Below are 57,671 nucleotides of genomic sequence, written 5' to 3' on the forward strand. Positions count from 1 at the left end.
CTGAGCAAACTTTCTCCCGTTCAGTATCTGAAATACCAAACTAAGAATGAAAACTACCAGAATGAATTTTGTAAATATTTAGAGAATTAGTCTATTTGATCCCAGTCCTAATAATGGGGAGGTTACAGATCTACGCGACCCGATCTGCGCGACCCGATCAAAGAGATCTTTCGCTGTGCTCCAGGATGACGCCTATTGTTATTCGGGAATGACGCCATTTGTGAGTCGGGATGACGTTCTAGGATTGATTCAGGAGTCGTCAAACCTTCTCCCTCAATCCCATAATGAACGCCGCGATCTGCTGATCAGTGGCGAAGAGCACGCCTCCATGGTTCATGAAGGTGGTTTCAGGATTGTTGAGGTGTAGCCTGTTTCCATTTGAATCAGTTACATGCAGTCCCAGTTCTTCAAAGAACAACCCGGTAGCAGCGTAGTCCCAAATACTGCCACAGCCTTTGCGTGGCTTTGGAAACTTGAAATAGCACCCACTACCGGACGACATCACGCTAATGGCATTTCGAACGCCTCCCAAACTGGAATGATACTCAACTGCTCTGTCTAACTGATCAAAGTGTGCCTTCACCTTGTCATAGTAAGGCTCAGATAAAAAGCTACTATCCATGTAGAAATGAAGCGTTTCACCAGGTGAAGATTCACGGATGAAAGGGTCGTCATTCACCATGACTCCCCCTCCTTTTATGGCTGTATAGCACCTCTCCAGGTCGGGAATATAGACTACTCCAATGACGGGATCTCCTGCCCGGGAAATCAAAGCGATGGACACGGCATAACCGGTTCGGTGTTCGGTAAATGGCAGTGTGCCATCCATGGGATCGATGCACCAGAAATGACTCTTTTCTAGCCTTGATCCATCATCCACCAACTCTTCTGTGAGTAATCCCAGATCATAGGTTTGCATGGAATTTTGCAGCCCATCGAGAATGATTTCCTGGGCCTTGAGATCTACCTCTGTGACCACCTGAGAAGCCAGTGAGTCGCCACCTACTTTGCTTTGCTTGATGTATTGTTCGTCAAATTGGGATTGGATGTATTGGCCTGCGGTAATGGCTGCGTGTTTTGCTTCTTGCTTTAGTTTATGTAGGGTGTCGTTATTGAGTTTTGTCATTAGGAATGATTTATATCCTCAAGCCGGGTGGGCTCATACTTTCTGCCTTGATGCAGAAAGTATGCAAAGAAATCAAGACTGGAATGCTTTTGCTGAATTTTCCTGGTGTTTCTTCAATGGCCATCAACTCGCTTCGCTCAGACAGTATGGCCAATCTGAATGATTCAAGCCATGAAAATTCTTAACGCAAAAGCCTTCAGGTCAACATAGTAGCTCGCACATCGGATTCAATATTAAGTTTCAAAACCAGAATTTCTTGTCCAAATCCATCCATGGCCACTTTGCAAATCACAAAGCCCTTAGATTTACTCAGTCTTTCATTTGTTTAGTATAAATCCTCAAGCCGGGTGGGCTCATACTTTCTGCCTTGATGCAGAAAGTATGCAAAGAAATCAAGACTGGAATGCTTTTGCTGAATTTTCCTGGTGTTTCTTCAATGGCCATCAACTCGCTTCGCTCAGACAGTATGGCCAATCTGAATGATTCAAGCCATGAAAATTCTTAACGCAAAAGCCTTCAGGCCACTAATAAAATAAATTTCTTACAATGATTTTAACTGCCTATTCAATCTCAAAACTACATTCAAATGGTAGTGCGGGGGGCATTCAAGGCCGATCGAAAACCGATACATTTTCTCATTTTTTACGTTCTTTCAATTCATCAAGGACCCGCTGGGTGAGTTGTTCACTATACCCATGCATCTTCCAGTGTCCAGGGCCCCAACCATCCAGAAACCGATAAAAATCTGCCCAGGCATAGGCATAAAGCTCAGCCCATTCTTTCTTAACTTCCTGAAAGACAGCATCATTATTTAAGGCTTGTTGAAGTGTCTTAAAGTAATGCTTTAATAGCTCTTCTTCATGCTTTCCACACTCCTCATCGTCCAAGCAGCTACTGATAAAATAGGCCACATCCTTTATTCCACAACCCCTACCGACGTATTGAAAATCCACCGCTGCGACTTCACCTGATGACTTAAAACAGAAGTTGGCGAGCTTGGCATCTCCATGAACCAGAGTCTGAAACCGGGCACTATTGAGTTGGCCATCAATGGCCTTAGCTGCCTTTTTTAACTTATTATTTGTCATACGATTCCATTCATCCGGACGGGTATCCAGGTGCCAATAGGTTCCGATGGGCCATAACCCTTCACCCTCTGTCTGCATAAATTGGGCATGAAATTGAGCCAGCCAGCTCAGGCAGGCCTTCACCTGATTGAGGGAAACACCCCCATGCTGTAGCCTGATCCGATATCCACTGGCATCCAGGTCTTCCATGATCAGCAGGATTTCGGAATCCAGTTCTACCGATTTCAGGATATTGGGCACCCGACAATGCTTATTGGTTTGTTTCGCGAGCGTTTCGTACCAATGCTGTTCCACCTGGTATGACTTGCGTTTTCGTTCGTCTGAAATAGTCGTATTCCAGCCTCGTGGGTGATGGCTTTTGTTCGGCCCTTGAATATGCTTGACAATCACACTGGGGTACTTCCCACCTTTCAGGTGACACCTTTTGATTTGGCCATAGCCACTCCACAACGACTGAACGACCTCTGTAGCCGTGATGGCAGAAGCCTGAGTTATGGCGAGTACCTGTTCTGTCAAATTGATCATGAGGGGCCAAAAGTATAGGATTATGGTGCAATTATGTACGAGAGCCCGATAATCAAAAAAATCCCCAGAAACCTGGGGATTTTGCCATGATAGTTTAATGGTTAGTCATCAAACGAAGGCGGCCAGGGCCTCTCCCGCTTCTACAATTTCTGTCATAAGCTCAACACCCTCTGTTGCCTCATAAACCAATGAACCCTCGAAGTATAATTCGGTGGTCGTACCAAATAGTTGCTCGGCAACCGCAGCTTCTTCACCTTCCGGAACGGACTCCTCGGCGAAGACATTTCTCATTTCGCCAATTACCTGCTCACTTCCCTCGGTCATGGCGTTTTGTAGTTGACGAACTCGTACAATCTGGGCTTCGGCATTCGCTCCAGCAAATCTGTATGTTTTTGTGCTGTTAGAAAGGAATGCATACCAATTTCCGTAGCTGTATTTAATAAGTAGATTAGGCATTTTTTAAGTCGTCAATTTGAACTTGAATTTGTAGCGTCATGTGGGTGGATGTTGGCGTTGCAACAACCTTGATTGAAATCCCACTCCAGTTATATGGCGATGCCGGGTCACTGCCTGACTCCTTCCATGATGGAGCAGTACCAGGTGCCTTATTGTCGCTCATCACATACCATTCAGGTCTTGGCCCAATGCCAAACATTTGAAAGTTAGCATGAACCTTGACACCGAACCTTTGTCCTGAGGGTGTCCGCCAGCAACAAGACAATTCTAAAGGTCCCTGATCCAATTCTGATAAGATTTGATCTGTTGAAATGCTCGTTTGACCACTCATTGCGTTGAGTGTAGTAGATGGCGACGTTGTGAGACCAGAGAAACCGGTTTCCATTACATAGCTCCAGTAGTCTCGATACAACTCGATTCCGGAGTAGTTAGTGAATGTGATAGAAAGTGTTGACATGATATGTTTTTTGATTTCATGGAATTTCCACATATAACGGAGGAGAAACAATACCCACTTTGCGGTATTTTACGAACAACTGAAGGATAATTGCAAGAGAAAATAGCACCTTATTGAGATTGGGGTTGGTCTAATGCGATTGATCCGTTATGTTATGTAGCAGATTCCCGGTCAAGCCGGGAATGACGTTGGGGAGGGTTGATTGGGGATTGGCGTAGGGGGATTTGGGCAAGGCGTCTACGTGACCCGGTCTACGCGACCCGATCTACGCGACCCGGTCTACGCGACCCGGTCTACGCGACCCGATCAAAGAGATCCTTGGCTGTGCTCCAGGATGACGCCTGCTGTGATCAGGTCTGGAATGCCGTACTGAGATGGTTTGGTCCCCAATCCGATATTCCAGTATTTCGTCCTAAAGCGCAGAGAGCTTCAGGATGTCAGCACGTCTCATAAACACGGTATACCTACCTGCCAGGATCAAAATGGATCGTTCCTTCGTGGAAGGGATCTCTACATTGGTATCCACTTGTGAAGCCAGCTCGTACAACAGCAGCAACAGGGCCTTGTCGTTTGTTTCAGAAAACCGTGAAAAATCAGAGGTTTTCAACAGGTCCATTTGATGATGACTTCCCGGATAGCTGTCAAGCACGAGGTTGTAATCTTTGATCCGCTGCATCAGCATCAGCTCAAACTTGTCGAAGAATTTATCCCACCGCTTTTTCTTTTGCTTTTTAGTCATTCTGATCCCTGCATCTTCTCGTAGAGAATCAAGAATTTGAAAGGATTTCAGAGTGGCATCGCTATACACGCCCTGGGTCTTCAACGAATCCATGCTTTTGTTTAAGCGTTCCAGTTCATCTTCATAGCGACCTTTCAACCACTTGTTGTTGATCGTTTTTATCTGGGTGGTGATGGCTTTTACTTCATCCGCTAATGAATCAGCCGAATCCTTTGTACGTTGCGCTACTTCCCGCAAATCTGTAATTCCAATTTTTAGGTAGTTCTTTTTCTCAGGCGTGTTAGGGATATTGGCCGCCTGCATTTCATTTTCGATATCTGTTTCAAACGTAGCGTACTTGGATTGCAAGGTGAACATCAATGAATGCTTTAACAGGTCAACCTGACTCAGTTTGTTAGGAGCGAAACGTTCCACCAACCCCTCTCCCGAGCAGTCTATGATCAAGGCTCGCTTGTTTTCATTTTGTACTGTCTGATCGTTCTTAAGCAACTCGATTAACGTGGTGAAACCGAGGTTATCGACGACACCTCCATCAATAATCCGGATGTAATAATCACTATCATCCCCTGGGTAGTGCTCATGGTTCACCTTTAGTTTTACCTGTGGTACCAGCCCCGGGAAACCCGAACTCGCAGCAATGGCATACTTTAGGGGCAGCGAGTACCCGTCGTTGAATGGGTCGCCACTTAGGTTTTGCCTGGGCATTTCGGAAGACTCGACATTAAGCCCGCTGATGATATGCGGCATGAAAGGAATCCGTTCGGAATTATTGTAGATGGTACCATTAGCCACAAACATGGGCATGGTGGCCTCCTTCCCTTCCTGAGCAAAGAAATCATTCAGATGTAATGAACCAATGGTGTTGTTGTTTAAATCCTTGTTGCCCTTTTGCAATATTTGTCGGTCAACCATGTCGGGGAAGCTCGGACGTTTCTTGTCTTTTTCATAGCGCTTGTATTTAAACAGCAGGTTCCCAACCTTGGCATTATAAGGAATATTTGATTTGTATACTGTGTTTTGCGAGAGCCAGAAATCACGCAAGCTCTGACCAGGCACAATCAAGCCGTTTTTTCGTGCTCCCAGGTAATATCCCGCTGCAAACCCGCCCCCGGAAACGGTAGAAAAGTAATCGACATCATTCAGGAAATTTCTTCGGGTGGCCGAATTGCGGGCCTTCACTATTGGACCCTGTTCCAGGGCAAGGTCATTGAGGCCCATGAGCACTCCCAGTCCATAATATTCTGCCCGTGAACCACCACCGGAGATGGTCAGGCCAAGGGCCAGGCTGGAGTCCTGGTATACCGCGCTCTGTCTTTTTTGAACATCGGCATACTTATCCAGAGATACCGATGGTATGGGACTATCCTTGATCTCTGCATTGACCACAATGGCGGTTTTACAACTCATTGCGACAAGGATCGTCATTGAGATCCATAGTAGGTAAACGGTATAGTTTATACTATTTTTCATTTAAGGTGATTGACTTCGTAAAATCTGCGTCGAAAGTAAGTGATTTTTTCTGTTGATGTCTTAACCCGTTACAAATAATTTTCAGATGACGACATCAGTTAAGAGGAAATCAATTATAGGTCCGACAAGGTTGATTCGTTAGGGAATGACATTTAGGGAGTAATAAAGGGAACGCGTGCTGTTGGTGATCTATCTCCTAAACTCTAGGCGTTGTTTGTCTCTTGCAAACGCCTTTCAATAAAATAAAAGGCATGGACACTTGAACTACCATAGCCTCCCAATACCAGGAAGTTCGGCTTTCAGATCAAATAGGTCCAATTCTGTATTGAGACCAAGGATATTGATTTCTATCCCTTCTTCATATGCCGCGGTAAGCCCCAATAGGCCATAAAGAGAAAATTGGATACCCGTTCCGCTTGCAGCCGGACCAAAACTATCAGCAATTGGGCGCCAGTCCTTCCCGATTGCCGTTGCCGGTAAATCCAGTCTGAGTTCCGGAACCTGCAGGCCTAGCCATGCTATGAATGTATTACTATTAGGGCCGGGCCAAACCGTATAGACATCCTTCCACGGATAATTTTCAATAGCGTCTTCTACTTTTTGAATCACAATGCCGGCGTCATCTCCCCTCAAATCAATAATCAGTTGCGGAGGATTCCCTGCCCATGCTCTGTCCGGTACACGAGGCTCATAAATCAATGCCGTACCTCTTCGCTCCAACCTCCACCCAAATATTTGGGCCACCATGTACTGGCTCGCCCCCTTCTTCTTAAAAGCAATCCATGTATGAACGGCTACGGCTTTTTTGATACCCCTGGTTCGAGCACTATATACCTGCACCACCGCATCATGATAATCGGCAGGGTGAGGCGCATACCCATAGCTATCTTCAACCCACTGAGGATCTGACTGGTTTATGGGACCCGGAACTTCTTGGTCTTGAATGGCACGAAGAGCAGAACCTGATATTGTACATAAGAGAACAAAACAAAAAAAATAGAGAATGGCGCGAAGCATATTTCTTAATTGTTTTGCCGCAAGAAAACCTGATGATCTCAATACCTCAACACCCAGATGCCTTCACCATAGGAACTAAATGTGCTCGAAGCGTTTTCTGCGTCTTCATTGGTTTCATAATCTGCTACTGCTACCCGGAAATAGGTGAGCTTATCGGTATTGTGCTCAATGATTTTTACATAGTTACCCTCCTGAGCCAGTTTCTTGGCGTAATCCATCGCCAGGTCATCATCGATACTGCTGGAAACAATCACGTAGTACCGCCCTGTACGGGAAGAGATGGTTTCAACTATGCCTGCTGCTCGCTTTTCTTCGAGGGCGGTCTTTTCACTCAGCTTGTCATTGACCAGTGCTAATTGATCCTGTGCATATTTTTTATCCGGCAATATCGCCGACGCCTCGCTGTAAAGAGACTGTGCTGTTTCCCAATCCTCCTGCTCAAATGCTGCATCGGCATCTGCTATAAGTTCTTCGTATTTTGCATTATTCTGTTCGGCCAGCTCCTTGGCTTTTTTCTCTTCCTCTTCCTTGGCGATTTGCTGGTAGCGTGCTATTTCTTTTGCTTCCTGCGCTGGCTTGTATACAAACCAATAATACCCGCCGGCTCCCCCGCCCAGTACCAATACCACGATAAGAATGATGCCTATTATTTTGCCTACGTTGATAGAATCTTCGCTCATTGGATTAGTTCGTTTTTAGTTTTATTAAAAAGAAAAGAGTCTTTCAACATCATAAAGATGTACTCCTAAATCCACTAACCGTAATATAGTAGTTTCCGTACAAACTTGGCCCTTCAGCGCTTATTGATCAGCTTTCGGGTATTGTGTATTCGGGATTACGCTGCTGTAGATTGATCAGGCAGAGAGAACTTAAATGTAGTTCCGATACCTTCTTCACTTTCGGCCCAGATTTTACCATTGTGTTTTTGGATGAATTCCTTGCATATCATAAACCCAAATCCTGTTCCCATTTCATCATTGGTTCCGGGTGTACTCACGGTTTTTTCGTCATTGAAAAGCTCATCTAAAGATTTTTTACTCATACCTATTCCGGTGTCCCGCACAGAAATAACGGTCGATTTATTTTCGCTTTTGGCAGTTATCGCAACTGAGCCACCTTTATTTGTAAATTTTATACCATTAGATACCAGATTTCTTATCACAGACCTAATCATATTCTTGTCCCCATAGATGGTGGTGCTATTCGGGTCTTCAGTCGTAAGGTTTATTTGCTTGTTAGTAGCGGAACTTTCCAAATCTGATAAAACATCCCTGAATAAATTCTTTACTTCCAGGTTTTCCGGATAAAAAGGAGTGCTTTCGGATTGTGCCCAGGCCCATTCAAGTAGGTTATCTACTAATTTTAGTACTCCATTGGCGTTCTTTTCAATTAACACAATCAGATCATCCATATCCTCATTTTCAAGATGGCTCTGTTTCAACAGGTGAACAAGCCCTACCCAACTCGTGATTGGACTCCTTAGATCATGAGAAATAATTTTTAAGAACTTTACTTTTGTTTCATTTGCTTTTGTCAGACTAGCATTGATTTTTTCAATTTCCTCTTTTTGTAATCTCACTTCACGAAATGCTATTTCCAGTTCATCATTTTTATTTTCCAACTCAACATTGGACTGCTCAATGATTTGGTTCTTTTCAGCGAGTAACTTTAGAGCCTTACGCTTCTCATAGAAACTTTTGATTACCACAGTAAGTGCAACCACTGCGAGCATAAATCCTACCACAAACAAATTGCGAATGGTTTTTTGATTAGCTACTTCAGCGGTTTGTATTTCGCTCTGTTTCTTTTGTTCATACACGATCTGTTGCCTTTCTTTTTCAAATTGAAATTGGGCCTCCAGATTGGTGATTTTTTTGATATTCTCCTTATTCAGTAGTTGGTCACTTCTATTCTTAAATTCCACCTGATAGCTATATGCTTTTTTGTATTGGCCTGTACTAAAATATACATTGGACAATACCTCAGCTCCATCCTTCAAATATTCCATTTTTCCTAATTCTGATGCCAGGGAATATCCCCTTTCACCAAAAGCGGTAGCCATTTCGTATTGTCCCAATTGATAGTGGGTTTTTGCGAGGCCAATGTAACTTCCAACTATATTGCTTTGAAATTCAATGCTTTCTGACAGCTCCAATGATTTTTGGAAGTATTCCAGGGCCTCTGAAAAGCTTCCCTGAGAATAGTAATTATCTGCAATATTCATATAAGAATGTGCCATTCCCATTTTATCATCCAACTCCTTTTTAATATTCAGAGACTTCTGATAATATGACAGTGCTTCGTCGAATTTCCCCTGTTTGTTTAATATAATGGCGATATTATTGTAGCATTTCGAAACCCCGGATTGATCATCGCGTTCTATGTCTAGATTGAGAGATTTTTGATAGTACTCCAGGGCATTTGGATAATCCTCCATGTAGTAATAAATGATACCAATATTATTGTAGGACACCGAAATGCCTTCCTGGTCCTCTATCTGCATGGCTATCTCTAAAGACTTCTGATAATACTCTAACGCTCCCGGATTGTTTCCTTGAAATCTGCTGATGATTCCGAGGTTATTATAGCATTCGGAAACCCCGGATTTATCTCCAACATCTTCAGCTATTTTAAGTGCTTTCTTATAATAGTGCAACGAGGTATCGTATTGTCCTTTGAATTCATAAATAACGCCTAGCTGGCTGTTACATTCGAAAAGTGCAGTCTTGTCATTCAGGTTTGATGCCGTGTTCAATGCCTCTTCAAGGAATCTCAGGGTGTTCGGCCAATCAGATTTTTTTTTGTAGTAATGAGCCATAACAATTTGGCTGAACATCTCCCCTCGTGCATACCCGATACTTGATGAAAGACTTTCCGCTTCCCGGGCATGTTTAATCGATTGCTCTAAATCAATATTTTTTAATTGCTCAGCAAGGGAATTTAGGTAGGAAATCCTGATCGTATCTGTCGTGGTATGTTGTGTTAGTAGCTCTTTTAAGCTGTCTATTTCTGAGGGTTGCGCAAAAGCCTTGATACAAAGCAAGGATATAATTGTAGCTATAAATATTCTGGGAACCTGATTTAATATCATTCTACAGGAGGCATAATAGTCGAATAAATCTAGACAAAAAAAGGGAGTGATTTTACCGAATTCCCTATCCTTTTTAGACATTCATGTGAGTTATCAGTGAATAGTGAATAGTTTCGGGTGACAGTTAACAGCTAATGGCTAAAGCCAACTGCAAAAGGCAAATGGTTATCAGTTTTCAGTCCTATAATATGTCTGCATCTCCGTTCTTCACCCTTTCCTCTCATTCCCCCATCAAACTGATCGCTAAGCCGCCTCCACGAGCCAGTCGGTAGGTTCGTGTTTCTCCGTTAGAAATGGTGTCTGTTTCCATCAGATAGTCACCTGGATTATCTTTGTAGTAAGCTTCTTTGCCATCTTTATATATTGTTGCATTGAATGCTTTCCCTTGGGGGAGAAAGTCATAATTGATGGTAATCACACGCGCAATTTCATCGGTGATACTTCCGATAAACCAGTTGCCGGTTTCACGCTCTTCGCGGGCAATAGTCACAAAATCACCGGGTTCTCCATCCAGGGTGATGGACTTTTCCCAGTTCACGCCTACATCTCGAATAAACTGGAAAGCAGGGTGATCTTCATAGTTTTCGGGCAAGTCACAAGCCATTTGTATAGGACCATAGATGACGACATAAAGTGCCAGCTGGTGAGCTAAAGTCGTATTGATCTGGTTGTTGGCTTTTGGTTTCAGCGTGAGCTCGAACACTCCCGGGGTAAAATCAATCGGTCCGCCTAACATCCTTGTGAAGGCTACGAATGGCAAATGTTCAGGGGGATTACCCCCATCTGTAGCCCAGGCATTCCACTCCTGCCCTCTCAGGCCTTCTCTGGCAATGGCGTTAGGGTAAGTCCTCCTTATTCCTGTTGCCTTGATGGGTTCGTGTGCATTGACTGCTACCTGATACCTGGCCGCGTGCTCCAGCACCTTGCGGTAATGATTCACCATCCATTGGCCATGGTGGTACTCTCCTTTCGGAATGATCTTGCCAACATATCCGGTTTTCACACTGTGAATTCCAAGTGATTTCATGAGGCTGTAGGCAGTGTCCAGTTGTTGCTCGTAGCTTCTTGGGGCCGCAGAGGTTTCGTGATGCATGATGAGCTCTACTCCTTTTTCGTTTCCATATCGGACAACTTCTTCAATGTCGTAATCAGGATATTCGGTCACAAAATCGAAGACCCCTTCGCGATCTTCAAATCCCACCCAATGATCCCATCCGGTGTACCATCCTTCTACCAGAAGTCCGTTGATCCCATTTTTTGTTGCAAAATCAATATATCTTTTAGCGTTTTCGGTGGTGGCACCATGTCTACCACTACCCTCTTTTCCACCCTCTGCAAAGGTGCTCATGCTTTGAGACCCTTCATAATCCCATGTGGAATTTCCAAGATGCATTTCCCACCAGATACCAACGTATTTCATTGGCTGAAACCAGCTAATATTCCCCAGTTTATTGGGCTCATTCAGGTTCACAATCAATTTGGAGTCGATCAAACCACCTGCTGTTTCACTAATCTGGATGGTTCTCCATGGTGTTTCAAAGGGTAGCGCCCTTTTTACTTTGTACCCCAGTCTGTCAGAGCCTACCAGGTTGCTAATAAGCGCTAATTGTTCTTTGTCCACTTTTAGGGTCATCCCCGCATAGTTGGTCAGGTTAGCTTCATGAAAGCTTAGGTACAACCCATCGTCCGTTTTCATCGTGACCGGTGTGTTGACCGCGTTTTCAGGAATGTAGCTTTGCGCTAAATCAGGGTGATCGCGGTATTTTGTCGCGTCAATGGCAGTTACCCTTGACTGATGATAAAGCTGCTCGTAAGTATCCCAGTCGCCCGGTTGCCAATAGGCCGTATGATCTCCCGCCAACTTAAACTCCGTCAGCTCATTCATGATGACGACTGTATCTACTCCCTCCTGCGTTGGGAATTCATATCTTAACCCTATACCATCATCGTAAGCTTTGAAACGGATGATCCATGACCGATTTGGGGTCTTCTTTTCCTTCAAGGTAATATCCAGTTGATTGTAGTTGTTCTCTACCACTCGCTGCTCTCCCCATGGCATTTCCCAGGTTTCGGAGAAAGTGGAGTTCTCGGCGCTAATGAGTTCCAGATCTGAACCTAGCGCCTGCTGGTTATGAAACTCAAAACTCATTCCTGAGGGTTGAATGACAGGCTTTCCATCAAATGACACGCTGTACACTGGTGAGCCGGTTTCACTCATTATAAAATCAATGGTCACACGACCATTCGGGGAAGCTACACCTATTCTTTCAGGAGGCGGGGAACAGCTCCAGAGGATTATAATGATAATTAGCGGATACGTACTTGTTAGTAGGTTTTTCATATGCCACAGATTGTGATGCTACAAGCATTTGGATTAGTCCTTTATCCAGTCTTCAACCTTTAATAAGTCCGTTGTCGCCTATTGCCGACCATTATGTATCTAATTTACTGATTTGTTGTTGGTGGTGCAACTGTGTGGCGCTGAGGTAAATAATATCATGTCGTTGGTCTTAGCCTCTTGATCTAAAATTCCCGGTCAAGCCGGGGATGACCCGGGATAGGTTATGAGCCTCAAAGAGCCTACTACGTCATATAAAAAATGGAATTGTGTATCTTGGAAATACAATGATCAGGTTATTTCTACTCAACCCTAACTTTCAGGATGCTCGAATCAAGCCGGAAAACCAGGTGTATTATTGCCCGCATTGTGCGATGATTGAGGGTATCCTCCATTACTATCCTGAACTTAGAAAAAAGCTTGAAGTCATCTATGTGGATTTCCCAAGACCTAGAAAAATGATTGTGGACCTACTGGGGGAAGAAAACCAGGGATGTCCGGTGCTCGTAATTCCTGCCGAACTTGAAACGGAAGTCAGGGTCGACGACCTTAGCCGACATGGCGACCTTTTATTTACTAATTCCAAATACCGAATTGCGCAGTATCTTGGAGATAAGTTTGGTATTGCACTACCACATCCTTAAGCCTTTACCCGTTCCATTAATTCAACTTCTACCGCATCCTTCGGTCTCAGGGTCAGCAATGGATTGAAAGGAACATGCTCTGGTGACTTTGGACGGATTTCGTATTTCTTCACGAACTGAATAAGCAGGATCATAATCTCGAAAAGAGCAAAATTATTTCCAATACAGAATCGTCCACCCGCCCCAAACGGCAGATATTGAAACTTGTGATATCCATCCCTAGCCTCTTTATCGAAACGCTCCGGATCGAAAACTTCGGGGTTTTTCCAATACGTTGAATTGTGATGCATCAGGTAAATATTCAGCATCACCTGTTCATCTTCTACAATTGTATGCTCACCGATCTCATTTTCTTTAACCGCCTTCCGAACAATATTCCAAATTGGAGGATAATACCGCAATGATTCCTTAATTACTTTTTGGGTGTACTCCAATCCGGTAAAATTCATCAGGTCAAGGTCTTCCAACCCGTCTATCTCAGCAATTTCCGCATAAAGCTTTTGTTGAATTTCTGGATGGTGCGCCAGTAAATGCAAAGTCCAGGTCATCGCAATGGCTGAGGTCTCATGACCGGCCACCAAAAAGGTCAATATCTGATTACGAATCTCCGAAAACTGGTTATCCGGATCATATTGTTTCATCAATACTCCGAGTAAGTCATTTACGTCTGTTTTCGTCAACATTTTGCGGTCATCCACACAACGCTGAATCAGATAATCAGCCTCTTTCATCATGCTATGATACCGACGATTGGCTTTGGTCGGCACCCAAACTGGCCACTTGAATGGCGAGCGAATACGATCCACAATGAAATCCTGACCAAACAGGATATGTTCGCCCATTTTCTCTACCATTTCCTGATCCTGATATTTGATCAGGGAGTTGAGTAATATGGTCATGGTAAGGCCACTCATCTCAGTATCCAGTCGAAGGAGGTTTCCTTTCCCTAGCTTAGTGATATAATCAGCACCAGTCTCCCATATGGCTGGAAGCAGTTTTCTAAGTTCATTTTTGTGAAATGAGGGTTGTAGTGCTTTACGCTGTTCATGCCACTCCTCACCTTCTGCGGTCAGTAGGCCATTTCCCAGTACCAATGCAATTTCTTTGTAGCCTTTACTCTTTTGATAGTACTCTCGCTCCTTGAGAAATACTTCATTGAACTGATCAGCATCGCTCACCAATACGAATTTACCCATGGGCAGATGCAAGTTCACCGGTGAACCATGACGCTCGGACGCCGCTTTCATATAAGCCAGTGGGTCTTTCTTAAAGGTCTTCAGGTTTTGAAATGAATTGTGCTCAGGGAAGGCTTTCGGTGCTTGCATGGAGCGAAGATAGTTGACAGTTAGCAGTGAACAGTCATCAGCAAACAGTAAACAGTAAACAGTTTTCAGTCCACAGTTCATAGTTTTCAGTTAGCACTAGTCGACGGTAACATACTTCCGAGACGTCACTCTGAATCCGAAGTTCGCGAAGGATGAAGAGTCTCATTGTCAGTAGGCAGCTATCAGTCATCAGTTAAAAGCTAAAGGCCAACGCCAATGGCCAAGCAACATCTCCTTGCCCCAGTAACTATCCAAATGTTGAAAGATGAGTCTCATTGGCAGTCTTCAGTTATCAGTTAGCGGTAGTAGACGGTAACATACTCTCGAGACGTCACTCTGAATCCGAAGCTCGCGAAGGATGAAGAGTCTCAATGTCAGTTAACAGTTCGCAGTTTTCAGCAGTTAGCAATCAGTGAAAAGCCAATGGCAAACAGACAAAGCCAATGGCTTGGAGACTTCTCCTTATATCCTTACAACTCCTCTTCTACCTTCCCGCACTTCAACATCTTTTCGCCAAAGTAAGGGTTGCGAATCTCCTCTGAAAGACTTAGCCATTTGGCTCCAGTATTGTTAAAGGCCATTGGGCAGAATTGCACATATAAACCATCTTCTTTGCCATTAGCCCTGAATAATTCAATTAATCCGTCCGTAATGATCTTGAACTGTGCACGCTGGTCTTCAATATCACTGGAGGTTGTAATAGCATTGGCGGCTTCAATCAGTTTTTCATTTCCTTGTGTTGGTAAAATTGCATTGAGCTTTTTAGCAGCTACTTGAGCCCTGGACATATCAGTAGCCACAAATGCATCTTTTAATTCAATGTACCAATCAATGACCGATCCTTCTTTTTCAATTGAAATTTCATCCGTGTTGGCCATTTTTTCCTTTTTAGTGTTTGAGCATGCCATCAATCCTAGCGATAGCAATACCACAGTTATCATAGTTTTCATTTTTGTATGTTTAATAGATTGAAATTTTAGATTTACCACCTGGTTGTATACCCTTTTCTCTAACAAGGTTTTGTCGTGTTTTTATTCTAGCGTTGCGGAGATCTCACCACAATTAAGCATCTCGTCACCAAAATATGGGTTGAGTATTTCTTCCGAACTGCTTAGCCAGTAGGCTCCCTTGAAATCCAGCACCATCGGACAGAATTGTCGATAGCCGTCCACTTTTACCTGATATTTTTTAAGCGTATGAAAAAGCTGATCACTGAGCGGAGAAAACAGAAGTCTCACCTGCTCTAATTTACTTTCAGCAATAATCCCTTTAGCTGTTGATTTGAGTACGGAAACGTCCTTCATCCATGCCATATGTGCCTCTCCTGTCACCAGGGTCATATCTACTTTCTGAATAGCACCCAACAATGTATTTGCCTTATTACCGGCCATTTTAATATCACTCTTAACCAGCGCGTTTTTCACCGGAAGATAAGCCGTATAAACAGACTTTAGCTGGTTTTTGAAGGATGGAACCACCTCATAAATTCGCTGAAATTCATTTACCTGTAGGTTGTTTGTTTGAACCTGATCTTGCATTTGATCCATCTGGGAATGATCATGATCTGACTTATCATTTCCCTCTTCAGAAGTAGACATTTCAGGGTTCATCATGCTCGGCTTGCCTGCCAATTGCGCTGCGGCATCAATGCTAAAAGTACCATTGACAACAATTTCTTCTCCAGGCTCTATACCCTCTTCAATAATATATTCATCTCCCAGGGCCGGACCCAGTATTACCTCGCGCATTTTAAAGTAAAGCCCCTGATCGGTTTGTAGTTTGACATAAACAACGGACCGCTTTCCCGTCCACATTACTGCCGATTTTGGCACAGTCAACTGATCTCCCGATTTGTTCATTGTAGCTTTCACCACACCAGTGGCAAACATTTCAGGTTTTAATTGCAGATCCTTGTTTTCGATTACTACCCTGGCCCGTGCCACCCTCGTTTTTGGGTCGATGACCGGATCGATATAATCAATCTTACCATTGAATACCTTACCAGGTAGTGAGGAAATCAAACATTCAATATCATCACCTTTGTTTACCCATGGAAGGTCGCTTTCGTAGACATCGAACAATATCCAAACACGGGAGAGATTAGCTATTTCATATAAGGTCTGACCTCTTTTCACATAATCACCCAGATTGACTTTTTTACTTGTAACATAACCGGACTGGTCCGCACGAACAGGAAACTCTTCTTCAATCTTGCCTGTGGAAATGATTTGATCAATCTGTTGATCATTAAGTTTCCAGTTTTTCAATTTTTCCCTGGCAGCCTGATAAAGGGTGGGCTGGCTTTCCCTGATCTTGTAGGTTTCAAGTAACTCCTCCTGCGCGGTAACCAGTTGCGGGGAGTATAGGTAGGCAATGGTACTTCCCTTGCTTACATATTCACCCGTAAAGTTTAAAGTAAGTCGCTCTATTCGGCCCGGAAAGTGGGTAGACTGGCTGGTTATTAGTCGTTCGTCTTCTTGAACCTTACCATTCAATCGTAAGGTTTTGGTTGCTTGCTGTTTACCCACCACTGCAGTTACTACATTGGCCAGACGCATGGATGTTGGTGACATAGAGACCGCCAAAGGATCCTTATCTCCCCCAGTATCTTCCTCTAACGGAACCAGGGTCATTCCACAAATCGGACAATTTCCCGGTTCATATTGCCTGATCTGAGGATGCATTGAGCAAGTAAAAACTTCGTTTTTGCTTACTTGATTCTTTGATGGTTTAATGTCTTGATGATCAGATGGTTGGACCATCCAAATAAATGTAGCACCCAGTATGAAGGCTACACCAAATAGGACGTATTTATTATTTAGAATCTTTTTCATTTCTGTAAATTTTTAAGTGATGAAGAAATGATCCGTGATAAAAGTTTTTTAATTGAAAGTACCTCATTTAAAAGCTCATCAGAATTAGGATAATTTTTATTATACTCACAGAGCATCAACCAATATTCAGTTTCATCAGCATCCGCAAAACTCAAATCCAATATTTCATTTTTCTTTTCCATAATATTTTGCCGCCAATCAGCACATTAAACCATCAAATCATTTACCCATTAAATAATTAAGTTTAGCCTGGGCAACATGGTAGTTAACCAGCGCGGAGGCCTTCATTTTTTGATATTTCAACAGTTGCTGTTGAGTTCTGAGCACTTCTTCGAAATCCTTTCCTGAATTTCCATAGGCTGCAAGCATCAGATTTAGCACCTGTTGTGTCTCAGTAATCTGTTCGTCGTATAAGGAAATCAAATCAGCTTGCTGATCTATTTCAAAGTAGGTCATTTCATAACCCGTAGAAAGTTCGTTGATGCGCGCTTCCTTCTGTAGAGCATAACTATCACGGATATACTCAGCCTCCTTTTTTGCTGCACGGTATTTAGCTCGATAGATGGGTAAGCTCACTGATACCATTGGCATCAAAATGTCCTTTCCATTGTCATTTAGAGCTACCCCCTTTCGTTCCCCCACCAATACATAATCCAACCCGAATCCAATTTTTGGCAAACCTTGCTTCTCAGCTAACAAAGAGCGTTTTTCGCTCGAACTGATTCGAAGATCCAGCTCTTCCAAATACGGGTTGTCATTGAGTAATGAATCTCTACTCACGAAAACCCTGTTGAAATCAAGTGAATCCACTACCTCCACTTCGGCATCATCATCCCTGTTCAGCAGCTGATTGAATGCAATGAGCAAGGGCTTCTTTTTCCGATTCAATATTTCAAGATTGGTTTCTCCTTCTTTCAGCATAAGGTCAACTCGAAGTACGTCTACAAGGGTGCCCTCTCCATTTTTGAACTTTGAGGTGGCGATAGTCTTGTAGGATGCTAAGAGTTCAATGTTTTCCTGTTCCAATTGCTTCCATTGAGCTAGTTCATATAGTGGATAATAGGCCGCTGCAACCTTGAAATAAACCTTATTTTTTGCATCCAGAAATACCTGGTATTGAGCCTCAGCATTAAGGGTGGCTACATCACCACTGGCTTTCAGGGTGCCGAACCACGGGAACATTTGTGACAACGATATTCGAAGTCTTTGCGGTCCAACACGGGTTTCCACAGGTGAAATAAAATAACCCAAGGAAAGCGTTGGGTCCGGAAGACTATTGACTTGTGGTATGCGCTCCATGGCTGCCTCTAACTCCTTGTATTTGGCTTGAAGCTCCGGGTTGTTTTCGGCCGAAATTCTTTGGTAGTCGGCTAATGTTTGTGCTTTAGACCCGGTTGGGATAATTAAAGAACAGATATATATAGAAATTAGAAGATAGAATTGAGATATGACCGATCTCTTTCCCATAGCCAACCTCTGGGCTTCAACTTCCAACTTCCAACTTCCAATTTTTAAATTACTATTTTCCATGACTCTTCCAGTTTTGGTTAAGTGAAGTCAGCATTTTACCAATCTCCTCAATCTGCTTACATAGAGAGTCTGTGATCTCCCGACTGATGTATTGACATTCGAAAGTCTCGTATACCTCTAAATCTTTATATGACCTTATCATAATCTCTCTATCATCTATTTATCTGACTTCTAGCTAGTTTTCGTTCCTCTCTCAAACAATAAAGCACCGGCACAATAAAAATGCTCACGAGTGCGAAAGCCATCCCCCCAAATGTTGGAATTGCCATTGGGATCATGATATCTGCTCCTTTTCCTGTGGAGCTGAGTACCGGAAGTAAGGCGATCATCGTGGTACTGACCGTCATCAACGCAGGACGAATTCTTCTCATGCCTGCTTCAATCACTGCTTTCTGTATATCCGTATTGCTTTTGGTTTCATTGCGTGAAAAACTCTGATCCAGATAGGTGGCGATTAAGACGCCATCATCTGTAGCGATACCGAAAAGCGCAATAAAACCTACCCACACTGCCACACTCAGGTTGATGGTCTTCATCTGAAATAAGTCACGGAAATTCATCTGGAATACCGAAAAATCAACAAACCAATCCTGACCGTAGAGCCATATCATGATAAATCCCCCACTAAAGGCCATGGCAATGCCCGTGAACACCATCAGGGATGTTGAAACGGATTTGAATTGGAAATACAGGATGAGAAAAACAATCACAAGGACGATTGGAACGATAATAGACAGTCGTTTCTCTGCCCGAACCTGATTTTCATAACTTCCTGAAAACTTAAAGCTGACGCCTGAAGGAACACTTAAGGCTCCCTCATCAATATGCTCCTGTATCATGCGTTGAGCATCATTAACTACGTCTACCTCAGCATGTCCGTCACGCTTATCAAAAAGTACATACCCCACCAGAAAGGTATCTTCACTTTTGATGGCCTGAGGGCCTCTTACATATTCAAAATCAACCAGTTGCCCTAACGGCACCTGTGCGCCGGTTGGCGTTGGTATCAATACTTTGGCAAGCGACTCAGGATCATCTCTTAATTCTCTCGGGTACCTGACTCTCACAGGGAAACGTTCACGGCCCTCTACCGTGGTGGTGATCTTCATACCTCCAATAGCTGTCTCAATTGTTTGTTGCACTTCTTCAATACTCAACCCATAGCGGGCGATCTGCTCTCTATTGATGTTCAAATGAAGGTAGGGTTTCCCCACAATTCGGTCTGCAAACACGGCTTCCGATTTTACTGAAGGTACCTGCTTAAGGATTTCCTCCAACCGGAAACCAAAATCCTGAATACTTCCAAGATCTGGTCCGTAAATCTTTATCCCCATCGGTGCCCGCATGCCTGTTTGCAACATCACCAATCTGGTTTCTATGGGTTGTAACTTAGGTGCCGATGTGACACCCGGAATTTTTGTTACACTGACAATCTCCTCCCATATGTCATCAGGAGATTTAATGTGACTCCTCCAGTTCCTGTAGTACTGACCATTTTTATCTTCGATCAATTCATTTTCCAGCCTCGAAAGCACCTGGGAGTTAGAAGTTAGACTGATGGTGTCATTACCATCGAAATACCATTTTTTCTCCTTATCAAGAATCCGGGAATATGACCCTTCACTGTCAACATCAGACTTCCCACTCCTAACTTCCAACTCCCGACTTACGGCTTCCAATTTCTCCCCTCTCCCTACCAATAAATAATTCCTTTCACCATCTACTTTAAACCTTAGCCTTCTGCCATTCTCACCTACCCTGTATTCCGGTTTGTAATTAATGACATTCTCATACATCGAAATGGGTGCAGGATCCAATGCTGACTCCACCCGGCCCAGTTTACCTACAGTGAGCGCTACTTCCGGAATACTGCTGACCAGCATATCCAACTGTCCCACCACCTTACGATTAAACTCGATTCCGGAATGAGGCATAGAGGTGGGCATTAACAAGAAGCTGCCCTCATCCAGAGATGGCATGAATTCTTCCCCAACTCCGGGAAAGGTCTCTGCAAGCCTCGACCAGCTATTTGTATTTTGAATATTGACATTGATTAGCCCAAATCCCTGTGCGACGAACCCAAAAATGGTGTTGAAGCCCAACCAGATATTCGCCCCGATCAGGATCAAAAAAGCAGGGATCATCAGGAATTTGATTTTATTGGCCAGGCACCATTTTAATATTGACTGATAGTAACGTTCTAATAAAGTGAAAGCACCAAGAATAATCGCTAGTAGCAGGGCAACGAAGAGCGTATTAACCCAAAGACTTTTACCCGCGCCCAAGGGCAACCAGTATTTTCCGAGTAGCCAAACCACTGCAAGAACTGCCACAATCAACTCGGATTTGTCAAGTATAAGGCTATGCCATTTTTCTTTACGGGATTTGGGTTGATACCATTGTTTAAAAAAGTATAGAAATCCGTATAAAGTCAGAATGAATCCTGCCCATATCTGGCCTATAAACAGACAAACTAAACCCATGCTGGTTAATCCCAGGTTGACAACTTTGGCTATTCTGACATTTCTGATTCTTGCTCCAAAAAACCAATATGCCAATGTTGGCAGTACAATTAAGGACGTTATCAATGCCGCTACAAGCGCAAAGGTTTTGGTAAATGCGAGCGGCCCAAACAGCTTACCCTCGGCAGCCTGTAAGGTAAAAACCGGGATGAAGCTTACGATCGTGGTTGAAACGGCGGTGAGGATTGCGGAGGCTACCTCTGATGCTCCTTTATAGATTATCGTTATCAAATCCTGCTCAGGTGGAGCTTCATCAAGGTGCTTGATGATATTTTCGGAGAGAATAATCCCTAAATCCACCATGGTCCCAATGGCAATGGCAATGCCTGAAAGCGCCACAATGTTGGCGTCTACACCAAAATAGCGCATGGCAATAAACACCATCAATACGGCTATCGGTAAGATGCTCGAAATCAATATAGATGCCCTGATATTGTAAACCATCACTACCACTACCAGAATCGAGATCAGGATTTCAAGCGAAAGCGCTTCTTCCAGGGTTCCCAGGGTTTCATAAATCAATTCTGATCGATCATAGAATGGCACGATGGTCAATTGGCTTGCTGTACCATCAGCAAGGGTCTTTTTCGGTAAGCCAGGAGCTATTTCTTTGATCTTCTCCTTAACATTGTTGATGACCTCCAATGGATTAGCACCATATCGGGCAACTACAACACCACCGGCCACTTCAGCCCCCTCCTTGTCCAAAAGTCCTCTTCTTGTGGCCGGACCCAAGGTGACCACCGCAATATCCTTCACCCGAATGGGTACGTTATCCTGTACCGCAACAACTGCCTTTTCCAGGTCTTCGATTGACTTCACATAGCCCAGTCCTCTCACCAGGTATTCCGCCTGATTGAGTTCGATGGTCTTGGCACCAACATCCTTATTGGATTGCCTAACGGCTAACATCACCTTATGCAGCGGTATATTGTAAGCTTTGAGTGCATCAGGGTTCACATCAATTTGGTATTCCTGTACAAACCCGCCAATGGAGGCGACTTCTGATACTCCGGAAGTGGCATTCAGGCTGTATTTGACATAAAAATCCTGAACTGTTCTTATCTCATGAAGGTCCCATCCGCCAGTTGGGTTTCCCTGCATATCTCTTCCTTCCAGGGTATACCAAAAGACCTGTCCGAGAGCTGTTGCATCCGGTCCCAACGTAGGCTGTGCACCATCCGGCAAAAGCCCCACAGGTACCGAATTGAGTTTTTCCAGTATCCTCGAACGACTCCAGTAAAACTCAATGTCTTCATCGAAAATGATGTAGATACTGGAAAAACCAAAAATGGAGGAACTTCGAATGGATTTGATCCCGGGTATCCCCAATAAATAAGTGGTTAGTGGGTAGGAGATCTGATCCTCAATATCGTGTGGAGATCGACCAGACCATTGGGTAAAGACAATTTGCTGGTTTTCCCCAATATCCGGAATGGCATCTACAGGAACAGGGTCAGATGGCAGGGCCCCCAAATTCCACCCAAAGGGAGCTGTTAGTATTCCCCACATTACCAACCCAACGAGAATCAGAATGGTTACCAGCCTGTTTTCCAGGAAGTATTTAATGATCTTATTTAACACGATTCATTTGATTTTAGAAATGATGTATTGAATAACTGCGTTGAACACAGTTTTCCCAATATGACCATCAGTCAAATGGGCTTACATCATCAATCAAATGAGATAGACTTCGTGAAGTTTGTTTAAGTTCTGGGAGAGAAAAGGTGGCGAAGTGTCAATGAAGACCGGTGAATCTTCTTGTGATACATACTCGAAAACGTATAAAATTCGAGCTACTGTTACCGCCACTAAGGCCGGAGTCAAATCCTGAGCCTGTTGCTTCTTGAAAAAGTCGCCGGTATCAATAGAAACGTAATGATTTTCACAGCAAGGTGGAGTAGAAAGATGCTGCCCATCATCATTATGCTCAGGCATCTCCATCATACCCATACCACAGTCGAGATGTTTTTGGCCAATCATCAACTCACTGATCACCGCATGACCTCCACAGAAATGTGTACCGTGAGAAATCCCCAGGGTCCCCAATAGGAAAATCAGCGCTAGCGATATGGAAATTAACTTTTTCAACCTCTTTTTATGTGCTGTAAAACTATACTTTTAGTTTTAATAATTACCAATAGTTATTCAAAACGACCATTGTGGCTTTGAAAAACGGTTTTTATACAACGAATATACGTGATTGTCAGGCGAAAGGGTTTACATAATTTGGAGAAAGGGTTATATGATTTCGGTCTGACAGGTAATAAACTTAAATTCACTTGTCACCTCTTTTCATTCTCGTCCTCAATGATGGATAATGAGATAAATCTGCTTGGCCTTCCTTATTTTACAACCACTGTGAAAGAAACATTAAAAACTGAAGTCCTGATTGTTGGTGCCGGTCCTACCGGCCTGATGGCAGCAAATCAACTCTTACGATTTGGAGTCGACTTTATAATTATCGATCATAAATCGCGACCAACTCGTGAATCCCGGGCCATTACCGTGACAGCCAGGAGCCTGGAGATCTATCAGCAAATGGGAATCGACTCAGAGGCTCTTTCCGGTGGAAAAAGGGTTGCCTCCTTTAGTCTTTATTCAGAAGGTAAGCGCAAGGCCGATGTAATGATCGGTGAGATTGGAAAAGGTCTATCCGAGTTTAGTTATATGCTTTCTTTCGAGCAAAGTAAGAATGAAGAGCTTCTGGTCAAGCAGCTGACCGAAGCAGGAAAAGTCATCCACTGGAAGCATGAGTTTATATCCCTGAAACAAATGGAAGACGGTGTTGAATCCATAGCCAGGCATGAAAACGAGAAAGTATGCATTTTGTCACGTTACCTGATTGCCTGCGACGGAGCCAGTAGCCCTGTTCGAACACAGCTTAATTTTTCATTTAGAGGTGGAACCTATCGAAATAAGTTTTTTGTAGCCGATGTGCATCTCGATTGGAAGGAAGTGTATGATAAACTCATCATAGCGCCAGGTGACGAGAATTTCTGTGCCTTTCTTCCCATGTACGGGGAAAGGAACTACCGGATCATCGGGACACTGCCAAAGAGCTATTTTGACCGGGAAGATATCACCTTTAGGGATATCGACGAGGCAGTAGTCAATACGCTCGGAATTGGGGTGACATTCGAATCAGTTAACTGGTTTTCCGTCTATAAGCTACATCACCGTGGTGTTGAGAATTTCCGGGCTGGAAATGTATTCCTGGCCGGAGATAGTGCACATATTCATAGTCCTGCAGGTGGTCAGGGAATGAATACTGGGCTTCAGGATGCTTATAATCTTTGTTGGAAACTTGCGTTCGTTCTCCGTAAACAAGCAAGTCCCAAATTGCTTGATACCTATAATGAGGAAAGACTTCCTTTTGCTAAATGGTTGCTGTCTTTCACCGATCGCGGGTTTAAAATGATGACCAGTGATAACTGGTTTATTCGGTTTTTGAGGAAAAACATTCTCTTCAATCTAGCGAAAGGCGTGATCTCTGCTGGTTGGCCTCAGCCATTGATGTTTAGAATTCTTTCCCAGACGGGGTATTCCCATAAGGGGCGCTCCCTCTCCTGTTCGGTAAGCAGACAAAAATTAAATTTTCGTGCCGGAGACAGGCTCCCCTATTTTGAGTCAGATAATATTTATCCTCTTTTCAGGAACCCTTCCTTTCACTTACTCCATATAGGGGAATCAGCCCTCAGTGAAAATGCTTGTTCTAAGATCAATGAATCATTCCCATTCCCGGTTTGTATAGTTGAAAATACTTTGGATAGGAAATGGATAGAACTTGGAGTAAAGATGGAGCTCTTTGTGCTGGTAAGACCAGATAACTATATCGGCTTGATATGTGATGAATTGAATAACGGACTCATTCAATTGTATATGAAGAGATTTTGAGTTGCGGAGATAATGATAAATATCAGCTATTTATTTTGGCTAACACATTGATAATCTGAAAGATGATTTGCTTAAATTAAACGGAAAATCAGCTTCAGATTTAAACCCACCGCTCATGAAAGAATCTGACATACCCTTTAAAACTAGGTTCGGTCACCGGTTGATTGCCTGGTTTTTTATCTGCCTCACCATTTTCTACATTAATTCCTGCACCTACTTCAGAGTTAAAGAAGCTGCACCTTTAGAGCTGGATCAGGCATTAAAGAGTAAAATACAGGAACAAATCTTTGTGCTACATCAAGGGGATCAGAATTACCTGCTTGAAAACGTTGATTTATCGCCTTATGACTTGTCTGGCACGATTAAAGAAGTTGACAGAAACATTTTTTATTCTGAAGGTAGAAAAAAAAGATATAGCGAAGTCGAGAAAGAAATTATTGACGAGGTTCACATATATTTAAATGATCAACTTGTAATCTCTCCTGGTGAAATGAGTATTCCCCTGGCCGAAATGCGGGAAATCAGGATTATTAATCAGGATTTGGGTAAAACTTTTGCGGCAGCAGTTGGCAGTATACTTATTGCTTATGTGTTTATCGTCGTTATTTATCTTCTAACAAAGAGTTCTTGCCCCTACGTCTATTCCAATGACGGGGAGTCCTATGTTTTTGAAGGGGAGTTATTTGGAGGTGCTATCCTACCCAATCTCGAGAGAGATGATTATGTGCCTCTTTCCTCAATTGTGAGAGTTGATAATGAGTACAGGCTTCTTATAAGCAATGAGCTAAAAGAAAAACAATACCTGGATTTGGCTAATCTCCTAGTGGTAGATCATCCGGCTGGCACAAAGGTGCTTCTAGACAGGAAAGGATTTCCAAGATTGATAAGCGCGCCGATTTCACCATTATCAGTAAAAACGCTAGGTGATAGCGATGTTTATGAAGAATTAGCTCAAAACGATCAAAAGCCCTACTACTTTGATGACGAGGGGCTCTATGACAATGCATTGTTTCTTGAATTTGAACGTGGTAAGGATGCTTCCTCAGCCAATCTTCTGATTAATGCAAAAAACACCCTTTGGTTTGACTACTTAAGTGGGGAGGTTTTTGAAAAATTGGGCACATCCTTCGATAGATGGATGGAAATGCAAGAAAGCTTAAGCACCGAAGAGCGAATTCAGAACCTGGAAGATCGAAATGTCCCGCTTTCTGTTTCAGTGCTCAAGAATGGAAACTGGCATCTTGTGGACAAAATCCCAACAGTTGGTCCACTGGCTTACAGGGAACTGACGGTTCCAATTGATCTTACTGATATGCAAGAGGAAGTTGTTCAGATAAAAATCGAAACAGGCTATCGTTTTTGGGAAATAGATCATGTTGCGCTGAGCTATGCTGAAAATGAACCTTTACAAGTAAAACGTGTTTTACCAAGTCTCGCTCAGGATTTGGATAATCATGAATTTTCTGAGGAGCTTTCGAAAACTGATGGGATTTACCTCGCTCAATTAAATACTGGTGATGTGGTAAACATTACATATAAAGCCCCAGCACCTACTGAGGGATTGACTCAGTCGGTTTTTCTACATACTCGTGGTTACTATGAACTGGTGCGAAATTTTGAGAACTCTATTCAACTTACAGAAGTGTCCAGATTTAAAAAACCCTCTTATCTAGCAGAATATTCCCTGATCAGATACCGTGATTTTATTGAGGCCGCAGAGGAATTTATCGCTCACAATTAAGCCGATTTCATGTCTCCTATTGTGCTAAATAGAATCGAAATGATTGGCCTTCGATTGAAGGTAATGAGACAGTTATATCAGGTTTTTTATGAGAAGACCCGAGACCCTCTCAAAGCCTTGTTAATGTTGAACAAAGTAAAAAATAAGTATCAAAGAATTTTTGGAGAGCGCTTTTTGAGTAAAGCAGCAAGGGTTGGTAATCGATATTTCTGGCGTTTAGCCGCCCCGGGATTTCCCTCACTTGCAAATTATCGAATGCACCAAAATGAAATTAATAGGTTCGTTCCTACCGCTCATTCAAATGGTATGAGGTCCGTCCTGTTTGCTATCACTAAAAAATGTCCCCTCAGCTGCGAACATTGTTTTGAGTGGAACAACCTTTCAAAGTCAGAAACTCTTTCTGTTGATGAGATAATAGCTATCATTCATAAGTACCAGGATTACGGGACTACTCAGATGATGTTAAGTGGCGGCGAGCCTATGGTTAGAATCAATGATGTCTACAAGATTCTGGACAAGGCAAAGGAAGGAACGGACTTTTGGATCATAACGTCGGGCATTGGTCTTCACGATGAACAAGCTACACGACTGAAAGCAAAAGGTCTGACGGGAGTTATGATCAGTCTGGATCACTATGAAGAAGCCGGGCACGATAAATTTAGGGGATTTGGAGGATCCTTTCAGGCCGCTATTCAGGCAGTTAAAAGTGCAAATAAGGCAGGTCTGGTTGTTACACTTGCACTTTGCTCAACAAGAGAATTTACGACTTCAGCGAATTTGATATCCTACATGGATTTGGCCAAAGATCTTGGCGTCGCCTTTGTTCAACTCATTGAACCACGGGCCACTGGCAGATATGAATCAATGGATGTAGCTCTAGGCAAAGAACATATTTCGTTATTGGAAGACTTTTATTATCGATACAATACAGAGAAGGCTTTTCGACAATACCCAATTATCAATTACCTTGGATATCATCAGAGAAGAGTCGGCTGTTTTGGTGCTGGTGATCGGTTCTTTTATATTGACACAGATGGTGATGCTCACATATGTCCTTACTGTGTGAAAAAGGTGTCCAACACGATAAATGAAACAGCAATACAAACCGTAGAATCGCTTTCACAACATAGCTGCCATGAATATGTTTAGAATGCTAAATGCCAGGTGTTAATCTACTCATTACTTTTCAACTAAAATCCTGTGGCTCTTAAGGTTAATAAGAATCATGGTTATAATATCATCAGATGAAGTTTCAACTGGTATTCTCCATTTATACGACATCAGTTTTGGCAATCACTTCTGTCGCTGTGACCAGCGTCTGATACACTACACAATACCGTTCAGTCAGTTTCAACAGTGTTTCTTGTCTTTCTGAGTTTTCATCGGTATTCAGTTTGAAGGTGAGCCGGATTGTTTTAAAACCAACAGAGACTCCTTTTTCCACTCCAAGCGTCCCTCGAAAGTCTAAATCGCCTTCTGCCTGTACTGTTCCATCTTGAAGATCAAACTCAATGGCCGTGGCTACGGCCTTTAGGGTTACACCTGCGCAGGCGACCAAGGCCTCAAGTAGCAAGTCTCCGGAACAAACCAGCATGCCCGTGCCACCTGTTGCCGGGTGAAGACCCGCCTCTACCATTTTTTGCCCGGTATCTAATTTACAGGAGATTCCTTCACCGATTTTTCCACTTGCTTTAAGAGTGATTAAAGCAGATGGAGCATGGTTTCGATACTTTTCCTTTAATGGTGCCTGGATGTGTTTAAGCTCTTCCGCGTTCATATTCCTGATAAGTTATTAATAGTGTAAATGCAGCATTTGTGATGAGGTTAGAAAATGAGCCTCTACTAAATTTAGTCAATCAATTCACCTATTGAGCTATTTGATCAGGGCTGTGCCGTCAAATTGGCTAAAAAAACTTGGTCAATAGTGTATCCAATACCTCAATCACAATCAATATGATGATGATCCATTCTAGACGGCTACTTTCACGATGGTGATTATAAGCCGTGTATACAGCAAGGTTATCTTCAATAATTTTTAAGGTGTTCTCAATTTCGCGGTTTCGTTGGACGAGCTCAAAATGTCTGGCTAAGATATGATGAAGTCGATCGAGGTATTCGTCCTGCCAGGCTGCTTCAGGGCTATCCAGGATATAAAGATTCTCAGCGATATTATTTTTAGTATTGAGTGTCCTTCCAATAAACTTTAAAGCCTGGCGGTGACCCAGTTTAACCTTGCCATGAACTTGCATATACTGCGTATAACTCTTGATTTCACCAAGTATATACTGACTTAGGGCATTGTAATGATCAAGTGCCACGGATTGCGCCAGGTTCATCATGATAAGCTTGTTTACGGAATGATCAAATCGGCCCAACGTCAGCGCATCAAAGCTCAGGTCAATTTGAACTCCATCTTTACTAAGCCTTGTCTGAAAATCATCCTTTATTGGGTTGGCTCTTACATTGATTGCGAATCCTGATATTCGATCAAGGTATTCTTCCATTTGAGCATCCGTCATTCCTGAAAACACGATTACGCCATAACTCAAAAGGAAAATATGACTTCCTGAATTAAACTCATAATAGAGTTCTCGTGACCCTTTACTGATAAGGTTTTCAGGAAATCTCTCTTTGTATCCATTGAGATCAAGACGATCAGAAATACAATATGCCGTGTACATGATTCTGTCCTTCATGTCTTTGGTTCAAGTGATTTAGATATAAACGTAAATCGTTTGAAAACAGGCATGCCCGTTTAAAACCATAAAAAACTAATGAAGGTTGCGCGAAAGGTTATATGGAAACTTTGGACTGGGAATAAAGATCATATGCAGCCACGATTGACTCCCTCCCACTTGATTCTCCGTATTTCTCATAATCTCCTATCTGATCACGGCGCTCCGCATAGGCAGGTTTATACTCTGTATCAAACTCATCCCATAAAATCAGTAAATAGGCATAGCCCATTTTACTATCACGCCCATCTTCTAACCAGGAGTCAAATTGCTCTTCATTGAGCGATTTAGGAAAGTCATTACCGTCAAACATAATGGTAAAGGTATGGGTTCTTTCTGGTCAGGGGATAGGTTGTGTTTGGAAAGTCAACTTTCACTGATCTTATAACATTTTCGATATCAGGTGAACTCTATATCTTTAACGAATATGAGCGATCACCACCATCATCACCATTCCCACATTCGCGTTGAAAATCCACCCAAAGTTTCTGTTGGCCCAAAATCGGTCACCAACGCCTGTAAGATGATTCTTAAGGCTATGCCTCCGTGGAAAGCCTTTAAGTTGCTCCAAAAACTCAACCAAAAGAAGGGTATCGACTGCCCGGGATGTGCATGGCCCGATCCTGAAAAGCGATCAAAATTAGGAGAATTTTGCGAAAATGGTGTCAAGGCCATAGCCGAAGAAGCTCAGCATAAGCTGGCAGATGCAGCCTTTTTCAAGCACTATACCATCGATTCCCTTCGTAAGAAAAGTGATTACTGGTTAGGACAGCAAGGTCGATTAGCGCAGCCCATGATTAAACGGCCTGACAACGCCAGATATCAACCCATTGAATGGGATGATGCATTTCAATTGATCGGCCAGCATTTGAAAGGCCTTGATCATCCGGATCGGGCTGTTTTTTACACTTCAGGAAGAACCAGTAATGAAGCTGCATTTCTTTATCAACTCTTTGTGAGGAAGCTTGGGACGAACAACCTCCCCGATTGCTCCAATATGTGCCATGAGTCAAGTGGGGTCGCCTTAACTGAGACCGTGGGCATCGGTAAAGGTTCGGTTACATTGGAAGACTTTGAGCATGCTGAAGTCATACTCATCTTTGGACAAAACCCGGGGACCAACCATCCCAGAATGCTCAATTCCCTCGAAAAGGCAAAAAAGAAAGGTGCTAAGATCATCGTAATCAATCCTTTGAAGGAAGTAGCATTATTGAAATTTAAGAACCCTCAAAAGATCATTGGATGGACTGGTTCGGGAACAGATATCGCAGATCTCTATCTACAAATTAAGATCAATCAGGATGTTGCCTTGCTTAAAGCCTGGATGAAGTTGCTTTTGGAAGATGAAGATGGTCTGGATCAGGTGTTCATTCAAGAGAAAACCAGGGACATTGAGGCGTTAAAAGCTGACCTCTCCTCCTATTCTATCGACGAGCTCATTGCCCAAACAGGGTTGGCGAAAGAAGACGTGATTGAAAGTGCCGAGTGGCTGAAAAGTAAAAGCAAGATCATCGCCTGCTGGGCCATGGGACTCACTCAGCATGTCAATGCGGTGGATAATATCCGAGAGATTGTAAATCTGCTATTGATGAAAGGAAGCATCGGAAAGCCGGGGGCCGGAACATGTCCGGTGAGAGGTCATAGCAATGTGCAGGGCGATCGTACCATGGGGATTTGGGAAAGGCCTACCAAAGCGTGGACGGACAAGCTCAAGGAAACCTTCAATTTCACACCTCCTGAAACACCAGGTTATAATGTGGTTGAGTCCATAGAAGCGATGAATAAGGGTAAAGTAAGCTTCTTCATGGCGCTAGGCGGCAACTTGCTGCCCGCTGCACCAGACACACTCTTGACAGAACAAGCCCTTAAGAAATGTGAGCTGACAGTACATCTCAGCACCAAGCTTAACAGAACACATCTTGCAACCGGTAGTACGTCATTAATTCTTCCTTGTCTTGGTAGAACGGATAAACATATACAAAGCGGAAAAGAGCAGATGGTCACAGTGGAAAATTCCATGGGAATGGTCCATAGTTCGATAGGTGTACTAACTCCTCCATCCCAGGCACTCAAAAGTGAACCGGAAATTGTAGCTTCTATAGCCTCAGCAACACTTGGTGACAAGGACATTAACTGGTCATCTTTGGTTGAGGACTATGACAATATCCGGGATCTAATTGCAAAGGCCATCGTTGGTTTCGAGGATTATAATGCACGTCTAAGGAAGGATAATGGATTTGAACTGCCTAACGGAGCACGGATCGGAGAATTCAATACTTCGAGTAAAAAGGCACATTTTACGATTAATAAGCTTGCGGAATCGATCCCAGAAGGACATGTTTATACCATGATGACGATCAGAAGCCATGACCAGTTCAATACCACCATCTATGGTAATGATGACCGTTATAGAGGTGTATTCGGTGGACGAAATGTGGTGTTTATGAATGAAGGAGATATGAAAAAGGAAGGATTGTCCAAAGCAGACACAGTGGAACTATTCAATAACTATGGAATCGAACGACGTATTGTCGGTTTTGAGGTAATCCCTTATGATATTCCTTCAGGATGTCTGGCCACTTATTTTCCGGAAGCTAATCCGTTGGTGCCCCTACATTTGTTCGCAAGAAAGAGCCATACTCCTGCTTCGAAATCTGTTGGGGTGAATGTGAAGAAGGTTTGACTTTTGTCAATCACAATAATTCCAAAATATGCTTTAATGCTACTTTCTGATTGTCTTTATGCCATATAGCTGAAAGCAATGTGCGTTGTGGTATACTACTCAGTTCAATGAACTTTACGCCCAGATCATACCCCTTCTGTAATACTGTTGGTACAATGGCTATCCCCAAATGGCTTTCCACCATCTTGAAAATCGTGTAAGCCTGGACTGATTTATGAGACACCCGGGGTTGAAAACCAGCATCCAGACAGATGCTTAGAATCTGCTCGTAATAATGGGGACTATAATCACTGGAAAAGAAGATAAATCGCTCATGCTCCAGCTGTTTCATAGTTTCAAAGCTTTGGTCATCGAGTGAATGATCCAATGGAAGTACAACAGAGAAGGTATCCTCATACACCACTTTGTGCGCAATCGCGGGAGGTAGCTGCTGCATCCGAACGAACCCTAAATCCAATTGTTGGTGAAGAATTCTTTCAATTTGTTCATGGTTATTCATTTCCTGCAGGCTGGTATGAATACCTGAATAACGTTGGTTAATGGAAACGAGCAAATCCACGAGGTTACTTTGAACAGCAGAGCCCAAATAACCCACTTTCACCTCTCCTACATCACCTTTGTTGATCAACTTCACATTGGTATCTATCTCTTCCAGCTTCCCAAACAGAATTTGGGCCTGATCAAAAAGGTATTTTCCTGCATCCGTCAATGTCACGGATTTCTTATCACGAAAAAACAATTGTGCGTCCAAAAGTTCTTCTAGTTGGATGATTTGCCGTGTTAATCCGGGTTGAGAAATAAAGAGTTTTTCGGCTGCCTTTCGATAATTCAGTTCCTCGGCTATCGCCATGAAATACCTAAGATGTCTCAATTCATATTGATGCTTCATGGTTATCAGATATTGATAAATATAGTATTACTGATTATTAAAGGTAGCTCATAACTTTGAGGTAATGATTACCTGATATGGAAACATTTCGATACGGAGAAGATCATTTGACAGCAGATGTGGCCCTGGCCATTGCAGAGGGTTCCGTAAAGGGAATACTCTCGTCTGAGGTAAGAGAACGCATTTGTCAAAGCGCTCGTATCGTTTCATATATTGCCAATAGTGATGAAGCCATTTACGGCATCAATACAGGGTTTGGACCACTGTGTACTACCAGAATATCACCGGAAGAAACGATTAGACTTCAGGAAAACATCCTCATGAGTCATGCGGTGGGTGTTGGAGAGCCTATTTCTGAAACACTTTCCCGATTGATGATGATACTGAAAGTTCAGTCACTGGCACAGGGCTATTCCGGAGTTCAGGAGGGTACTTTGGATCGAATAATATGGTTTTTGGATCAGGAATTGACCCCGGTAGTTCCATCTCAGGGATCCGTAGGGGCATCGGGTGATTTGGCTCCTTTGGCACATCTCTTTCTACCCTTGATTGGTCAGGGGAAAGTTTATTATGGTGGCCAGGAGCGCTTTACCAGTGAGGTCTATCAAGAGCTCGGAACAGCTCCAATCCAACTCGCCCCTAAAGAAGGACTTGCATTAATTAACGGAACACAATTCATTGCAGCACATGCAGTTATGACTGTTCATCGAATGCGAAATCTAATCGATTCGGCCAATATTATCGGAGCCATGATGCTAGAGGCTTTACTTGCTTCCGTCAAGCCCTTTAGCCCTGAATTGCACGCGCTACGACCATATAAAGGGAATCAGGAAGTTGCCAGCACCATCAGAAGTCTCCTTGCAGGTAGTCAAGTAATCAAGTCGCACGAGTATTGCGATCGGGTTCAGGATCCCTATTCTCTTCGATGTATCCCCCAAGTACATGGTGCTTCCCTCAATGCATGGTACCATCTAAAGGAATTACTGGAAGTAGAATTGAATTCTGTTACTGATAACCCTATCATATTTGATGAGGAGCACACGGTCAGCGGAGGAAATTTCCATGGGCAACCACTGGCATTGACACTGGATTATGCCTGCATGGCCTGTTCGGAGATTGGCAATATCTCAGATCGACGTATTTATCTCTCTTTGGAAGGAAACACGCCTCATGTGCCAAAGCTTTTACTTTCCAAAACCGGTACTAATTCGGGCTTTATGATTCCTCAGTATACCTCTGCTGCACTTGTGAGCGAGAATAAGGGTTTATGTTTCCCTTCCAGTGTAGACAGTATTCCTACCTCTTTAGGTCAGGAAGATCATGTAAGTATGGGATCAATTAGTAGTAGAAAGGTGCTTAAGGTCATTGAGAATGCTGAAAAAGTGCTGGCTATAGAATATTTATGTGCCGCTCAGGCCCTGGATTATCATCGTCCTTTAAAAAGCAGTCCACCAATAGCGGCCATTCACAGACTCATTCGGCTTGAGGTTCCACACATTGAGGTGGATCAATTACTACAGGGCTTTATAGAAAGGGCTATCAAACTGGTTCATAGTGGAGCCTTACCTCGGATTGCATTCAACAAACTCAATCAAATGGTCTCCTGAATGGAACAAAACGTGCTCATCGGCCCATTGCAACAATTGGTAACTATGAATGGCTTACCCCCGCGTGGTCCTATGTCCGATTCAGATTTGGAAGTCATTGAAAATGCCGGAATCCTTATTCAGGGTAACATTATCAAGAAAATTGATTCCTTTGAAAAGTTAAGGTCAGGGGCTTCAGAAATTGAGCAAATTGATGGAGTTCATGTGGCAATACCTGGACTCATTGATGCGCACACGCATATTTGTTTCGCAGGATCCAGAGCACAGGACTATGCCATGAGAAACGCCGGATTAAGCTACCTGGAGATTGCCAGGGCTGGCGGTGGTATTTGGGATACAGTGCAGGTTACCCGACAAGCCAGTCAACATGAACTCACCTCCCTGACCATCGAAAGAGCTCGAAAGATGTTTGTCAAGGGAGTTACTACAATAGAAGTTAAAAGTGGTTATGGACTGACCATAGAGCATGAGCTGAAAATGCTACGAGCAATAAGGGAAGCCAATAAGCATTCAAGAGCGGACCTTATCCCTACCTGCCTGGCCGCCCATATTTGTCCAAAGGATTTTGCCGGAACTCTTGCTGAGTACCTTGATTATTTGGCTGAAGTACTCCTGCCCATTCTCAAGGAAGAATCTCTCACGCGTCGTATTGATGCCTTTATTGAAGACGGAGCCTTCTCACCGGCGTTGGTAACCGCCTTTTTCCAAAAAGCTATTGCAATGGGTTTTGAACTTACCGTTCATGCCGATCAATTCCATACCGGTGGCAGTTCCGTTGCCATTCAATTAAAGGCCCGAAGTGCCGATCATCTGGAAGCCTCCGGAGACGATGAAATCGTCGCCTTAGCCAATAGTGATGTCATTGCTACCGCCCTTCCGGGTGCTTCCATAGGTTTAGGGTGTGATTTTGCACCGGCTCGGAAAATACTGGATCTGGGAGGAAAGCTGGCTATTGCCTCCGATTGGAACCCGGGGTCTGCACCAATGGGTGACTTATTGTGTCAGGCGAGCATATTAGGCTCGTTTCAAAAGCTGACCAACGCTGAGGTACTTGCGGGGATTACCTATAGAGCCGCAGAGGCATTAGGATTAGAAGACCGGGGGAAGGTTTCGCCGGGAAATGTTGCTGACCTATGCCTTTTCCCAACGAAAGACTATCGGGAAATACTTTACCACCAGGGAATGCTACACCCGGATATTGTTTTTAAAAGTGGTCAAATGGTAACGATGCGATGAATTTTAAAGAAGCCATAGCACAAGGTATACCCTCAAAATTGCCAGATCCTCAGTCATTAGATTCTTCTGTGAGCCATGCTCCCAAAAGAAAAGACATTCTGAATGCTGATGAAAGGAAGCTTGCGATCAGAAATGCTTTGAGGTACTTCCCGAAGGACTGGCATAAAGAGTTGGCACAGGAGTTTCTGAAAGAGCTCGATCTCTATGGTCGCATTTATATGAATCGGTTCCGTCCCTCATACAGGATGTATGCAAGGTCCATTGAAGAATATCCGGCAAGGACCAAAAAAGCAGCGGCCATCATGCTCATGATCCAAAATAACCTGGACCCTGCAGTGGCCCAACACCCACATGAACTGATTACCTATGGAGGTAATGGAGCTGTCTTTCAAAATTGGGCGCAATACCTGCTTACCATGAAATACCTCTCCCAGATGACTGAAGAGCAAACCCTGCATATGTATTCCGGACATCCTATGGGGCTCTTCCCTTCCACTCCATCAGCTCCCAGAGTGGTGGTCACGAATGGCATGATGATTCCAAACTATTCCTCGCCAGATGATTGGGAAAAATATAATGCCCTGGGCGTAACGCAATACGGTCAGATGACGGCAGGTTCGTACATGTACATTGGTCCCCAGGGAATCGTTCATGGCACCACCATCACCATTATGAATGCTTTCAGAAAGGTACTTATGCCTCAGGATACACCTCAAGGAAAAGTCTTCCTTACCTCAGGTTTAGGTGGAATGAGTGGCGCTCAGCCCAAGGCAGGAAATATTGTGGGTTGTATTACGGTCTGTGCCGAGGTTAATCCAGCTGCGGCTCATAAACGTCTTGAACAAGGCTGGGTGGACGAATTAATTAACTCGCTGGATCAATTATCAAAGAGAGTATTAGAGGCCAGAAACAACAACGAGACGGTTTCTCTTGCCTTCCTTGGAAATGTGGTGGATGTCTGGGAGTATTTCTTTGAAAAGGGTATAAAAGTGGAATTAGGATCGGATCAAACCTCACTTCATAATCCATGGTCCGGGGGCTACTATCCTGTAGGATTAACTTTCGAAGAATCACAAAAGCTGATCAGTGATAATCCTGCTCTTTTTGCAGAATTTGTGCAAAAAAGTCTCGTAAGGCATGTAGAGGCTATTAATAAACATGCCGCTCAGGGAACATACTTCTTTGACTATGGCAACGCCTTTCTTTTGGAGGCTTCTCGTGCAGGAGCAGATGTTCTGGCTGCAAATGGAGTGGACTTTAAATATCCGTCCTACGTTCAGGACATTATGGGACCCAATTGCTTTGATTATGGGTTTGGGCCGTTTAGGTGGGTTTGTACCTCGGGCAGCGATGATGATCTGGTGAGAACAGACCAGTTGGCTAAAGAAGTCCTTGTTAGACTTAAAAAATCAGCCCCTCAGGAAATCCATCAACAAATGGAAGATAACATAGATTGGATTGATGCAGCCCGCGAGAACCGTTTAGTAGTAGGATCAAAGGCTCGAATCCTTTATGCTGATGCCGAAGGTCGGATTGAAATTGCAAAAGCCTTTAATAAGGCGATTCGGGATGGTCACATCACTCAACCTGTAGTCCTGGGACGAGATCATCATGATGTTTCAGGTACCGATAGTCCATACCGTGAAACCAGTAATATCTACGACGGCAGTCGTTTCACAGCGGATATGTCTATTCATAATGTAATTGGGGATAGTTTTCGGGGTGCTACCTGGGTGTCCATTCATAATGGTGGTGGTGTCGGCTGGGGTGAAGTGATCAATGGTGGTTTTGGAATGCTTTTAGATGGCACAAAAGAGACGGATGAAAAGGTACAAAACATGCTGTTCTATGATGTGAATAATGGAATTGCCAGAAGAAGTTGGGCCCGTAACAAAGGAGCAAGATTAACGATGGAGAGAGAGCTCTCGAGAAGTCCCAATCTCATCGTTACACTTCCTAATGAAGTAGAGGATGAAATAATTCAAAACCTTATTTGATTATGACCCTTTATAAACGCGCTAACTTGAAATTATGGAATGGTCGTTCTTCCGGAAAGGAATTGTACTGGCATGAAATTGTCGAGGCCTTTAACCCGGAAAAGGCGTTCAAAGTTGATAACAGGACCATTGTATTTCTGGGATACCAATGTGATGAAGGTGTTAGAAGGAACCAGGGCCGTCCCGGAACAAAAAAAGGTCCCAATGCTATTAGGCTTCAACTTGGAGGTCTCTCAAATCATTTTAAGGTAAATACTAACCTCCTGGATGCCGGTGATATTATTGTCGATGATGAAGATATGGAAGCCGGCCATGAAATGGTTAGTCAAAAGGTGAAGGACTTATTAGACATTGGCGCTTTTCCAATCCTTTTTGGTGGTGGGCATGATTTGGCTTATGCTCACTTTTCAGGACTAAGGAGGCATATTGGTGACAGTTCCTCGATCGGCATTGTAAACCTGGACGCCCATTTCGACTTAAGAAAACCAGACAGTCGAAGTACCTCCGGAACGCCATTTTATGAAATACTTTCTGAAGACACTTTGGCTAATTATTTATGTCTGGGCATCCAAAAAGCGGCCAATAACGCTGAATTATTCGAAGCGGCCCATCAATTCGGAGTACATTACCTGAATATGTATCAATACCAGCTAGCCAACTGGTATCACATCACCGCAGAGCTTAGCTCATTTATCGATTCTGTTGATCATATCTATTTAACTATCGATTTGGATGGATTTGCCAGTGCATATGCTCCCGGAGTAAGCGCCCCCTCTCCCATGGGTTTTGATCCGCATCTCGCTTATAAGACGATTCAAACTGTACGCAGTTCTGGTAAGCTTCGTTCGGCGGACATCGTTGAGCTCAATCCTAAATATGATATTGATAACAGTACAGCCAGGTTGGCCGCCCGAATGGTACACGCTTTGGCTGAAGGCTGATTAAATATCAGGACCAAGAACAAACAGGATTACTGTAGTTCACTCTCCAGTTTTAATGAAATTGTACAAAGGGTACCTGTCCCTGGTTTAGATTCGAATTGAATCTCGCCTTTCAATTCTCTGATAATGTTATAAGTGAGAAAGAGACCTAGCCCTACTCCTTTTCCGGGCTCCTTAGTCGAGAAGAAAGGATCCATAATATTATCCAGATGTTCTGACGGTATACCCACCCCACTATCACTGATTTCAATATTTACAAAGCCATTATCGTGATATGTGTGAATACCGATCTTACCCTGATCTTCGATTGACTGGAAAGCATTCATCAGGATATTTAAAAATGCCTGGTGCAGCATCCCCTCATTACCCTTTACAATAACCCGATCGGAGCAATATTCTTTTTCAATTTCCACCTTTGGTCGAAGATCATGGGACATCATAAGAAGACATCCGTCCAATATCGTATGGACGTCACAATACTCATCCAATGAATTGCTCTTTCTACTAAACCTACCTATTGTTTTCACAATGCTGGAAGCCCTTTGGGCGCCAATTTTAATATTCCTGATGGCCAACTCCTGTTCAGTATTCAATTTGCCCTCTAGTGCCTGTTCCAGTACGGTCACACCTCCAATAATGAAGTTAAGCGGGTTGTTGATTTCATGTCCAACTCCAGCCGATATCACTCCAAGAGAAGCCATTTTTCTGGATTGAACCAGTTCGTCCTGAGCCGACTTGAGCTCCTGGAGAGCTTCACTCAGCTCCTTGTTTCGACTAAGAAGTGCCTTGTTCGACTGATCCAGCTCTTTGGTCCGTTGCTCCACAAGATCTTCAAGTTTAAGGCTATACCCTTCTAGGGTTTCCTCATATTTTTTAATTGCAGTAATGTCCTGAAACAAAGCACAAAATCCTATTACATGGTCCGCCTCATAAATGGGCAAATAATTGAAAACAAAATGTTTATCGTCATTTTGTATCTCTACTCTTTCAGTCGATTTCAATTGCTTGCCCAGCAATATTTGTGATCTCAGGTTCTCCTTATGTAGGTTGAGTTTATCGGGTATCATCATATTCAATACTGGCGGATTGCCCTGTATAAAGGTGATGAGCTTATTAAAGGATTTGTTCCATTCCTGAAGCCTTAAGTTGATATCGAAAATAGCTATTGGGTTTTCACTCACCTTAAAAATGGATTCAATATTCGCTCTACTGCGTTTCTGCTGTTTTTCTGATCTGTTGAGCGCATAAAACGTAATACCAACCAGGAAAATAGTTATGATGAAGCAGGTTGAGAGCAATAATCGAAGTTCAAACATCGATGAAGCAAGGTCATCTACGTATGATATGCGTAGTTGGAAATTTCTATCTCCAAAGGTCACCTTCCCTGCATGCTGATTATGAAAGTCCTGAGTGTCTTCCCCGTAAATAAGCGTACCCCGCTCATCCAGAAGCGAGACTTCGACGGTCTCGGAGAATTTCAGCCGATCAACCGCTGATTGAATGAGCTCATTGGTGAGATAGACTCCTTCCACTAAACCCGCCAACTCCCCCGTTTCACTAAATACCGGGACGAATACCAGCACTGCTTTGTGTGGATCTTGCTTTTGAATAAGACCAATGACATCCGATACAGCGGCCTCACCTGTTTCAATGGCCTTATTAATTGTGTTTTCGCGAATTTTGTTGGATGACCCTGGATCAAACCCCAGCGCAGAGACGTTAGGTTCAAATGGTGTTAGGTAGGCTACGGGGTAATAAACAGCTCTATCTTCAGCCCTAATTCTTTCCCCATTCTTGAGACTAAATATTTCAAAATCCTCAAATCCCAGACTTTGAATGGCTAATTCAAAGGAGTCTCTCTCATCAAAAGTTATCCTGGGCACCCATTCCAAGGCCTGTATACTTTCAATCTCAGAAACATAATATTCAGTAAATCTTGAGAATTGATGATAATTGAGCATTCCATTGGCCATGTAGTTGGCTCGAAGCGCATAAAGTGAATTGATATTGATATCTATTTCTCTCTGAAGGCTGATTGAAACAGCGTTATATATGCCTGAATAAATCTGTGCCTTTTTTAGAGAATTGGTTTTTTGGAGAGATAGATAGAGCGCCAGGGAAATTGAGAAACCCAGAATAAATATGATTCCCGAAATAAGGTATTTTCTAGTACGAAGCATTTAATTCAATCCCCAAACTGAGTAAATCTTTACAAAAATACGGAGATTAATGCTGTACATTGTACACTTCTTGGCATCATTAGATGGAATCGGTGTTTTAGCCTACGAAGGGGTTAAATTTCCTGATGAAAGGAAACTATTGTAGATGACCGGAATCCTACAGGTTGTCTTTACGGGAAAGGTCAATGTTTATAGAAAAAATTCTTAGTTTGATGTCCGATCTTCTGTTGGCCATACGTCATAAGGACAGATATAATTTCAAACTCTAAAAAGAAAATAACAATGGAAAAGTTTATGCTTATTTTTCATGGAGGTGCTTATGATGGATTAAGCCCTGAAGAAATGCAACAAAGAATGGGTCTTTGGTTTACCTGGATTGAAAAACTGAACAAAACACAACAATATGTCACAGGTGAGCCTTTGCTCCCGGGAGGAAGGGATGTCAAAGGTCCTAACGGACAAGCCGTAACAGATGGCCCCTATACTGAAGGCAGTGAAATTGTTGGAGGGTTTTTCCTGATTAAGGCCAAAGACTATGATGAAGCTGTCACCATTTCAAAAGACTATCCCGACTTTGATATGGGCGGTTACGTTCAGGTAAGGCAGGTAATGAAAATGGATATGTAATTCCCGAATGGGAGAAAATAAGGACATTCATTCATTGGTGGACCATCTTTTTCGGCATGAGTCGGGGAAGATGGTAGCCACACTTACCCGGGTTATGGGATTGAATAATCTGGAAGCGATCCAGGATATAGTGCAGGACACTCTTGTAACTGCTTTGAACACCTGGAGAAATGGACAGTTGCCGGATAACCCTGCCGCATGGTTGTATCGGGTTGCCCGAAATCGAGCCATTGATCTGATTCGAAGGGGTCAAAGGTTCAAGGAAATTGCACCTGAATACGCCTATACCCTCCAGTCGGATTTTGCCCTTTCATCGGCTTTCCATCACGTATTTCTGGAATCGGAAATTACGGATAGCCAATTAAGGATGATTTTCGCATGTTGCCACCCCAGCATTCCCATGGAATCTCAGGTAGCACTTACATTAAAGACTCTTGGCGGACTTAGCACCTCTGAAATAGCTCATGCTTTTCTGACAAATGAAGAAACCATCAATAAAAGAATTTATCGAGCCAAAGAAAAATTTCGAAATCAGGACGTTCACCTTCATATCCCACAGGGAGAAGAACTATCTGATCGGTTAGATTCAGTACTGAAATCCATCTATCTTCTTTTTAGTGAAGGATACCATTCTTCCCACCCCAGTCATGTGATTCGGGAAGATCTCTGTCATGAAGCTATGCGTCTTTGTCTGCTGTTAGCTGAGCACCCGCAAACCAATTTACCCAGAACCTATGCGCTGATGTCGCTCATGTGTTTTCAAGCCTCCAGACTAAGTGCTCGGTTAGATGATAATGGACATATTGTACTTATGAAATATCAGGATCGGGAACGGTGGTTTCGGCCTCTGATAGAAAAGGGGCATTATTTTCTTAGGCGTGCCTCAGAGCCATTTGAAGTCTCTACCTATCACCTTGAAGCGATCATTGCATCAATTCATGCATCGGCTTCTTCTTTTGAAAGTACAGACTGGAAGTCCATTTATGGATTCTATGAGAAACTAAACCTGTATCAACCGAATCCGGTGGTGGCGTTGAACAAAGCTATAGCAGCCGGCTATGCCTTAGGGTATGAAACTGCCTTACAAGAGATAAGTGCAATTGATGGCCTCTACGGAAATCCTGTTTACCAGGTCTCCCTTGGTGAAATATACCATAAACTTGGGCAAATGGATCTGGCTAGAAAACATTATGAAATTGCATTGAACATTACGGCCTCAGAAGCGGTAAGGCAATTGATTCAAAATAAACTGTCTGATCTCGGTTAATAAAAAGGGGCCACGCAAAATGCGCAGCCCCGGAATCACTCACTTATATCAATCAGTAATTAGTGTTTGAAAATTCGATAAACAGCTGATTTTTCATTTAATGTTATTTCCACGAAGTAGATGCCACTGTTTTGATCACTCATATCAATCATGACCTCATGTTCACCGGATATCAAAGTGGATGGCATCCGTTGCCTCACTGTTCGACCATTAAGATCAAATAGACGCATTTTTAATTGAGCATCCTCTTCTAAAACAAATCGTATGTTCAGATCCTTATCAACCGGATTAGGATAAATATTCAACTGGATGCTATTTCCAATTGCATCTACTCCCTGTGCTAAACGTGCACCACCATTGGTACAGGTAATAACGTTCTGTGCAGGATCATAAGTCAAAGTACTGTGGGTAACGTCATCCACACAGAAGTCAACGATTACTCCGCCTTTCAGTGAGGTTGAAGTCACGAAACTAACTTCGCCATTGCCATTAGTGGTTCCTGAAACACTTTCTGAAAAACTTCCGGAAAACGTACCGTTTACATTAGCATCTGCAACCGGGTGACCCAGGTTATTTACTACACTCACTGTAGCGGTACCATACTTGCTACCCTGCCCTGCTCCTTGCGTTCCCGTAACAATGCTGCTGACGTAAACTGTGGATGCTGGGCCTGCACTTTGACCTGTAATGCTGACAGCTGAAGAGGTAGTGCTGGCTCCTTCATTGTCTAACGCCTGAGCAGTGATACTATGTGCACCAGTTGTTACCGTCCAGCTAACACTGTAGGGACTCGTATTGTCAGTTCCTACCTCATTACCATCTACAAAGAAAGTCACCTGGGTCACAGAACCATCTGAATCTGTGGCATCAGCACTCAAAGTAATGACTTCTCCTTCCGTGAATGAGCTTCCTTCTGACGGAGCAGTAAGGGTTACTGATGGAGCGTTATTTCCACCGCTACCTCCTGTATCAGCCTTATAAGCGTCCAGGTTATCAAAGTAATAGGTGTCACCTGTGAAAGTATTTGAATTAAACAGGATCAACATAGATGCAATATTATTATCAGCTACTGAGCCATCAGGTCTGTCAGCAAATTCAAAATAGACCCTGTGCCATTCATTTTGTGCGGTGGTATAGGCGAAATATCGGCTATGTCTCCCATCTGGATAGTTTGATGGTGTCGCATCCGGAGATTCAAGCTGAATGATGATTTCCGTGCCTACAGGCGCAGCCGTGTTGACATCCATGTAAAAACGGTTGTCTCCTGTTACATACACTCCCGCATTGCTAATGACGGATGCTTCATAAGCGATCACATCATATTGTGCGCTAGAGTTTCGATCATATGAAGCACAAAGACTTGAAGGATTAACAGTATTGGGAGCTGGATTAGCCACCTCGGTAAGTACACCGTCCGTCGACAGTAGTGTAACATTTGCCGGCTGATCAAAGTTTTCAAAACTGAAATCATACACATAAGGAGGGTTCATGGCGACTTCCATAGTCAATACTTCGCTACCACATGAAGTGCTGACGTCTGCCACAATGTTTCCACCCGCAGTCCCCCAATCGACTGTGATGGTTGATGAGCCCTGACCACTTGTAATGGTAGCTCCTGCTGGTACTGACCAACTGATGTTTGCATTTTGAGGAACGTTACCGATGTGATAACTGTCTCCTGATGCCTGGTATTCTACACTTCGCTTTCCATCAATGTATGGACGAAAACCGTCATAAACACGTACATAATCTACATCCATGGACGCAGGGAAAATGGTGTTGTCCACCTCCCCTCCAAGGTTTCCACCTACAGCCACATTCATGATAATGTGGAAAGGCTGGTCGAAAGGCCAGTTGTACGGAGCCAGGTCCTCAGGCGTCTTGGTTTGAAATAAGATGCCGTCTACAAACCATCTGAGTTCATTGGCATCCCACTCAAGAGCAAAATCATGATAACTGTCAAAGAAGTTACCACTGTGCAATTCAAAGATGGAACCCTGATTTTGGTTTCCGGGATACAAGTCTCCATAGTGGATGTAACCCAGTGTTTGGTTGGCATTCCAGCTTACGTACTCCATGATGTCAATCTCACCACTTTGAGGCCATGCCCCATAGGCATTGTCCGTTGGCAGCATCCAGAATGCAGGCCACAGCCCTCCACCTTCGGGCAATTTAATTCGCGCTTCGAATCTGCCGTAGGTGAAATCTTGCTTGTTAATGGTGTTAATACGTCCGGAGGTATATTGACTTCCACGGATTCGTTCTTTTTTAGCGGTGATGGTAAGATTACCATTACTAACACTCACATTTTCCTGAGCATAGGATTGCAGCTCGTTGTTTCCCCAGCCGCAAATACCCTCATCGCAGCCAGTACCTAGCTGGTAGGTCCAGTCACTGGTATTTAATGAGGTTCCGTCAAATTCATCCGACCACACCAGATTGGGGCATTGAGCGAATGAAAAGGACATAATAAGGGTAAAGAGCAGGCTTAATACCTGCCGATTGTAAAATGGGATCATAATAGGTTAATTTGTTACATCCCAAATGTTTTTTTAATTATTGGGATAACCTTAAAAACCACCTTCACAATCCTACTACAAAACCGGCCCGGAAATACATCAATTACTCATCAATATCAGTGAGTTTCTTCCTTCATTAAATTTAAATGCATGTTTTTCTTCTCGAAATGGGACCTACAAAACCGCACCAATAAACAAGAAGAGGAAAACTCCCACGATGAGAAGGTACACCAGGTTGAGACCTATTGATTGCTTAAAACCTTTATTGGCCTTCTCGGAATGGATGGATAATAGTATTAATGTGGTGGCAAGCAGGGGCACGAACATTCCTCCACAAATCGCATAGAGTTTTTGCATGGATGCAAACCCAAAGGGTAATCCAAGCATAGGTATTAACGCGATTGAATAAAGTGCATAGGCATAAACAGGCGACTTTTGTCCTTCAACCTGCTCTTTGCCATTATTCATGATACGGATTAAATCACTAAACAGGTATGGGACACTCTGCCATACACCCAGAAGACTGCTAAAAATGGCCGCAAAAGCACCCAACTTAAAAATCCAAGATACTAGTGTACCTGATTGTTCTTCTAAAACTGCGGCAATAGAAACAAGTAAACCAGCTCCACCTCCATGTATCGTAATTCGGGTTCCGATCAGCACCATGGCAATACCTAACAGTACAGTGATGAAATAAGCCAAACCCAGATCAATTCTTGAGTGGTGTAAACCATTCTTTCCTTCGCGTCCATGTTCCCGAATCCAATAACCATAACATAGTATAGTCACAGTACCTCCGACACCACCCATGACAGCCAGGTACCAGTCCAGGCTTCCACGAGAGATCATCCACTGATTATGATCGACATTAAGGTGGTGTGCTTGGAAAGCAAACTGAAAAACGGTAAAAACGATAGTGATCAACATAAGGACGATGGCTATGCTCATAATCCTTTCGAATACCTGAAACCCCCCAACTCTTACCATCCACAAGCCCAATAAACTTAGACCCATGCCATAAATAACTTTGCCCGTGGTTGCTTCTTCAAATACAGGGAACAAAGCATAAAATGCTATTCCACTGGCACTTATTAAGGCCACTCCTACTGTGAAGGTCCAGACACATAGGTATACCAGAAAAAGGTATTGAGCTACCCTTCCATAGTATCCCATGGCGCCCTCTATCAGGGTTGATTCAGTTTGATATTGCCATCGGGTTATGCCCTCGTTGAGTACATATTTCACCACCCCGCCGACAATTACAGCAGATAATACCGCAAAACCCACCTCAGATGCCGCTAATGCAGGAGTAGCGAGATCCCCTGCCCCCACTCCGGTTGCTGCAAGCAATAGCCCTGGTCCAAATTTTTGTAATAGTGATTTCATAAGTATGACACCCGCAAAAAAGCCTAAAATATAGAATTCAGAGCTTTAATGGGATGTCACACGATGAAAGACGATCCGCTCGCCTTCCTTGCTGGTCCTCGAACTACATCATTAATGACAGCTGGACATGCTTAACCAATCAATCATATTAGTTACAAATGGCTCAGGCTGCATTAATAACCCATTACTGTCTCCGATAAAAAAGATATCCTGATTGGCGTAATTCACCGTCCCGATCACTGCAGGAGCTCCGATTTCGCCAGCATCCTTAATGCCATTGTTATTTTGATCCCAGAAGTCCTCTTCCCTCAATCGACCGATAATATTTATGGCAGGATTATCCTCGTTAGTAACGATGCAGCCGGCGATGTAGCCCATTTTAGCCATATTGTTAGTCATCGGGTGTTCCTGATAAGTTGCAATAACCCCATTAACACCTCCTTTGAGTTGAAGGCCGAGCATATCTTCCAGACCATCAAACTGGACGTATGATTTGTGATCAGAAAATAGCATCATTCGTGTGCTATCTTTCAAGACTTTTTCATAAGCCTGAAGCTCGGATAACATATAGCCCTGATAACCCCCAATCCGAACTATCAGATCATATCCACTCAATATTTCCTCTGTCAGTGCGATTCCTCTTCCTAACTCGTAAACTTCAAATCCCTTGGCTCTGATGGTTTCTGCAAAAGATTTGCCCTGGTGATAGGCATTTGGGTCGAAGCCGGTAGTGCTGGACTGTGGATACCACCAGATTCCACCATCATGCGAGGCATCTATTAATATCTTACATCCGGTTTTAGTGGTGTCTCCTTCGTGCACTTCACCCACCTCATGACCATCGCAATCATGGTCAGGATCATCCCCTTCCTCTACATAGCCTTCACTTTCATCATCTCCCTCTTCCATTTGGTTTTCACTGTCATCATCACCGTCATCCTCATTATTTGTTTGGTTTCCATTGTCGTCTCCTTCCGTATATTCAGTCGGTTGAATCTCGCTGTCCTCAAGGCCGTAATAACCGTCCAGGCATCCTGTCAGCCAAATGGATAATACGATCCACATGATCCCAATCAGCGTGAGTCTGACAATCGTCCTTAATGATTTAAACTGTTGAACAGTCTTGTAGTTTGAATCATTGTATTCAACATTGGAAGGAAGTGTTTGGTCAGGTTTCATGTCCGTAACTGTTTGATTATGAATCAAAGTTTGCGGATATAGCCTGCTTTCTGAAACGGATAATTGGTCTGTAAATGATGGTCTTACTAATATTTGCAAAAGCGCCCTCACCTAAGCATGAATTGACACGGTTTTTAAGGATTAGCGCAAAAACGAAATTGTGTTTAGTATTTTCTGCAAATATCAGCAGGTAGAAATGGGAGTTTTTGCAAAAGGTTTTTCTTTCATAAACTCAAAACACTTCTAAACACAGATTGACTAATCCCGTATCTCAAGGTTCAACAGTCAGTGCATTAGGACTAATACCACAGGAGCCATCAGGGTTGATTAGAATAAGATCATAGGTTTCGCCTGTAGGTATTAATCCCGTTGCTACAGAAACCTGTATTGTAGCTGCATCCAGAAAAGTGACTGAATTCTTCAGCCAAATGGCCGTGCCACCGGATGATGGATTTACAAAGACATAAGGTTTATCTTGTAATTCTACTCCATAAATTGTGCTAACATAAACGGTGACATCAAAGTCTACGCTAAGGGATACAGTGTCCGGAGTTACTGAGAGAATAGATATCTCCTGATTATCTGTGACTTGTACAGCTTCGTTTATAGAGGTATAATGACCAGCAGAATCAATGACCTTCAAACCAAATATTTCTGTTGTACTCGCTGTGATACCTACCGGAATAATGGCTTCAAGTTCATTGGAGCTCATAGCCGAATACTCGAGCGAATATGGTCCGTAATTAAAACTGATCAATTGAACTTCAGCAGGTGTCTCCGTAAACCCAATTGTATTAATGGTAACAGCATTTTCCACACCATTATAAAGAATTGGTGGAAGAATAGATTCTATGGAATAATCTAAACTTAGGCAACCTCCATCATCTGCAAAGCCACTGCAATCATTATCCAGTCCATCACATATTTCCATGTTACCCGGATAAATATCAGCATTGGTATCATCGCAATCTAAGTCTGAGGTATAACCATCTCCATCAGCATCTGTCCCATCCAGACCATCGCAATTCGTATCTCTCCCATCTATTGGGTCAGGAGCACCAGGGTAAATGGACGCATCCATATCATCACAATCCCCATCACAGGTAGTGTACCCATCTTCATCCATGTCTACACCATTATCTACGACACCGTCACAGTCGTTATCAATCAAATCTCCGCAAATATCAATAGCTCCAATATTGATGGTTGGGTCCGTATTATCACAATCATCGAGCCCTACATATCCATCAAAATCATCATCACCACATAAGTGATCAGATCCACTGCAATTGTTATCTATACCATCACTGCACACTTCTTCGGCCCCTGGATAAACAGTGTCATCCAGATCATCACAATCTCCGTTGTAACCATTAATTCCATCCCCATCCTGATCAACAATTCCACAATGGTTCATAACAAAAATCGCTTTATCCTCACTTGTCCATGTGGCATCAAAATAACTATTCTGATTTACATAGATTTCTAACGAACAGCTAAAATCGGAACAACTCAATACCTCCGGATTACTTGTCATACATTCATTAGCACAGTTCGTATCTTCGCCACAAGCTTCCACACAGTTATATGCCTGAGTCAAAATAGCCACACAGGCCGAAATCACACATTCTTCATCTATCAGGCCATCACAATCATTATCAACCCCATCACATATTTCTAGTGGAGTTCCCGGTTTATTGTAGGAGTCTGAATCATCACAGTCATCTGCATTTTCTACAAACCCCTCTGGTAATGAACAAGCCTGAGTGGTACTATCCGGATCACCATAACCATCTGAGTCTGCATCTCGATAGTAGGTTGTGGTCACATCATTATCTATTATTCCATCGCAATCATTATCCAACCCATCACAAAGCTCCATTGCCATTGGATTGATAGAAGCATTCTCATCATTACAATCATCGCTGTTATTCACAAAATAAAGCGGGGCATTCACTCCAGTGGGAACCCAAACAGGAAATTTTGGGTTTCCGTAACCATCTTTATCGGAATCCTGATAATAATAGGCACCAGAGTAGGTAGGCAAAACAACAGATTGAACACTGGTATCTTCCCTTATTTGCAAGATGCCTGTTTCGCTATCAAAGCTGATCTGAGATATCAATTCATTGGCAGGACTGCTGTCGCCATCACCACCAGACCTTTGCGAATAAAGGGCATATGGAACCGAAACCAGTTGAAACACTCCGGTACTTACAAAATCACTGGTATTATTTGCATCAATGCTAACTTCCAAAAACTTATTGGCACTACCCCAATCAATTGATTCAAAAGAACTTCCCGAGGCATTTCCTCCACCAATCTGAAGTGAAAAGAGACCAATGGAATTTGTCTTAACGGAATGTGACTCTGAATATATTATCGCACCACTTGCTTGACCTTCTCTGATGGATAATTGAATTTGTACATCTGAATTTGAAATAGCTTTACCAGTATTGTCTAAAGCAATTGCCTGATAGTTGATCAGTGCAGGAGATTGGCCGTGAACAAGACTTACGAAAAGTATTAAGAGGAATGCGTAGAAGAGTTTCATAGCAGTGATTAATTTTTGATGACTTTGAATTGTTCTAAAAATTCATCATCAATGGAAAGAAGTTGTACCAGGTAAGCCCCCACCGCAAATGATTCAAAATCTATTTCGTTGGTTTCAGGAAAGGTATAGATTAACTCTCCAGACAATTGATAGATTTTAACTCTGAAAACTGCCCTGTCGGGAGATTCAATAAGTAGTTTCGTGTGGACCGGATTCGGGTAAACAGTAATCAATTCATGATCACCAGTACTTATATTAAGCAATTCCTGACCAGGAGTATCCACAATTATCAGGGGGGTGTAGAGTAGACTGAAACTTTCATGTTGAGAAGTTCCGGTTATCAGGTCACCTATTGAATACACCACTCCACCAGTAGGAAGTATTTGCGACCCGCTATTGAGCTGATAAAATGTAATTTGCTGTGCTGACGCAGAAAATTGAATTATCAGAAAAACGAATAAAGTGGTCAGACCTGACTTTTTCATTAGACTAGATATTAGCCTTAATTGAATTTAAGAAAAAATCAGCACATTGATTACCAGTAGGTTAGCTTTTATTTCATCACCTACAAGGGTTCAATAAATCAAAAAATCCACCCCTTCTTCAAGAGGTGGATCCTATAGTGAATCGTAGTTGAACGATCCAGTATTAAAAGGTCATTACCTGAGCACCTTCTTTGATACGCTCATGAATAAACCCTGAACCTTCTATGCTCACACCGGCAATAAAGTCCCCGGCCTCATAACCTCTAACCTTCGCGCATGGAGGGCATACACCAACAGGACATCCATTATTAATAATGCCATCAACCATTTCCTTCATCGATGGATCCAGTGGGTTTAGGTGCACGTTATCGGCTGCTCCTTTTCTTACCCAATCTACAGCTGCACTTACTAAAAACACTGACACTTCCAGCCCTGATTTTACTCCTCCATTGGCGATGCTCCAGGCCACCGAAGCGCGTTCATTGTCCAGACCGTGTGAAATAACTACTACAAGTTGATTTGTCGTTTTCATGATATAATTTGTTTATGATAAATGGTTAAATGATTTTCTTATTGACCAGGAGTGTAAACATGAAGGCTTATCGCAGGTTCATCGAAGGGATTCCCAACCGCATGAAGTCCTATGCGATCGTCGATATAGGTCATCGCATCCTTTTGATAAACACTCACAGATAATAGCTTTGGAGATTCTTCTTTGGTATATCTCATTTCCTCCAGACTGCCACGTAACACTTTGAATACACATCCTCCTTTAGGATGTCCGTGAATGTTACCGATGAAGCCCTTCTCCCAACGAATCAGAACAACCTTCATCAATTCATTCTCGATGAGGACGTGGTTTCTTTCAGGGTTGGACAGAAACTTATGAAGCATTCCGGGATGTATCTTATCCTGAACTGATTGCAACACCAGTAAAAATTGAAGCGCAGAATAAGGAGGGTTAGCAATGTTGAGACTCTCGAAGAGATCTGCCAGCACAAATCTTAAATCAGGAATATGTCCGTTTAAGATGGCCTTATTGGCTCTAGGCAGGATCATTTCATTCACCACGTCTAAAGAGGAGAATGGATACCTGTTGCTAACTTGAATGGTGTTTATTAAAGAGTTCATGATGTACTGCTTTGTGATTACAGTACAAAGAACCTATGATCAGCGAAGGATCATTTTGCTGAAAAGTCCAATGACTTGACTATTTAGGCCAATGGGAATTTTAGACCGTAAGTAGTTTCTTTTTATAGTCTGTAGGGTTCCTTCCAGTGACCTGTTTGAAAGCCCGGCTGAAATGAGAAAGGTCTTCGAAACCGGATTGATAGGCTATCTGGGAAACACTCCCCTCCGAATTGGCTATGAGATTGGCAGCATGAGAAATGCGACGTTGAAGCAGCCACTTACCAGGAGATTGCTGATAGATTTGATTGAACTCACGCTTAAAAGATGAAAGGCTGCGATGGCTCAGTTCCGCATAGTCTTCAATACGAAGGTTAAAGCAGAAATTTTTCTCCATCACATGCTCTAGCGAAGGTCTGTCCGTATCCGCCAGACGATTGAAATAAGAGGTAAGAGAAGGATTGCCATTCATGAGGTTGATCAGCAACTCCTTTAGTTTCAAAACCAATATATGATCCGGTGGCCTGTTTTCACCCCTGAAATAAGATAACATAGAATGAAAATACCCCTCGAGGTAATTCGAAGAGTTGATCTCTAATCCTCTGAAATCCGATTGACTGTTTTCTTGCTTAAGAGAGGTTTGACCCCTGACCTCATTGTAGGTTTCCCGGATCAAATCATCTGAAAGGAAAAAGCCGAGCATACAATACTCGTCATCAAAATATTGGTGGATTACCTCGGCTCCCTTTTTTAAATATAATGTCTGTCCTGGGGTCAATGTCCATTCACCATCAATTGTTCTATAAGTCTTCTTTCCACTGAGTACGTGAACAACATAGTCGTTTTTGGAAAAGATGCCTATATGCTCCGCATCAATAGGACAGGTATACTCAAGACATACCGTATCGCGATACTGAAAGCGGTTAAAGCTCAGATTTTCTTTAACAATCTTGTAGAAATTAAGCATTGGAAATCAGGTTGACCTCCTTAAAGATACTTATACCCCATTAAATGCGAAAGTTCCTAACCACCCTTTCGGATATGGGTCAACCCTATTTCAAATCCTAGATGACCTTAACGTCAGTAGCATCCATGCCTTTCATTCCTTTTTTGGCTATGAATGAGACCTTATCACCTTCCTGAATGGGCATGCTGAGATTGCTCTGATGAACGAAAAAGCGCTCCTGGCTACCATCCTGATTAATGAAGCCAAAACCTTTATTAGTGTCGAAGAAAGTTACCCGCCCTCTTCTTTCCGGATTTGCATCTTCTTCCGACTTTTTAGGAATCCCAATTTCGATACTGGATGCATCAATTTCCTCCTTTTTAGGATCTTCATCAGGTGGTGAATCCAGAATGTTTCCATCGGCATCCACATAAGCCATCATAGCATCTAGTGAGCTATCTTTTGGGTTGGCTTTGCGTTCTTCCTTCTTTTGTTGTTTCTCCTTACGCTTTTGTTGACGTTTTTTCTCCTTTTCTTTCTTGTTGAACGCATTCTGTGATCTAGCCATATATTACTTTCTGGTTTTTAGTGTTAATAAAATTAATCTGCCAAAGCCGAAAGTTGAACTCAACTATGACAAATTATAAGCTAATGAATTCGCTTTACCTACAGGAAGATGATGCCGAATTGATTCTGAGCTGCTCGTTGAAAGGCATGCTAACCTCATTACTCAAAGTAAGCTGTCTTCGAACGAAAACAGATAGTCAGGTTAAATGATTAAAAGAGCAAAATTAATCCTGCAAGGAAGTACTGCGAAGTTACGATTTATTTTAGGGACTACTCTCAAATGTCCTGCATTTCTTATTTAGAATTAAACTATTCCAATTCATTTTTTGACCTAACCCTCACACCTATAAGTAGTTATTTAAGTATTTGTCTTGCTATAACCAGTCTTTGGATTTCGGAAGTTCCCTCTCCGATTTGCAACAACCGCTGATCTCTATAAAAACGCTCAACATCATATTCCTTCATCAACCCATAACCTCCATGGATTTGCACTGCTTCATCTGCTACTTCCTTGGCTATCTCTGAGCAGTAAAGCTTTGCCATGGCCGCTTCCATTCCGAAAGGTTTTCTTTTCTGTTTTAGCCAACACGCTTTGTACAGCAGGTTTCGGGCTAACTCTATCTTCATTGCCATATCGGCCAGTTTGAATGAGATGACCTGGAACCTGGCAATTGGACGGCCAAACTGCTTTCTCTCCTTGGAATAGGCCAAGGCACGCTCATAAGCTCCTTGTGCACATCCCAAACCCATGGCAGCTATTGATAAACGGCCACTGTCGAGGGTACTTAACATGATTTTCGATCCATTTCCCCGCTTCCCAAGGATGTTTTTTCTAGGCACCTTACAATCGTCAAAAAATAGCTGTGAAGTGTCAGAAGCTCTCCACATCATTTTTCCATGCATTGTCTGACTGGTAAACCCTTCAGTACCACGTTCTACAATTATCGTGGATATCTCTTTACGTCCGTCTGAATGCACATTCGTGATCGCCTGGACCGTCACTCCGATATTCATGTCGCTTGAGCCATTGGTAATGAAGGTCTTGGAACCATTGATGACCCACTCGCCCTTCACTAATTTGGCATTGGTTTTACTCCCCCTGGAATCACTGCCGGCTTCGGTTTCGGTCAATCCGAAAGCCCATAGATGCTCGCCGGTGCATAATTCTGGCAGGTACTTCTCCTTTTGCTCTCTTGAACCAAATTTCAAAATGGGGCCAATTCCCAAAGAATTATGAGCCGCTACTGTAGCGGCCTGTGAGCCATCGACACGTGCTAATTCCTCAACAGCAATGATATAGGACAAAACATCCATGCCCTGACCTCCATACTTGTTTGGAACCAGCATTCCAAACAAACCAATCTCTCCGATTTTACGCGTGAGCTCCGGAGAAAACTCTTCTTTGTCGTCAAGTGCCTGAGCCTTGGGTTGAATTTCCATCTCAGCGAATTCCCGCACTGTCTGACGGATCATATCATGTTGTTCGTTGCAATAGATATCCATGGGTTTGGGGTGTTAAGTTGTTTATTTGATCTGGTATTGGGGTAATATTTCTTTGGGTACCTCTACCTCCCTATTCAATAGAGCAGAGGCGAAGGTTTTGCCCTGAGGGTCAGTTCTGCCGGAATAGGTGCCACCGCCATCAAGGGCCTCCGTCAGATGAAAATTGAGCGCGTTCAAATTATCCAGTTCATACCTTGTGACTGTTCCCTTGCACAGCGATTTAAACCATTCGTGAACTTTTTTAGCCGTGATATTTTGAACGAGCCATGAGTAAATAAGCTCATTTCTTGCCAACACTCCGATATTGACAGTATTGCCTTTATCACCGGATCTGGCCAGACAAACCTCCAACAATTTCACTTCAACAAGATCCGTGGACCACTGATGATCCTTTGACTTTACCTTATCCGAATGGATTGTAGGTAAACTAGTATAAGTAGATGGGATATAGCTACTTATAACCTTTGAGATTCCATCGTTTATCTCGTGTATATAACTTTCTATTTTGGTACAATCTACCAATGCCGGCCAATACTTTAATACCTCTTGAGGTTTAGGTCTTCCTCCCGTTACAGCCACTCCCGGAGGACCACTTAGGATCATCGCTGATAGTTGTCTCGAGAACATGTCTAACTTGCTACGATCAGGATCAAAGGCCACAAACTGGATCAGAATTTCATTAGGACTGATTGTATTTGCCAGTGCCTGGTGGGTAGAATCATACCCAATAAAGTTCGTCGACGTCTTCTCAAATTGAGTGCCCACACGCTCCCAAAAGAGCTTTTGAAATAGTTGAGCTTTTTCCAACGCATCAGGTGCACTTAAGATTAAACTACCAGAAGCCTTCCAGCCATGATGATAAGACATCGAGACTTTCCAGGTCTCCGGTGAAGGTTTGCCCTGGGCTCCTATTACTCTTACCTTATCATTCCCCTCATCTACCAGTCGAACGCTTGTTACATCTGCGATGACATCTGGCCCATAGTAGTTTTCAGGATCATGTATTTCATAAACCAATTGTTCTTTCACGGTAAATTCTGTCACCATTCCTCCGCATTGGGGGCTTTTGGTTACAGTGAAATCTCCATTTTCCTCCATCATTATAATAGGAAAGGCCATTTCATCCCAGCTTTTAATAGTTTGCCAGTCGGTAAAATTGCCCCCCGTGGCCTGAGCACCACATTCTATGATATGACCAGCAATCATTCCGGCTGCAAGAAGATTCCAATCATCGGGCTTCCAGCCAAACTCGTACATTAGAGGTCCAATGGTCAGCGCACTATCCGATATTCTTCCTGCAACAACAATATCTGCCCCATTCCGAAATGCCTCAGCTACAGGCACTGAACCCGTATAGACATTGGCTGATTGCACCCGGTCGCGAACCTGATCAAGACTTAATCCCTCTTCCATATTCCTAAGGTCATGGACCTCCGTAGCGCATTTCTCGAGGCGATCGACGATGTTATCACCTGTTATGGCAAAAATCCTTTTTTCAATGCCCCGGCTTCGTAGTTCTTTTTGCAAAGCAATAGCACATCCAATGGGGTTATTCCCACCGGCATTGGTCACGATTTTTGCATCAGATTGCCTTAGTTCATCACCGGCAAGAAGTACATGATCAATAAAATCCTGCACATATCCTTTTTCAGGGTCTCGGTTTTGGAGTTTTCGCAAAATACTCATAGAGACCTCTGCGAGATAATCGGCATTGACATAATCCAGGGCTCCGAATTTAAGTTGTCGTTTTAAGGCCAATGGATCATCTCCCCAAAAACCACTTGCATTACCAATTCTGACCACCTTTTTAGTCATTGTTCTGCCATTTAGGTTTGCGTTTCTCAAGAAATGCTGCCATGCCTTCTTGTCCTTCTTCAGACATTTTTGCCTTTACGATGGCCTGCACCGTATGCTCTTTCATGTCGAATTCGCTCCAGTGGTTTGCCACCTGGTCGATCAGGTATTTGCAGGAGCGTTGGGCATGAGGCCCTCCAAGCATCAATTCATCCAAAAGGGAGGTTAACCTGATTTCAACATCCTCTCCCTTCAGCGATTCATTCACCAGGCCGCATTGTTGAGCCTTGTAACCGTCAAAACTTTTTCCTGTAAGCATCAACTCACGGGCTGAGTATTCCCCTATCCTTTTGATAACATAGGGGGCGATACAGGCCGGAATGATGCCTAGCTTTACTTCGCTGAAAGAAAACCTTGTGGATTCATCCGCCAATACAAAATCGCAGGCTGCCACAATCCCATTGGCACCCCCCATGCAGGCTCCATGAACCACTGCCACGGTAGGTTTTTCACATTCGTAAACAGCTTGAAAACAGTCTGCAAGGATGACGCTCTCGGCATAGTAACCATCATAACCTCTCTCAGAAGATCCTTTCATCCATTTCAGGTCAGCTCCGGCACAAAAGACGGAGCCTTTGCCTCTGATAA

At 43.1% G+C, this 57,671-nt stretch carries 45 protein-coding genes (1 of these 45 running past the window's edge); 11 read left to right on the forward strand and 34 right to left on the reverse strand.

The window, feature by feature from the left end:
• Positions 1–259: 259 nt before the first annotated feature.
• The 9 genes from NXR94_RS10100 to NXR94_RS10140 all read right to left on the reverse strand — a co-directional run bounded on the left by NXR94_RS10100 (position 260) and on the right by NXR94_RS10140 (position 12,310).
• Positions 260–1,126 (reverse strand): 3'(2'),5'-bisphosphate nucleotidase CysQ, encoded by an 867-nt coding sequence (locus NXR94_RS10100; RefSeq protein ID WP_258104506.1) that lies wholly within the window; start codon positions 1,124–1,126, stop codon positions 260–262.
• A gap of 635 nt (positions 1,127–1,761) precedes the next feature.
• On the reverse strand, positions 1,762–2,739 hold the full coding sequence (locus tag NXR94_RS10105) for an oxidoreductase family protein (protein ID WP_258104507.1): 978 nt from the start codon (positions 2,737–2,739) through the stop codon (positions 1,762–1,764).
• 108 nt (positions 2,740–2,847) lie between these two features.
• Positions 2,848–3,195, reverse strand: a complete 348-nt coding sequence (locus NXR94_RS10110; protein WP_258104508.1) for a hypothetical protein — start codon at positions 3,193–3,195, stop codon at positions 2,848–2,850.
• Complete coding sequence (locus tag NXR94_RS10115) at positions 3,188–3,652, reverse strand: hypothetical protein (RefSeq protein WP_258104509.1); 465 nt, start codon at positions 3,650–3,652, stop codon at positions 3,188–3,190. Before NXR94_RS10115 ends, NXR94_RS10110 begins: the two co-directional genes overlap by 8 nt.
• Positions 3,653–4,064: 412 nt before the next feature.
• Complete coding sequence (locus NXR94_RS10120) at positions 4,065–5,861, reverse strand: patatin-like phospholipase family protein (RefSeq protein ID WP_258104510.1); 1,797 nt, start codon at positions 5,859–5,861, stop codon at positions 4,065–4,067.
• Positions 5,862–6,125: 264 nt separating this feature from the next.
• A complete protein-coding gene (locus tag NXR94_RS10125; RefSeq protein WP_258104511.1) occupies positions 6,126–6,878 on the reverse strand; it encodes a DUF3750 domain-containing protein in 753 nt (250 codons plus the stop codon).
• 38 nt (positions 6,879–6,916) lie between these two features.
• On the reverse strand, positions 6,917–7,558 hold the full coding sequence (locus NXR94_RS10130) for an SPOR domain-containing protein (RefSeq protein WP_258104512.1): 642 nt from the start codon (positions 7,556–7,558) through the stop codon (positions 6,917–6,919).
• A 155-nt stretch (positions 7,559–7,713) separates the two neighbouring features.
• A complete protein-coding gene (locus NXR94_RS10135; RefSeq protein ID WP_258104513.1) occupies positions 7,714–10,050 on the reverse strand; it encodes a tetratricopeptide repeat-containing sensor histidine kinase in 2,337 nt (778 codons plus the stop codon).
• 139 nt (positions 10,051–10,189) lie between these two features.
• The gene (locus NXR94_RS10140) at positions 10,190–12,310 is read right to left on the reverse strand and encodes a glycoside hydrolase family 97 protein (protein ID WP_258104514.1); all 2,121 of its coding nucleotides are present in this window, start codon (positions 12,308–12,310) and stop codon (positions 10,190–10,192) included.
• A gap of 284 nt (positions 12,311–12,594) precedes the next feature.
• Here NXR94_RS10140 and NXR94_RS10145 point away from each other — a divergent pair, with 284 nt between their 5' ends.
• Positions 12,595–12,951, forward strand: coding sequence for a DUF3088 domain-containing protein (locus NXR94_RS10145; protein ID WP_258104515.1), 357 nt, complete (start codon positions 12,595–12,597; stop codon positions 12,949–12,951).
• On the opposite strand, the gene NXR94_RS10150 is transcribed toward NXR94_RS10145, so the two are convergent.
• The 8 genes from NXR94_RS10150 to NXR94_RS10185 all read right to left on the reverse strand — a co-directional run bounded on the left by NXR94_RS10150 (position 12,948) and on the right by NXR94_RS10185 (position 23,253).
• Entirely contained in the window at positions 12,948–14,276 is a 1,329-nt protein-coding gene (locus NXR94_RS10150; RefSeq protein WP_258104516.1) for a cytochrome P450, read from the reverse strand. The two genes, NXR94_RS10145 and NXR94_RS10150, sit on opposite strands and share 4 nt — an antisense overlap.
• 470 nt (positions 14,277–14,746) lie before the next feature.
• Positions 14,747–15,226, reverse strand: coding sequence for a DUF3347 domain-containing protein (locus NXR94_RS10155; RefSeq protein ID WP_258104517.1), 480 nt, complete (start codon positions 15,224–15,226; stop codon positions 14,747–14,749).
• A gap of 81 nt (positions 15,227–15,307) precedes the next feature.
• Positions 15,308–17,110 (reverse strand): efflux RND transporter periplasmic adaptor subunit, encoded by a 1,803-nt coding sequence (locus tag NXR94_RS10160; protein ID WP_258104518.1) that lies wholly within the window; start codon positions 17,108–17,110, stop codon positions 15,308–15,310.
• The gene (locus tag NXR94_RS10165; protein ID WP_258104519.1) at positions 17,107–17,292 is read right to left on the reverse strand and encodes a hypothetical protein; all 186 of its coding nucleotides are present in this window, start codon (positions 17,290–17,292) and stop codon (positions 17,107–17,109) included. Before NXR94_RS10165 ends, NXR94_RS10160 begins: the two co-directional genes overlap by 4 nt.
• Positions 17,293–17,329: 37 nt before the next feature.
• The gene (locus NXR94_RS10170) at positions 17,330–18,640 is read right to left on the reverse strand and encodes a TolC family protein (protein WP_258104520.1); all 1,311 of its coding nucleotides are present in this window, start codon (positions 18,638–18,640) and stop codon (positions 17,330–17,332) included.
• Positions 18,630–18,782, reverse strand: coding sequence for a four helix bundle protein (locus NXR94_RS10175; RefSeq protein ID WP_258104521.1), 153 nt, complete (start codon positions 18,780–18,782; stop codon positions 18,630–18,632). The genes NXR94_RS10170 and NXR94_RS10175 overlap by 11 nt, the downstream gene beginning before the upstream one ends.
• Before the next feature lie 10 nt (positions 18,783–18,792).
• The gene (locus tag NXR94_RS10180; protein WP_258104522.1) at positions 18,793–22,746 is read right to left on the reverse strand and encodes an efflux RND transporter permease subunit; all 3,954 of its coding nucleotides are present in this window, start codon (positions 22,744–22,746) and stop codon (positions 18,793–18,795) included.
• Positions 22,747–22,839: 93 nt separating this feature from the next.
• Positions 22,840–23,253 (reverse strand): hypothetical protein, encoded by a 414-nt coding sequence (locus NXR94_RS10185; protein WP_258104523.1) that lies wholly within the window; start codon positions 23,251–23,253, stop codon positions 22,840–22,842.
• Positions 23,254–23,523: 270 nt separating this feature from the next.
• On the opposite strand from NXR94_RS10185, the gene NXR94_RS10190 reads away from it, so the two are divergent.
• The 3 genes from NXR94_RS10190 (at position 23,524) to NXR94_RS10200 (ending at position 27,949) form a co-directional block, all read left to right on the forward strand.
• Positions 23,524–25,059, forward strand: a complete 1,536-nt coding sequence (locus tag NXR94_RS10190) for an FAD-dependent monooxygenase (RefSeq protein ID WP_258104524.1) — start codon at positions 23,524–23,526, stop codon at positions 25,057–25,059.
• Between the two features lie 115 nt (positions 25,060–25,174).
• Positions 25,175–26,800: a hypothetical protein gene (locus tag NXR94_RS10195; RefSeq protein WP_258104525.1), complete on the forward strand. Its 1,626-nt coding sequence runs from the start codon at positions 25,175–25,177 to the stop codon at positions 26,798–26,800.
• 123 nt (positions 26,801–26,923) lie between these two features.
• Positions 26,924–27,949 carry a radical SAM protein gene (locus tag NXR94_RS10200; RefSeq protein WP_258104526.1) on the forward strand — a complete coding sequence of 342 codons (1,026 nt, stop codon included), beginning with the start codon at positions 26,924–26,926 and terminating at the stop codon, positions 27,947–27,949.
• Positions 27,950–28,070: 121 nt separating this feature from the next.
• Here the strand turns inward: NXR94_RS10200 and NXR94_RS10205 are convergent, their stop codons facing one another.
• From NXR94_RS10205 to NXR94_RS10215, 3 genes are all read right to left on the reverse strand, one after another.
• Positions 28,071–28,577: an OsmC family protein gene (locus tag NXR94_RS10205; protein WP_258104527.1), complete on the reverse strand. Its 507-nt coding sequence runs from the start codon at positions 28,575–28,577 to the stop codon at positions 28,071–28,073.
• Positions 28,578–28,704: 127 nt separating this feature from the next.
• A complete protein-coding gene (locus NXR94_RS10210; RefSeq protein WP_258104528.1) occupies positions 28,705–29,496 on the reverse strand; it encodes an RMD1 family protein in 792 nt (263 codons plus the stop codon).
• Positions 29,497–29,593: 97 nt separating this feature from the next.
• The gene (locus tag NXR94_RS10215) at positions 29,594–29,848 is read right to left on the reverse strand and encodes a hypothetical protein (RefSeq protein WP_258104529.1); all 255 of its coding nucleotides are present in this window, start codon (positions 29,846–29,848) and stop codon (positions 29,594–29,596) included.
• Between the two features lie 114 nt (positions 29,849–29,962).
• On the opposite strand from NXR94_RS10215, the gene NXR94_RS10220 reads away from it, so the two are divergent.
• A complete protein-coding gene (locus tag NXR94_RS10220; RefSeq protein WP_258104530.1) occupies positions 29,963–32,218 on the forward strand; it encodes an FdhF/YdeP family oxidoreductase in 2,256 nt (751 codons plus the stop codon).
• 10 nt (positions 32,219–32,228) lie between these two features.
• Here NXR94_RS10220 and NXR94_RS10225 read toward each other — a convergent pair whose 3' ends face one another.
• Positions 32,229–33,107: a LysR family transcriptional regulator gene (locus NXR94_RS10225; RefSeq protein WP_258104531.1), complete on the reverse strand. Its 879-nt coding sequence runs from the start codon at positions 33,105–33,107 to the stop codon at positions 32,229–32,231.
• Between the two features lie 77 nt (positions 33,108–33,184).
• Here NXR94_RS10225 and hutH point away from each other — a divergent pair, with 77 nt between their 5' ends.
• The 4 genes from hutH to hutG are packed head-to-tail and all read left to right on the forward strand — an operon-like array spanning position 33,185 to position 38,888.
• Positions 33,185–34,714, forward strand: coding sequence for a histidine ammonia-lyase (hutH, locus tag NXR94_RS10230; protein ID WP_258104532.1), 1,530 nt, complete (start codon positions 33,185–33,187; stop codon positions 34,712–34,714).
• A complete protein-coding gene (hutI, locus tag NXR94_RS10235; protein ID WP_258104533.1) occupies positions 34,715–35,950 on the forward strand; it encodes an imidazolonepropionase in 1,236 nt (411 codons plus the stop codon). It begins immediately after the preceding gene.
• Positions 35,947–37,947: a urocanate hydratase gene (locus NXR94_RS10240; protein ID WP_258104534.1), complete on the forward strand. Its 2,001-nt coding sequence runs from the start codon at positions 35,947–35,949 to the stop codon at positions 37,945–37,947. Before hutI ends, NXR94_RS10240 begins: the two co-directional genes overlap by 4 nt.
• Positions 37,948–37,949: 2 nt before the next feature.
• A complete protein-coding gene (gene hutG, locus NXR94_RS10245; RefSeq protein ID WP_258104535.1) occupies positions 37,950–38,888 on the forward strand; it encodes a formimidoylglutamase in 939 nt (312 codons plus the stop codon).
• A gap of 29 nt (positions 38,889–38,917) precedes the next feature.
• Here the strand turns inward: hutG and NXR94_RS10250 are convergent, their stop codons facing one another.
• Entirely contained in the window at positions 38,918–41,068 is a 2,151-nt protein-coding gene (locus NXR94_RS10250) for a CHASE domain-containing protein (RefSeq protein ID WP_258104536.1), read from the reverse strand.
• Positions 41,069–41,350: 282 nt separating this feature from the next.
• Here NXR94_RS10250 and NXR94_RS10255 point away from each other — a divergent pair, with 282 nt between their 5' ends.
• Entirely contained in the window at positions 41,351–41,695 is a 345-nt protein-coding gene (locus NXR94_RS10255) for a YciI family protein (protein ID WP_258104537.1), read from the forward strand.
• Between the two features lie 7 nt (positions 41,696–41,702).
• A complete protein-coding gene (locus tag NXR94_RS10260; protein WP_258104538.1) occupies positions 41,703–42,962 on the forward strand; it encodes an RNA polymerase sigma factor in 1,260 nt (419 codons plus the stop codon).
• A gap of 59 nt (positions 42,963–43,021) precedes the next feature.
• Here the strand turns inward: NXR94_RS10260 and NXR94_RS10265 are convergent, their stop codons facing one another.
• The 12 genes from NXR94_RS10265 to NXR94_RS10320 form a co-directional block, all read right to left on the reverse strand.
• The gene (locus tag NXR94_RS10265) at positions 43,022–45,481 is read right to left on the reverse strand and encodes a family 16 glycosylhydrolase (protein ID WP_258104539.1); all 2,460 of its coding nucleotides are present in this window, start codon (positions 45,479–45,481) and stop codon (positions 43,022–43,024) included.
• Between the two features lie 174 nt (positions 45,482–45,655).
• Positions 45,656–46,867, reverse strand: a complete 1,212-nt coding sequence (locus tag NXR94_RS10270) for an Nramp family divalent metal transporter (protein ID WP_258104540.1) — start codon at positions 46,865–46,867, stop codon at positions 45,656–45,658.
• Between the two features lie 111 nt (positions 46,868–46,978).
• A complete protein-coding gene (locus tag NXR94_RS10275) occupies positions 46,979–48,046 on the reverse strand; it encodes a hypothetical protein (RefSeq protein WP_258104541.1) in 1,068 nt (355 codons plus the stop codon).
• A 271-nt stretch (positions 48,047–48,317) separates the two neighbouring features.
• Entirely contained in the window at positions 48,318–50,600 is a 2,283-nt protein-coding gene (locus NXR94_RS10280; protein WP_258104542.1) for a putative metal-binding motif-containing protein, read from the reverse strand.
• Between the two features lie 8 nt (positions 50,601–50,608).
• A complete protein-coding gene (locus tag NXR94_RS10285) occupies positions 50,609–51,085 on the reverse strand; it encodes a T9SS type A sorting domain-containing protein (protein WP_258104543.1) in 477 nt (158 codons plus the stop codon).
• Between the two features lie 163 nt (positions 51,086–51,248).
• Entirely contained in the window at positions 51,249–51,617 is a 369-nt protein-coding gene (locus NXR94_RS10290) for a DsrE family protein (protein ID WP_258104544.1), read from the reverse strand.
• Positions 51,618–51,655: 38 nt separating this feature from the next.
• Positions 51,656–52,216, reverse strand: a complete 561-nt coding sequence (locus tag NXR94_RS10295) for a cysteine dioxygenase family protein (RefSeq protein ID WP_258104545.1) — start codon at positions 52,214–52,216, stop codon at positions 51,656–51,658.
• 100 nt (positions 52,217–52,316) lie between these two features.
• Positions 52,317–53,180: an AraC family transcriptional regulator gene (locus NXR94_RS10300; protein ID WP_258104546.1), complete on the reverse strand. Its 864-nt coding sequence runs from the start codon at positions 53,178–53,180 to the stop codon at positions 52,317–52,319.
• Between the two features lie 97 nt (positions 53,181–53,277).
• Complete coding sequence (locus NXR94_RS10305; RefSeq protein ID WP_258104547.1) at positions 53,278–53,727, reverse strand: cold shock domain-containing protein; 450 nt, start codon at positions 53,725–53,727, stop codon at positions 53,278–53,280.
• 353 nt (positions 53,728–54,080) lie between these two features.
• Positions 54,081–55,229 (reverse strand): acyl-CoA dehydrogenase family protein, encoded by a 1,149-nt coding sequence (locus tag NXR94_RS10310; RefSeq protein ID WP_258104548.1) that lies wholly within the window; start codon positions 55,227–55,229, stop codon positions 54,081–54,083.
• A 21-nt stretch (positions 55,230–55,250) separates the two neighbouring features.
• Positions 55,251–57,044 carry an acyclic terpene utilization AtuA family protein gene (locus tag NXR94_RS10315; RefSeq protein ID WP_258104549.1) on the reverse strand — a complete coding sequence of 598 codons (1,794 nt, stop codon included), beginning with the start codon at positions 57,042–57,044 and terminating at the stop codon, positions 55,251–55,253.
• Positions 57,037–57,671: the 3' portion of an enoyl-CoA hydratase-related protein gene (locus NXR94_RS10320; protein ID WP_258104550.1), read on the reverse strand. 157 nt of this gene lie beyond the right edge of the window; 635 of the gene's 792 nt are visible here — the last part of the coding sequence; its start codon lies beyond the right edge, outside the window; the stop codon is at positions 57,037–57,039. The genes NXR94_RS10315 and NXR94_RS10320 overlap by 8 nt, the downstream gene beginning before the upstream one ends.

The organism is Marinoscillum sp. MHG1-6 (genome assembly GCF_024714475.1).
Taxonomy (GTDB): Bacteria; Bacteroidota; Bacteroidia; order Cytophagales; family Cyclobacteriaceae; genus JAMZMI01.

What these genes read in the sequence shown, in the direction of transcription:
- NXR94_RS10120 (WP_258104510.1), bottom strand. Translation starts at nt 5,861, where the DNA reads ATGAAAAATAGTATAAACTATACCGTTTACCTACTATGGATCTCAATG.
- NXR94_RS10285 (WP_258104543.1), bottom strand. Translation starts at nt 51,085, where the DNA reads ATGAAAAAGTCAGGTCTGACCACTTTATTCGTTTTTCTGATAATTCAA.
- NXR94_RS10130 (WP_258104512.1), bottom strand. Translation starts at nt 7,558, where the DNA reads ATGAGCGAAGATTCTATCAACGTAGGCAAAATAATAGGCATCATTCTT.
- hutG (WP_258104535.1), top strand. Translation starts at nt 37,950, where the DNA reads ATGACCCTTTATAAACGCGCTAACTTGAAATTATGGAATGGTCGTTCT.
- NXR94_RS10175 (WP_258104521.1), bottom strand. Translation starts at nt 18,782, where the DNA reads ATGATAAGGTCATATAAAGATTTAGAGGTATACGAGACTTTCGAATGT.
- NXR94_RS10315 (WP_258104549.1), bottom strand. Translation starts at nt 57,044, where the DNA reads ATGACTAAAAAGGTGGTCAGAATTGGTAATGCAAGTGGTTTTTGGGGA.
- NXR94_RS10110 (WP_258104508.1), bottom strand. Translation starts at nt 3,195, where the DNA reads ATGCCTAATCTACTTATTAAATACAGCTACGGAAATTGGTATGCATTC.
- NXR94_RS10135 (WP_258104513.1), bottom strand. Translation starts at nt 10,050, where the DNA reads ATGTCTAAAAAGGATAGGGAATTCGGTAAAATCACTCCCTTTTTTTGT.
- NXR94_RS10225 (WP_258104531.1), bottom strand. Translation starts at nt 33,107, where the DNA reads ATGAAGCATCAATATGAATTGAGACATCTTAGGTATTTCATGGCGATA.
- NXR94_RS10240 (WP_258104534.1), top strand. Translation starts at nt 35,947, where the DNA reads ATGAATTTTAAAGAAGCCATAGCACAAGGTATACCCTCAAAATTGCCA.
- NXR94_RS10295 (WP_258104545.1), bottom strand. Translation starts at nt 52,216, where the DNA reads ATGAACTCTTTAATAAACACCATTCAAGTTAGCAACAGGTATCCATTC.
- NXR94_RS10115 (WP_258104509.1), bottom strand. Translation starts at nt 3,652, where the DNA reads ATGTCAACACTTTCTATCACATTCACTAACTACTCCGGAATCGAGTTG.
- NXR94_RS10305 (WP_258104547.1), bottom strand. Translation starts at nt 53,727, where the DNA reads ATGGCTAGATCACAGAATGCGTTCAACAAGAAAGAAAAGGAGAAAAAA.
- NXR94_RS10140 (WP_258104514.1), bottom strand. Translation starts at nt 12,310, where the DNA reads ATGAAAAACCTACTAACAAGTACGTATCCGCTAATTATCATTATAATC.
- NXR94_RS10150 (WP_258104516.1), bottom strand. Translation starts at nt 14,276, where the DNA reads ATGCAAGCACCGAAAGCCTTCCCTGAGCACAATTCATTTCAAAACCTG.
- NXR94_RS10105 (WP_258104507.1), bottom strand. Translation starts at nt 2,739, where the DNA reads ATGATCAATTTGACAGAACAGGTACTCGCCATAACTCAGGCTTCTGCC.
- NXR94_RS10195 (WP_258104525.1), top strand. Translation starts at nt 25,175, where the DNA reads ATGAAAGAATCTGACATACCCTTTAAAACTAGGTTCGGTCACCGGTTG.
- NXR94_RS10215 (WP_258104529.1), bottom strand. Translation starts at nt 29,848, where the DNA reads ATGTTTGACGGTAATGACTTTCCTAAATCGCTCAATGAAGAGCAATTT.
- NXR94_RS10265 (WP_258104539.1), bottom strand. Translation starts at nt 45,481, where the DNA reads ATGATCCCATTTTACAATCGGCAGGTATTAAGCCTGCTCTTTACCCTT.
- NXR94_RS10155 (WP_258104517.1), bottom strand. Translation starts at nt 15,226, where the DNA reads ATGAAAACTATGATAACTGTGGTATTGCTATCGCTAGGATTGATGGCA.
- NXR94_RS10220 (WP_258104530.1), top strand. Translation starts at nt 29,963, where the DNA reads ATGAGCGATCACCACCATCATCACCATTCCCACATTCGCGTTGAAAAT.
- hutI (WP_258104533.1), top strand. Translation starts at nt 34,715, where the DNA reads ATGGAACAAAACGTGCTCATCGGCCCATTGCAACAATTGGTAACTATG.
- NXR94_RS10145 (WP_258104515.1), top strand. Translation starts at nt 12,595, where the DNA reads ATGATCAGGTTATTTCTACTCAACCCTAACTTTCAGGATGCTCGAATC.
- NXR94_RS10100 (WP_258104506.1), bottom strand. Translation starts at nt 1,126, where the DNA reads ATGACAAAACTCAATAACGACACCCTACATAAACTAAAGCAAGAAGCA.
- NXR94_RS10310 (WP_258104548.1), bottom strand. Translation starts at nt 55,229, where the DNA reads ATGGATATCTATTGCAACGAACAACATGATATGATCCGTCAGACAGTG.
- NXR94_RS10290 (WP_258104544.1), bottom strand. Translation starts at nt 51,617, where the DNA reads ATGAAAACGACAAATCAACTTGTAGTAGTTATTTCACACGGTCTGGAC.
- NXR94_RS10160 (WP_258104518.1), bottom strand. Translation starts at nt 17,110, where the DNA reads ATGAAAAAGATTCTAAATAATAAATACGTCCTATTTGGTGTAGCCTTC.
- NXR94_RS10280 (WP_258104542.1), bottom strand. Translation starts at nt 50,600, where the DNA reads ATGAAACTCTTCTACGCATTCCTCTTAATACTTTTCGTAAGTCTTGTT.
- hutH (WP_258104532.1), top strand. Translation starts at nt 33,185, where the DNA reads ATGGAAACATTTCGATACGGAGAAGATCATTTGACAGCAGATGTGGCC.
- NXR94_RS10165 (WP_258104519.1), bottom strand. Translation starts at nt 17,292, where the DNA reads ATGGAAAAGAAAAATGAAATATTGGATTTGAGTTTTGCGGATGCTGAT.
- NXR94_RS10210 (WP_258104528.1), bottom strand. Translation starts at nt 29,496, where the DNA reads ATGAAGGACAGAATCATGTACACGGCATATTGTATTTCTGATCGTCTT.
- NXR94_RS10255 (WP_258104537.1), top strand. Translation starts at nt 41,351, where the DNA reads ATGGAAAAGTTTATGCTTATTTTTCATGGAGGTGCTTATGATGGATTA.
- NXR94_RS10270 (WP_258104540.1), bottom strand. Translation starts at nt 46,867, where the DNA reads ATGAAATCACTATTACAAAAATTTGGACCAGGGCTATTGCTTGCAGCA.
- NXR94_RS10250 (WP_258104536.1), bottom strand. Translation starts at nt 41,068, where the DNA reads ATGCTTCGTACTAGAAAATACCTTATTTCGGGAATCATATTTATTCTG.
- NXR94_RS10170 (WP_258104520.1), bottom strand. Translation starts at nt 18,640, where the DNA reads ATGGAAAATAGTAATTTAAAAATTGGAAGTTGGAAGTTGGAAGTTGAA.
- NXR94_RS10260 (WP_258104538.1), top strand. Translation starts at nt 41,703, where the DNA reads ATGGGAGAAAATAAGGACATTCATTCATTGGTGGACCATCTTTTTCGG.
- NXR94_RS10275 (WP_258104541.1), bottom strand. Translation starts at nt 48,046, where the DNA reads ATGAAACCTGACCAAACACTTCCTTCCAATGTTGAATACAATGATTCA.
- NXR94_RS10125 (WP_258104511.1), bottom strand. Translation starts at nt 6,878, where the DNA reads ATGCTTCGCGCCATTCTCTATTTTTTTTGTTTTGTTCTCTTATGTACA.
- NXR94_RS10205 (WP_258104527.1), bottom strand. Translation starts at nt 28,577, where the DNA reads ATGAACGCGGAAGAGCTTAAACACATCCAGGCACCATTAAAGGAAAAG.
- NXR94_RS10200 (WP_258104526.1), top strand. Translation starts at nt 26,924, where the DNA reads ATGTTGAACAAAGTAAAAAATAAGTATCAAAGAATTTTTGGAGAGCGC.
- NXR94_RS10300 (WP_258104546.1), bottom strand. Translation starts at nt 53,180, where the DNA reads ATGCTTAATTTCTACAAGATTGTTAAAGAAAATCTGAGCTTTAACCGC.